The 56,628-nt window shown below is 73.2% G+C and carries 50 protein-coding genes and 3 tRNA genes (2 of these 53 cut by a window edge); 25 read left to right on the top strand and 28 right to left on the bottom strand.

The genetic code is table 11. The features are described from left to right. Window positions 1–1,558, bottom strand: the 5' portion of a protein-coding gene (locus QQX10_RS05925) for a DUF2156 domain-containing protein (RefSeq protein WP_301119039.1). The gene continues 785 nt to the left of window position 1, outside the view; only the first 1,558 of its 2,343 coding nucleotides appear in the window; it begins with the start codon at window positions 1,556–1,558; its stop codon lies beyond the left edge, outside the window. Between the two features lie 132 nt (window positions 1,559–1,690). Between QQX10_RS05925 and QQX10_RS05920 the strand changes: the two genes are divergently transcribed. From QQX10_RS05920 to QQX10_RS05905, 4 genes are all read left to right on the top strand, one after another. Continuing rightward, entirely contained in the window at window positions 1,691–2,611 is a 921-nt protein-coding gene (locus QQX10_RS05920) for a DUF3566 domain-containing protein (RefSeq protein WP_301119038.1), read from the top strand. Between the two features lie 75 nt (window positions 2,612–2,686). Continuing rightward, window positions 2,687–2,760: transfer RNA gene (locus tag QQX10_RS05915), tRNA-Ile, on the top strand. Between the two features lie 150 nt (window positions 2,761–2,910). Continuing rightward, window positions 2,911–2,986, top strand: a tRNA-Ala gene (locus tag QQX10_RS05910). A gap of 165 nt (window positions 2,987–3,151) precedes the next feature. Next, window positions 3,152–5,455, top strand: coding sequence for a beta-L-arabinofuranosidase domain-containing protein (locus QQX10_RS05905; protein WP_301119037.1), 2,304 nt, complete (start codon window positions 3,152–3,154; stop codon window positions 5,453–5,455). A gap of 27 nt (window positions 5,456–5,482) precedes the next feature. Here QQX10_RS05905 and QQX10_RS05900 read toward each other — a convergent pair whose 3' ends face one another. Both QQX10_RS05900 and QQX10_RS05895 read right to left on the bottom strand, forming a co-directional pair. Then, on the bottom strand, window positions 5,483–5,872 hold the full coding sequence (locus tag QQX10_RS05900) for a heavy-metal-associated domain-containing protein (protein ID WP_301119036.1): 390 nt from the start codon (window positions 5,870–5,872) through the stop codon (window positions 5,483–5,485). A gap of 34 nt (window positions 5,873–5,906) precedes the next feature. Continuing rightward, window positions 5,907–7,067, bottom strand: coding sequence for a benzoate/H(+) symporter BenE family transporter (locus QQX10_RS05895; RefSeq protein ID WP_301119035.1), 1,161 nt, complete (start codon window positions 7,065–7,067; stop codon window positions 5,907–5,909). Window positions 7,068–7,124: 57 nt separating this feature from the next. Between QQX10_RS05895 and QQX10_RS05890 the strand changes: the two genes are divergently transcribed. Beyond that, window positions 7,125–7,652 carry a helix-turn-helix domain-containing protein gene (locus QQX10_RS05890; protein ID WP_301119034.1) on the top strand — a complete coding sequence of 176 codons (528 nt, stop codon included), beginning with the start codon at window positions 7,125–7,127 and terminating at the stop codon, window positions 7,650–7,652. Window positions 7,653–7,736: 84 nt separating this feature from the next. Here QQX10_RS05890 and QQX10_RS05885 read toward each other — a convergent pair whose 3' ends face one another. Beyond that, complete coding sequence (locus QQX10_RS05885) at window positions 7,737–8,708, bottom strand: hypothetical protein (RefSeq protein WP_301119033.1); 972 nt, start codon at window positions 8,706–8,708, stop codon at window positions 7,737–7,739. Between the two features lie 128 nt (window positions 8,709–8,836). Between QQX10_RS05885 and QQX10_RS05880 the strand changes: the two genes are divergently transcribed. Continuing rightward, window positions 8,837–9,376, top strand: a complete 540-nt coding sequence (locus QQX10_RS05880; RefSeq protein WP_301119032.1) for a peptidylprolyl isomerase — start codon at window positions 8,837–8,839, stop codon at window positions 9,374–9,376. Window positions 9,377–9,383: 7 nt separating this feature from the next. After that, a complete protein-coding gene (locus tag QQX10_RS05875) occupies window positions 9,384–10,169 on the top strand; it encodes a rhomboid family intramembrane serine protease (protein WP_301119031.1) in 786 nt (261 codons plus the stop codon). A 339-nt stretch (window positions 10,170–10,508) separates the two neighbouring features. On the opposite strand, the gene QQX10_RS05870 is transcribed toward QQX10_RS05875, so the two are convergent. Beyond that, window positions 10,509–10,757 carry a cell division protein CrgA gene (locus tag QQX10_RS05870; protein ID WP_301119030.1) on the bottom strand — a complete coding sequence of 83 codons (249 nt, stop codon included), beginning with the start codon at window positions 10,755–10,757 and terminating at the stop codon, window positions 10,509–10,511. A 121-nt stretch (window positions 10,758–10,878) separates the two neighbouring features. Between QQX10_RS05870 and QQX10_RS05865 the strand changes: the two genes are divergently transcribed. From QQX10_RS05865 to QQX10_RS05855, 3 genes are read left to right on the top strand one after another with little or no spacing between them, the layout of a single operon-like run. Continuing rightward, window positions 10,879–11,691: a class E sortase gene (locus tag QQX10_RS05865; RefSeq protein WP_301119029.1), complete on the top strand. Its 813-nt coding sequence runs from the start codon at window positions 10,879–10,881 to the stop codon at window positions 11,689–11,691. Further along, window positions 11,688–11,855, top strand: coding sequence for a hypothetical protein (locus QQX10_RS05860; protein ID WP_301119372.1), 168 nt, complete (start codon window positions 11,688–11,690; stop codon window positions 11,853–11,855). Before QQX10_RS05865 ends, QQX10_RS05860 begins: the two co-directional genes overlap by 4 nt. Next, on the top strand, window positions 11,852–12,478 hold the full coding sequence (locus tag QQX10_RS05855; protein ID WP_301119028.1) for an aminodeoxychorismate/anthranilate synthase component II: 627 nt from the start codon (window positions 11,852–11,854) through the stop codon (window positions 12,476–12,478). Before QQX10_RS05860 ends, QQX10_RS05855 begins: the two co-directional genes overlap by 4 nt. 9 nt (window positions 12,479–12,487) lie before the next feature. On the opposite strand, the gene QQX10_RS05850 is transcribed toward QQX10_RS05855, so the two are convergent. From QQX10_RS05850 to QQX10_RS05790, 13 genes are all read right to left on the bottom strand, one after another. Further along, on the bottom strand, window positions 12,488–13,372 hold the full coding sequence (locus tag QQX10_RS05850; protein ID WP_301119027.1) for a prenyltransferase: 885 nt from the start codon (window positions 13,370–13,372) through the stop codon (window positions 12,488–12,490). Between the two features lie 37 nt (window positions 13,373–13,409). Beyond that, the gene (locus tag QQX10_RS05845) at window positions 13,410–13,763 is read right to left on the bottom strand and encodes a lycopene cyclase domain-containing protein (protein ID WP_301119026.1); all 354 of its coding nucleotides are present in this window, start codon (window positions 13,761–13,763) and stop codon (window positions 13,410–13,412) included. Continuing rightward, a complete protein-coding gene (locus tag QQX10_RS05840) occupies window positions 13,760–14,095 on the bottom strand; it encodes a lycopene cyclase domain-containing protein (protein ID WP_301119025.1) in 336 nt (111 codons plus the stop codon). The genes QQX10_RS05845 and QQX10_RS05840 overlap by 4 nt, the downstream gene beginning before the upstream one ends. Then, window positions 14,092–15,750 (bottom strand): phytoene desaturase family protein, encoded by a 1,659-nt coding sequence (gene crtI / locus QQX10_RS05835; protein ID WP_301119024.1) that lies wholly within the window; start codon window positions 15,748–15,750, stop codon window positions 14,092–14,094. Before crtI ends, QQX10_RS05840 begins: the two co-directional genes overlap by 4 nt. Then, window positions 15,747–16,643, bottom strand: a complete 897-nt coding sequence (locus QQX10_RS05830) for a phytoene/squalene synthase family protein (RefSeq protein ID WP_301119023.1) — start codon at window positions 16,641–16,643, stop codon at window positions 15,747–15,749. The genes crtI and QQX10_RS05830 overlap by 4 nt, the downstream gene beginning before the upstream one ends. After that, window positions 16,640–17,722: a polyprenyl synthetase family protein gene (locus QQX10_RS05825; RefSeq protein WP_301119022.1), complete on the bottom strand. Its 1,083-nt coding sequence runs from the start codon at window positions 17,720–17,722 to the stop codon at window positions 16,640–16,642. Before QQX10_RS05825 ends, QQX10_RS05830 begins: the two co-directional genes overlap by 4 nt. 73 nt (window positions 17,723–17,795) lie before the next feature. After that, window positions 17,796–19,901: a Stk1 family PASTA domain-containing Ser/Thr kinase gene (gene pknB, locus QQX10_RS05820; protein WP_301119021.1), complete on the bottom strand. Its 2,106-nt coding sequence runs from the start codon at window positions 19,899–19,901 to the stop codon at window positions 17,796–17,798. 43 nt (window positions 19,902–19,944) lie between these two features. Beyond that, window positions 19,945–20,901 carry a serine/threonine-protein kinase gene (locus tag QQX10_RS05815; protein ID WP_301119020.1) on the bottom strand — a complete coding sequence of 319 codons (957 nt, stop codon included), beginning with the start codon at window positions 20,899–20,901 and terminating at the stop codon, window positions 19,945–19,947. Between the two features lies 1 nt (window position 20,902). After that, window positions 20,903–22,366, bottom strand: coding sequence for a penicillin-binding transpeptidase domain-containing protein (locus QQX10_RS05810; protein WP_301119019.1), 1,464 nt, complete (start codon window positions 22,364–22,366; stop codon window positions 20,903–20,905). Continuing rightward, entirely contained in the window at window positions 22,363–23,706 is a 1,344-nt protein-coding gene (locus tag QQX10_RS05805; protein WP_301119018.1) for an FtsW/RodA/SpoVE family cell cycle protein, read from the bottom strand. The genes QQX10_RS05810 and QQX10_RS05805 overlap by 4 nt, the downstream gene beginning before the upstream one ends. After that, entirely contained in the window at window positions 23,706–24,905 is a 1,200-nt protein-coding gene (locus QQX10_RS05800; protein ID WP_301119017.1) for a PP2C family protein-serine/threonine phosphatase, read from the bottom strand. Before QQX10_RS05800 ends, QQX10_RS05805 begins: the two co-directional genes overlap by 1 nt. Continuing rightward, window positions 24,905–25,417: an FHA domain-containing protein FhaB/FipA gene (locus QQX10_RS05795; RefSeq protein WP_301119016.1), complete on the bottom strand. Its 513-nt coding sequence runs from the start codon at window positions 25,415–25,417 to the stop codon at window positions 24,905–24,907. The genes QQX10_RS05800 and QQX10_RS05795 overlap by 1 nt, the downstream gene beginning before the upstream one ends. A gap of 1 nt (window position 25,418) precedes the next feature. Next, a complete protein-coding gene (locus tag QQX10_RS05790; RefSeq protein ID WP_301119015.1) occupies window positions 25,419–26,126 on the bottom strand; it encodes an FHA domain-containing protein in 708 nt (235 codons plus the stop codon). Window positions 26,127–26,174: 48 nt separating this feature from the next. Between QQX10_RS05790 and QQX10_RS05785 the strand changes: the two genes are divergently transcribed. Both QQX10_RS05785 and QQX10_RS05780 read left to right on the top strand, forming a co-directional pair. Continuing rightward, window positions 26,175–26,261, top strand: a tRNA-Leu gene (locus QQX10_RS05785). Window positions 26,262–26,477: 216 nt separating this feature from the next. Next, on the top strand, window positions 26,478–27,209 hold the full coding sequence (locus QQX10_RS05780; protein ID WP_301119014.1) for a sulfite exporter TauE/SafE family protein: 732 nt from the start codon (window positions 26,478–26,480) through the stop codon (window positions 27,207–27,209). A gap of 19 nt (window positions 27,210–27,228) precedes the next feature. Here the strand turns inward: QQX10_RS05780 and QQX10_RS05775 are convergent, their stop codons facing one another. The 8 genes from QQX10_RS05775 to QQX10_RS05740 all read right to left on the bottom strand — a co-directional run bounded on the left by QQX10_RS05775 (window position 27,229) and on the right by QQX10_RS05740 (window position 32,553). Beyond that, window positions 27,229–27,567 carry a DUF4760 domain-containing protein gene (locus QQX10_RS05775; protein WP_301119013.1) on the bottom strand — a complete coding sequence of 113 codons (339 nt, stop codon included), beginning with the start codon at window positions 27,565–27,567 and terminating at the stop codon, window positions 27,229–27,231. A gap of 98 nt (window positions 27,568–27,665) precedes the next feature. Continuing rightward, window positions 27,666–28,289 (bottom strand): protein-L-isoaspartate O-methyltransferase family protein, encoded by a 624-nt coding sequence (locus QQX10_RS05770; RefSeq protein WP_301119012.1) that lies wholly within the window; start codon window positions 28,287–28,289, stop codon window positions 27,666–27,668. Between the two features lie 49 nt (window positions 28,290–28,338). Further along, a complete protein-coding gene (locus tag QQX10_RS05765; RefSeq protein WP_301119011.1) occupies window positions 28,339–28,575 on the bottom strand; it encodes a hypothetical protein in 237 nt (78 codons plus the stop codon). A gap of 10 nt (window positions 28,576–28,585) precedes the next feature. Beyond that, complete coding sequence (locus QQX10_RS05760; protein WP_301119010.1) at window positions 28,586–29,803, bottom strand: inorganic phosphate transporter; 1,218 nt, start codon at window positions 29,801–29,803, stop codon at window positions 28,586–28,588. Between the two features lie 67 nt (window positions 29,804–29,870). Next, complete coding sequence (locus tag QQX10_RS05755; protein ID WP_301119009.1) at window positions 29,871–30,395, bottom strand: GNAT family N-acetyltransferase; 525 nt, start codon at window positions 30,393–30,395, stop codon at window positions 29,871–29,873. A gap of 32 nt (window positions 30,396–30,427) precedes the next feature. Further along, complete coding sequence (locus QQX10_RS05750) at window positions 30,428–30,805, bottom strand: YchJ family protein (protein WP_301119008.1); 378 nt, start codon at window positions 30,803–30,805, stop codon at window positions 30,428–30,430. A gap of 25 nt (window positions 30,806–30,830) precedes the next feature. Then, a complete protein-coding gene (locus QQX10_RS05745) occupies window positions 30,831–31,916 on the bottom strand; it encodes a threonine aldolase family protein (protein ID WP_301119007.1) in 1,086 nt (361 codons plus the stop codon). A 1-nt stretch (window position 31,917) separates the two neighbouring features. After that, window positions 31,918–32,553 carry a hypothetical protein gene (locus QQX10_RS05740; RefSeq protein WP_301119006.1) on the bottom strand — a complete coding sequence of 212 codons (636 nt, stop codon included), beginning with the start codon at window positions 32,551–32,553 and terminating at the stop codon, window positions 31,918–31,920. A gap of 67 nt (window positions 32,554–32,620) precedes the next feature. On the opposite strand from QQX10_RS05740, the gene QQX10_RS05735 reads away from it, so the two are divergent. Next, window positions 32,621–32,998, top strand: coding sequence for an RNA-binding S4 domain-containing protein (locus QQX10_RS05735; protein WP_301119005.1), 378 nt, complete (start codon window positions 32,621–32,623; stop codon window positions 32,996–32,998). 105 nt (window positions 32,999–33,103) lie between these two features. Continuing rightward, a complete protein-coding gene (locus tag QQX10_RS05730; RefSeq protein ID WP_301119004.1) occupies window positions 33,104–33,610 on the top strand; it encodes a low molecular weight protein-tyrosine-phosphatase in 507 nt (168 codons plus the stop codon). A 73-nt stretch (window positions 33,611–33,683) separates the two neighbouring features. Here the strand turns inward: QQX10_RS05730 and QQX10_RS05725 are convergent, their stop codons facing one another. Next, complete coding sequence (locus QQX10_RS05725) at window positions 33,684–36,155, bottom strand: glycogen/starch/alpha-glucan phosphorylase (RefSeq protein WP_301119003.1); 2,472 nt, start codon at window positions 36,153–36,155, stop codon at window positions 33,684–33,686. Window positions 36,156–36,270: 115 nt separating this feature from the next. On the opposite strand from QQX10_RS05725, the gene rfbA reads away from it, so the two are divergent. Both rfbA and rfbB read left to right on the top strand, forming a co-directional pair. Next, window positions 36,271–37,164: a glucose-1-phosphate thymidylyltransferase RfbA gene (rfbA, locus tag QQX10_RS05720; RefSeq protein WP_301119002.1), complete on the top strand. Its 894-nt coding sequence runs from the start codon at window positions 36,271–36,273 to the stop codon at window positions 37,162–37,164. Beyond that, window positions 37,161–38,153, top strand: a complete 993-nt coding sequence (gene rfbB / locus QQX10_RS05715; protein ID WP_301119001.1) for a dTDP-glucose 4,6-dehydratase — start codon at window positions 37,161–37,163, stop codon at window positions 38,151–38,153. The genes rfbA and rfbB overlap by 4 nt, the downstream gene beginning before the upstream one ends. Window positions 38,154–38,166: 13 nt before the next feature. On the opposite strand, the gene QQX10_RS05710 is transcribed toward rfbB, so the two are convergent. Next, a complete protein-coding gene (locus QQX10_RS05710) occupies window positions 38,167–39,360 on the bottom strand; it encodes a glycosyltransferase (protein ID WP_301119000.1) in 1,194 nt (397 codons plus the stop codon). Window positions 39,361–39,392: 32 nt separating this feature from the next. Here QQX10_RS05710 and QQX10_RS05705 point away from each other — a divergent pair, with 32 nt between their 5' ends. The 9 genes from QQX10_RS05705 to QQX10_RS05665 all read left to right on the top strand — a co-directional run. Continuing rightward, window positions 39,393–40,265 (top strand): NAD-dependent epimerase/dehydratase family protein, encoded by an 873-nt coding sequence (locus QQX10_RS05705; RefSeq protein WP_301118999.1) that lies wholly within the window; start codon window positions 39,393–39,395, stop codon window positions 40,263–40,265. Further along, complete coding sequence (locus tag QQX10_RS05700; RefSeq protein WP_301118998.1) at window positions 40,262–41,149, top strand: lysylphosphatidylglycerol synthase domain-containing protein; 888 nt, start codon at window positions 40,262–40,264, stop codon at window positions 41,147–41,149. Before QQX10_RS05705 ends, QQX10_RS05700 begins: the two co-directional genes overlap by 4 nt. An 88-nt stretch (window positions 41,150–41,237) precedes the next feature. Then, entirely contained in the window at window positions 41,238–44,105 is a 2,868-nt protein-coding gene (gcvP, locus tag QQX10_RS05695) for an aminomethyl-transferring glycine dehydrogenase (protein WP_301118997.1), read from the top strand. A gap of 58 nt (window positions 44,106–44,163) precedes the next feature. Continuing rightward, window positions 44,164–45,270 carry a serine/threonine-protein kinase gene (locus QQX10_RS05690; protein WP_301118996.1) on the top strand — a complete coding sequence of 369 codons (1,107 nt, stop codon included), beginning with the start codon at window positions 44,164–44,166 and terminating at the stop codon, window positions 45,268–45,270. A gap of 6 nt (window positions 45,271–45,276) precedes the next feature. Next, on the top strand, window positions 45,277–51,180 hold the full coding sequence (locus tag QQX10_RS05685) for an Ig-like domain-containing protein (protein WP_301118995.1): 5,904 nt from the start codon (window positions 45,277–45,279) through the stop codon (window positions 51,178–51,180). Between the two features lie 37 nt (window positions 51,181–51,217). After that, a complete protein-coding gene (locus QQX10_RS05680; RefSeq protein WP_301118994.1) occupies window positions 51,218–52,183 on the top strand; it encodes an AAA family ATPase in 966 nt (321 codons plus the stop codon). Beyond that, on the top strand, window positions 52,180–53,550 hold the full coding sequence (locus QQX10_RS05675; RefSeq protein WP_301118993.1) for a DUF58 domain-containing protein: 1,371 nt from the start codon (window positions 52,180–52,182) through the stop codon (window positions 53,548–53,550). Before QQX10_RS05680 ends, QQX10_RS05675 begins: the two co-directional genes overlap by 4 nt. Then, window positions 53,547–56,000, top strand: coding sequence for a transglutaminase domain-containing protein (locus tag QQX10_RS05670; protein ID WP_301118992.1), 2,454 nt, complete (start codon window positions 53,547–53,549; stop codon window positions 55,998–56,000). The genes QQX10_RS05675 and QQX10_RS05670 overlap by 4 nt, the downstream gene beginning before the upstream one ends. A 31-nt stretch (window positions 56,001–56,031) precedes the next feature. Next, on the top strand, window positions 56,032–56,628 hold the 5' portion of the coding sequence (locus QQX10_RS05665) for an FHA domain-containing protein (protein ID WP_301118991.1). Its footprint extends 1,143 nt past the window's final position; the window shows 597 of its 1,740 coding nt (coding positions 1–597); the start codon lies at window positions 56,032–56,034; the stop codon falls past the right edge of the window.

The raw sequence follows: 56,628 nt of genomic DNA, 5'->3' as shown, positions 1-56,628 counted from the left end.
AGCCGAGCCGCCAGCCGCGGGAGCGGCAGAACTCGGCGAACCCGGCGTAGTTGCGGCGGAGGTCGTCGGGGTGGCCGGCGGGGTCGGACAGCACGATCACGGTGTTGCCCACCTGCTTGAACCCGAACCCGGCGGTGCCGTCGTCCGAGATCCAGTGGTCGATCCCCTCCCAGCGCGCCATGTAGCCGATCGAGGTCATGCCGGTGGTGGTCCGCTGCAGCTCGATGAAGCGGTCGCGGGTCGAGCCGTCGGTCTCGTGTCGGCGCGACGTGAGCAGCAACGCGGCGACGAAGATCGCGAAGGCGATGAACCAGACGATGCCGATGCCCCCGAGGATCGCCTTCGCGGCGGTCGTCTCGCCCTCGAGGCCGGTGGTGCCGCCGAAGATGCGGACGATCGCCTCGGCCAGCGCGTCGCCGATGTCCGGCTGCGGCGTGATCTGGTGGCTCAGCGCCATGATCGCGGCCACCGTGAACGTCATGAGCGCCGCGAGGGTGACGAGCCCGCGCTTCCACACCCGCAGCTTGCCGCGACGGTCGCCCGTGACGCGGAAGTGGCGGCGCCACCCGATCAGCAGCACCAGGAGCACCACGTCGAGCGCGATGTCGAGCCAGTCGGACGGGTTCGAGGCGGCGAACGGCCCGGCCAGCGCGGTGATCACCGAGACGACGGTGACGTACCACCAGGCTCCTCGCCGGCCGTTGTGCAGCGCGTAGGCGAAGGTGAGCGACAGGACGGAGGCGGCGACGAGCGCGAGCGTGGACAGCGCCGGGTCGTCGGCGTTCTCGCCGAACCGCAGGATGCCGCCCTCCCCCGGCCACAGGCGGATCAGCAGCTGGTGAAGCGCGCCGAAGGCGACCAGCACCGCCGCGGTGTCCCGCACCTCCTGCGGGCCGAAGCGCCAGTCGAACTGCTCCCGCGCGCGCCCGACCACCCACGGGCCCGCCAGGATCCCGATCCAGAAGGCCGCCGCGTGCGTGAAGTCCCAGATCTCCGCCGCGTAGAGGATCATCGCGACGCAGTAGAGCGAGCCGATGAGGCGCACGCGCCGCCGCCACAGCAGCGGCATACCCGCGGTCATGGCGCCCACGGCGCCGAAGCCGCCGTTGCTGAGCCCGACGTCGCGCACGCGGGCGAGCTCCTGCGCCCAGTCGAGCGAGGTCTGCTCGAGGATCAGGAACATCAACGCGACCACGAGCACGGCGGCGAGATGGGTGCCCAGCACCGCCGCGAGCATGCGCAGCGTGCCGTAGCGGTACTCGAGGAAGCCGCCACCGACGCAGAACGTCGCGAGGATGAGCGCGTACATCCAGGGCTCGGGGGAGATCGCCGCGCCGACCAGCACGGTGTACCACTGGCCCTCGGCGAACGCGTCCAGGCCCCAGCCCCAGCGGTCCACCAGGCCGGACTCGAGCGCGGAGGACCACAGCGCGCCGGTGAGCGCTCCGACGACGAGCACGATCCCGGTGACGGCGAGCGTCCCGGGGATGCGCCGCAGGACGGCGAGCGCGGTGCGGACGGGGGACTCGGCGGTCTCGGACGGCGCGTCGACGGTCATGCGACCACGCTAGTGCGAGGGCCCGACCTGCGGGAGGTGCCGTGCATGCGACCCGGGTGACCGCATGTGCGCGCTCCGTTACGCTTGACCCTGATCATCCGTGCGCCTGCGCGGAGGAAGCAGGGAGCCTTCATGAACGCGGACGACCGCACCAACCCGGCGAGCAAGGGTCTGTACACGCCCCGCTCGGGCGAGTCCGGCGAGCAGCGCACGCCCGCACGCTCCCCCTTCATGCCGGTGAGCCAGCAGGTGCCGACCAGCACGGAGCAGCCCGCGCAGGCCCCCGCGTCCCAGCAGGCGCCGGTCTCCCAGCAGGCGCCGGTCTCGTCGCCCGCCGCGGCCCCCACCACCGGGTCGATCCCGCAGCGCACCGCGTTCCGGCCGACCTCGGGCGCCGTGCCCACGTCGACCCAGACCCCGGTGTCGGGCCAGGCGCCCGTCTCCGGCCAGGCCCCGGTCTCGGCCCCGCAGGCGACCCCCGCGTACCCGCCGGCCGGCACGGCCTTCACCCCGGCATCGTCCCCGCAGCCGGTGGCCCCCGCATCGTCCCCGCAGCAGACCCACCCCGGGGTCGCCGCGGGCGCCGGCGCGGCGCTCGGCGCGGGCACCGCGAAGATCAAGGGGCTCGCGGGGCGCGCGGCCGAGAGCTTCAAGGCCGGCGACGACCTGGCGACGCCGTCGAGCAAGGGCGGCCCCCGCAAGGCGCGCGTGCTGCTGTCGCGCGTGGACCCGTGGTCCGCGCTCAAGCTCGGCTTCCTGCTGTCGATCGCGGCGGGCATCATGCTGGTCGTCTCGGTGTTCGTGATCTGGAACGTGCTCAACTCGATGGGCACCTTCGCGCTGGTCAACGACTGGGTGGTGAAGCTCTTCACCACCGAGCAGGAGATCAACATCATGCAGTTCATGGAGTTCAACAAGGTGATGAGCGCGACCACGCTCGTGGCCGTGGTGAACGTCGTGCTGCTGACCGCGCTGACGGCGATCGGCGCGTTCCTCTACAACGTGGTCTCGTCCGTCGTGGGCGGCGTCTACGTCACCCTGACGGACGACTGATCTGCCGTCCGGGCGCGATTTTGAGTCGTGCTCGGGGTGCGGTACAGTTGTGCGCCGCGGCGGTGACGCCGCGAGGGGCCCATAGCTCAGGCGGTTAGAGCGCTTCGCTGATAACGAAGAGGTCGGAGGTTCAAGTCCTCCTGGGCCCACCGAGGTGATCCGATGAGGAAGATCGTGCTTCTCGCAGCCGCCGTCGTGGCAGGCGCGGTGGCCTACGCGTTGATCACCGAGAACTCCAACCGCGACCTATGGGACGATGTCCAGTACCCGGTCCGGTGATCACCCCGGTTCCTGACCGCGGGGCCTTGGCGCAATTGGTAGCGCACCTGCTTTGCAAGCAGGGGGTTGCGGGTTCGAGTCCCGCAGGCTCCACCATTCGAGGGCCCTCGCCGTGCCGGCGGGGGCCTTTCGCAGTCCCGGCCGGCGCCACCCCGGTGGTGGCGCCTGAGTGCTCGAGAGCCGGCCCGCGCGGGCACCCGGCCGCCACCAGGGCGCGATCGGGCCGTGACGCCCGCGCGCCGCGGCGGCTACCATCGGAGCATGACGTCTCTCCAACGTTGTAGAACTGTCGTGACCCCGGCCCGCGGATTCCCCGCCGGGGCCATCGCGCTGACCGGCGGACCGCTGCTCGCCGCCCTCGAGCGTTCCGTCGCCACGGCACTCGCCCACGACCCCGACCGGCTGCTCGCGCCCTACCGCCGGGAGGCCGGGCTGCCCGCGGTCGCCGAGCCCTACGGCGACTGGGAGTCCCGCGGCCTCGACGGGCACATCGGCGGGCACTACGTCTCCGCCCTCTCGCACCTCTACGCCGCGACCGGCCGCGCGGACATCCTGGCGAACCTGCGCGCCATGCTCGACGGGCTGCAGCAGTGCCAGGACGCGGTGGGCACCGGCTACCTGGGAGGCGTGCCGCGCGGCGTCGCGCTGGGCGAGGAGCTGCGCGGCGGCACGATCGAGGCGGAGCCGTTCGCGCTCAACGGCCGCTGGGTGCCCATGTACAACCTCCACAAGGTCCTCAACGGGCTGATCGACGCGTTCGAGGCCGCCGGGCAGGACGATGCGCTCGAGATGGCCCTCGCGTGGGCCGACTGGTGGATGGGCATCGCCGCGCACCTGACCGACGCGCAGATCGAGGCGATCCTCACCGCCGAGTTCGGCGGCATGAACGATGCGTTCTTCCGCCTCGCCGCGCTGACCGGCCGCGAGGACCTGGAGGCCGAGGGCCGGCGCTGGTCGCATCGCCTGCTGCTCGATCCCCTGCTGGCGGGCGAGGACCGCCTCGACGGGCTGCACGCCAACACGCAGGTCCCCAAGGTGGTCGGGTACGCGCGCTCCGGCGCGCCGGACCTGAGGGGTGCCGCGCGGGTGTTCTGGGACGAGGTGGTCAACGACCGCACGGTCTCGATCGGCGGCCACGGCGTGCGCGAGCACTTCCACCCGAAGGCGGACTTCCGCGCGATGGTGCTCGACCCGCTCGGTCCCGAGTCCTGCAACACCTTCGGGATGCTGCAGCTGACCGACCTGCTGCGGCAGGAGTCGGACGAGCCGGCGCTGGTGGACTTCGCCGAGCGTGCGATCGTCAACCATGCCCTCACCGCGCAGCACCCCGGCCACGGCGGGTTCGTCTACTTCTCCCCGCTGCGGCCGGCGCACTACCGCGTGTATTCGCGCCACGGCGCGTCCATGTGGTGCTGCGTGGGCAGCGGGCTCGAGGGCCACTCGCGCTACGACCGGTTCCTGTTCTCCCGCGACGGCGACAGCCCGCGCGTGGAGATCTACGAGCCGGCGCGGCTCGACTGGGACGGCATCGCGATCGAGGTCCGCGCGGACCTCGCCCGCTCCTGGCGGGTCGAGGTCGACATCACGGCCGAGACCCCGCACGACCGCGTGGTCCGCCTGCGGGTCCCCGACTGGTCGGACGGGGCCGAGGTGACGGTCGACGGCGAGGCGCATCCCGTCGCGCGCGGCGACCGCGAGGTCGCGCTCGGCGGACGCTGGGAGGGGACGTCGAGGATCGTGCTCACCCTGCGCCCGGTGGTGACGGCCGAGCGCCTCCCCGACGGCTCGCCCTGGGCGTCCTTCCGCTACGGGCCGTTCGTGCTCGCCCACCGCGACGGCGACGATGCGCTGGAGGGCCAGGTCGCGGCCGCCCCGGACGCGCCTCACATCGCGCTGGGAACCAAGCGCCGCATGACCCTCACCCCGGCGGTGCTGGACGCCGACCCGACCGCGGCGTTCACCCCGGCGGCCGAGGGGGCGACGGCCACGCTGTCAGCCTGGCGGCTCGACGGCGAGGCTCCCGAGCAGGTCAGCCTCGACCTCGAGCCCTACAACGCGATCCACGACGAGCGCTGCACCGTCTACTGGCCGGTCGGTGCGACCGCGTCCGAGGTGCGCGACCGGCTCGCCGAGCTCGACGCCGACGAGCTCGAGGACGCCGACCTGGTCGACGTGGTCGCACCGGGCGAGCAGCAGTCCGAAATGGACCACGCCTACGCGTCGCAGGCCTCGCGCATCGCATGGACCAACGCGCGCAGCTGGCGGCTCGCGGAGGACTGGTTCTCCTATGTGGTGAAGCCGAAGGTCGCGGGCCCGCACCTGGTGCGGATCCGCACCCTCGCGGGCGTGCCCGTGGGATCGGACGATGCGGTGGTCCGGCTGGGCGGCAGGGTCGCGACCCCGGCCACGACCGGCATGCGGGCGCTCCCGCTCTACGGTGACGTCACCGAGGCGGTGTACGAGGTGGACGTCCCGGCGGAGGGGATCGAGGTGCGCTTCGAGGCCGGCGCCGGCGGGGTCACCGGCGGCGTGGTCGCGGTCGCGCTGCTCACCCCGCCCGCGTAGCGGGCCTCGGGAGGCTGCCCGCGGCGGTCAGCAGCAGCCGCCGCCCCCGCAGCAGCCGTCACCCTCGGACGCGACCGCCTGGACCGGCTCGGGGGCCTTGGCCTCGGCGCCGCCGCAGCCGCACGCGCCGCCGCCTCCGCAGCCGCCGCCGCCGGCGCGCTCCGGACGGGCGGCCGCACTCTCGAGGGTGTAGCCCGCGTCGTGGATCGCCGCGTCGGCGTCGAAGGCGAAGTCCTCCGCGGACACGCCACCCACGAGCAGCACCACGGCGCGGCCGGTGGTGTGGTCGACCGAGGCGGAGCGGACGCCGGGCAGCGCCGTGAGCGCCTGCTCGATCGAGGAGGAGCAGCCGGTGCAGGTCATCCCGCTGACGGCGAGCTCGACGATGGTGCCGGGAACGTGGGTCATGATCTCCATGACACGAGAGTAGACATTCCAGTCCACGGCAAGGTCAAGCCTCACGTCCCTGGCGCCGCCGGCCGAGCCACCATCGGGTCGCCAGCCCGACGACCAGCGCCCAGAACGCCGCGCCGATCCCGCCGATCGCGACGCCGCTCGCCGCCATGGCGAAGGTCGCGGCCGCAGGCGTGCGGCCGGCCGCCTCGTGGAAGGCTCCCGCGAGCGAGGACGCGAGGGTCGGGAGCAGGGCGAGCCCCGCGACGGCGGGGAGCAGGCCCTCGGGGCCCGCGTCCGCCAACGCGACCAGCGTGGCGCCCGCGCCGGCCAGCAGCACGTAGGCCGCTCCGGCGGAGGCGGCGGCGATCCAGCGCCGCCGGGGGTCCGAGTGCGCCTCGGGCGAGGCGGGCAGGGCGGCGGTGATCGCGGCGAGGTTCACCGCATGGCCGCCCGCCGCGGCACCGGCGACGGTGGCGGCACCGGTGACGAGCATCGTCCCCCTCCAGGGCACGCGGTAGCCCGCGCCCTTCAGGACGGCGACGCCCGGCACGTTCTGGGACGCCATCGTCACCACCGCGAGCGGCACCGCGAGGCCGACCGCGGCCCAGGTGGGTGAGGGGGAGGCCAGCGCGAGGCGGGGCAGGGTGAGGGCGCCGGTGAGATCGGATCGCGCCAGGGCGACGATGATCGCCAGCGCGAGTGCGAAGGCCGCCGGGGTCGACCAGCGGGGAGCCCAGCGCTGCAGGACCAGCCACAGGATCACCACCGGCGCGATCACCGCCGGCGCGGCGGCGAGCTCCATCACGGGGGCGAGGCACAGCGGCACCAGCACGCCGGCGAGCATGGCCTGCGCGAGCGACACCGGGATCGCGGCCACGAGGCGTCCGAGCCGGGCCCAGACGCCCGTGGCGAGGATCAGCACGCCGGTGAGCGCGAAGGCGGCCACGGCCTCGGGCCAGCTCGGCGCGCCCTGGGTGGCGAGCAGCGCCGCGCCCGGGGTCGACCACGCGAGCGTCAGCGGCGTCCGGTGGCGCCAGGCGAGGAGCATCGTGCCGACCCCCACCGTGAGGCAGAGCGCGGCGATGCCCGAGGAGGCCTGCGCCGGGGTCGCCCCGGACGCTCCGAGCCCCGCGATGACCACGGCCACCGACGACGTGAACCCGACGAGGGCGGTGACCCCGCCCACCGCGATCGCCTGCGCATCCCCATGTTCCATGAACGGAACCTTAGCCCGATTGTTCTGCAAACAGAACCGTCGCGTTAGGCTCGACGCATGGACTCGGAGGCGTTCGCCGCGGTGGTCGGCGCACGGGTGCGCGAGGCGCGCGTGGAGCGAGGGCTGTCGCTCGGGACTCTGGCCGCGGAGGCCGCGATCGGCAAGGGCTCGCTGTCCGAGATCGAAAACGGCGTGCGCAACCCCACCCTCGCCACCCTGTACGCGCTCGCGGGCGCGCTCGGGCTCCCGCTCGCCGCCCTGCTCGCGCAGCAGCGCGGCGCGATGGTCGAGTCGCCGGGGATCGCGGCGCTGCTGCTCGACGTCACCGCGGATGCGCTCGGCACCGTCGAGACCTACCGGCTCGACCTGCGCGCGGGGCAGCCGCACGCCTCGGGTGCGCACGGGGCGGGAGTCACCGAGGTGCTGCTGGTCACCCGCGGCAGGATCCGGGCAGGGCGCGACGGCGAGGAGGGCGAGGCGGGTCCCGGCGACGTGCTCGAGTGGGTGAGCGACGCCCCGCACGGGTACCTCGCCCTGGGCGGCGACGCCTCCGCCGTGCTCGTGGTCACCACGCCGGCGCGCTGAAGCTCATCGCGGCGACCCGCCGGCGAACGCGAGAGGGGCCCCGCCTTCAGGCGGGGCCCCTCTCGCGTAGGCGTCCTCGGGACGCTACTTCTTGGAGGACTTGCGCTCGACGGCGGTGAGGCCGTCGTCACCGGTGCCGCCCTCGTCCTCCCACACGTCCTCGGCGTCGTCGATGGTGGAGACCACCTCGTCGGTCGCGCGGGCGCGGGCCTCGTCGGCGGCGTCCTTGACCTTCTTGGCCTCGGTCACCGCGGTGTCCTTCACCTTGGTCAGCGCGGGACCGGCGACCTCGGCGACCTTCTTCGCCTCGTCGACCACGGTGTCCTTGATCGCCTCGGCGGCGGGACCGGCGGCCTCGCGGACCTTGTCCACGGTCGGACCGGCCTTCTCGGACAGCGCCGCGGTCGCGGCGGTCGCGGCGTCGGCCGCCTTGCGCGCGGCGTCGGCGGCGGCGTCGACGGCCTTGTTCACGTTGCGACGGACCTGGTCCTTCAGGTCGTCCTCGCCCGCGAACTGCCACTCCTCGTCCTCGCCGGCCCAGGTGTCGCGGCCCGGGTCGCGACGCGCCCACACGACCACGGCGGCGCCTGCGGCGGCGGCCAGCGCGATCGGGATGAGCACCTTGCCCCACCCGCCCGACTTCTTCTCCTTGTCCTTGGCGGCCTCGTCGATCGCGGCGAGCACGGCAGGGATGGCGGCGCCGACGATCGCGGCGTGCGCGACGTCCGTCCACTCCGAGGCCTTGTCGCCCGCCTTGTGGGCGTACGGCCTCACCTTGCGCGCACCGGCGTGGTACGCGGCGTCGACGCGCGGCGCGGCCCACTCCTTCGCGTGCTCATACTGCGGGCCCGCCCACGCCTTGGCCTGCTCGTAGCGCGGACCGGCCCAGTCCTTCGCGTTCTCGACCTGCGGCTCGGCCCACTCCTTCGCGCGCTTCGCCGCCTTGCGTGCCGCGATGGAGGCCTCCTTGGCCGCCTCCCGCGCCGCCTTCGCCGCCTCGGCAGCCTGCTCGCGCGCCTTGTCCGCGTCGAAGCTCTCGGCCGGGTTCTTCTTCATGCTGCGCTCCTCATCGTCGGTGGGGACAAGCCTGGTAATGCTGAACAACGCGTGAACGACGTCCAACCTTCCATCCATCGTGCCACCACATCCCCCCTGCTGGCGAGGGTCGTGAAACAATGGCGCCCATGATCGCAACTCTCCAGACCACCGCAGGCGACATCGCCATCGAGCTGTACCCGAACCACGCCCCCGCGACCGTCAAGAACTTCGTGGGCCTCGCCACCGGCGAGAAGCAGTGGAAGAACCCGCAGACCGGCGAGGCGTCGAACGACCCGTTCTACGACGGCCTGGTGTTCCACCGTGTCATCGAGGGCTTCATGATCCAGGGCGGCTGCCCGCTCGGCACCGGCACCGGCGGCCCGGGCTACACCTTCGACGACGAGATCCACCCCGAGCTGACCTTCAGCGAGCCCTACCTGCTCGCGATGGCCAACGCCGGTCAGCGCCGCAACCCCATCACCGGTCAGCCCGCGGGCACCAACGGGTCGCAGTTCTTCATCACGGTGGACAAGCCGGCGTGGCTCAACGGCAAGCACACCATCTTCGGCAAGGTGGCCGACGACGCCTCCAAGGCCGTGGTCGACGCGATCGCGACCGCCGCGACCGACGGCCGGGATCGTCCCCTCGAGGACGTCATGATCACCGGCATCACCATCGCGGAGTAAGCACCGCATGACGCAGCAGCCCGGGGCCGCGGCGCCCATCTGCCCGCGGCACCCGGACCGCGTCTCCTACGTGCGCTGCCAGCGCTGCGGACGGCCGACGTGCCCCGAGTGCCAGCGCCCGGCCTCGGTCGGGATCCAGTGCGTCGACTGCGTGCAGGAGGCCAAGGCGCAGGCGCGACCGCTGGTGAACCGACTCGGCTTCACGTCCCAGTTCGGCACGCCGTACGTGACGTACGGGCTCATCGCGCTCAACGTGATCGCCTACCTGTACGGGACCTACGTGCTGGGTACCGGGCAGTGGCGCGTCGACTGGGCGCTGATCCCCAATCCCACCGTCTACCAGGAGTTCATCCTGGGCGGCGGCGACGAGTGGTACCGGTGGATCAGCTCGGGCTTCCTGCACTTCGGGCTCCTGCACCTGGGCATGAACATGCTGGTGCTGTTCCAGTTCGGCACCCAGCTCGAGCCGCTGATGGGCCGGCTCCGGTATGCGGGGCTGTACTTCGCGTCGATGATCGGCGGCTCCGCATCCGTGATGCTGATCTCGGGCGGCGGGATCCATGGTGGCGCCTCGGGCGCGATCTTCGGCCTCATCGCCGGCTACGCGGTGGTGCTGTTCAAGCTGAGGCTGGACTACCGCTCGCTCATCACCACCGCCGGCCTGTGGCTGGTGCTCGGGTTCGTGGTGCCCGGCATCTCGTGGGAAGGCCACCTCGGCGGAGCCGTCGGCGGCGCGCTCACGATGCTGGCGATGCTGCGCTGGGTCGAGCGCAAGCCGGCGCGCTCGCGCTGACCGCCGGGCGCGGCCCCTGCGCCCCGCATCGTCCCGCCGCGCCCCCGCACCTCCCGCGCGCCCGCACTTCCCCCGAAATGGCGGATCAGTGCCCGAAACCGATCAGTTTTGGGCACCGATCCGCCATTTCGCGCGGAAGGGGCGTGGCTGAAGCGGTCGGACGATGCGGGTGCGGCTCGGGCGCGATGGCCCGCCGCAGCATCGTCCCCACCGTGCTCCACAGGTGTGAATGACACCGGTGTAGTTATCCCCACCGTTGTGCACAGCGGTGGAGAACTACACCCGTGTACTTCTCCACCGCTGGGGATGACCCTGTGGAGAACTACACGGGTGTGATTCCTACTTCCAGCGGGTCAGCAGCACCATGCCCGTGGCCATGAACACGAAGCCCACGCCGAGGTTCCAGTCGTAGATGCCGGGGATGGGGTACTGCGCCTTGGACACGTAGTAGACGACGATCCACACCGGGCCCAGCGCCAGCGCCGTCAGCGCGACCGGCAGCAGCCACTTGGGGTTGTCCGACTTGGGCTTGCCCAGGTTGCGGGGGACCTTGTACGCCTTGGTGTCGCGCTTCTTCGAGACGGCCACTTTCACTCCGTTGCACTGCGGGCCCGCCGGTGCGGGCGTCGATGTCTGCCCTCAAGGGTACCGAGTGGCGGCCGGGATCGGGATTCCCGGCCCGGCGGCCCTCCCGTACGCTGGACCCACCATGTCGACCGAGGCCCCCGCATCGTCCCCGCCCGCGTCCCCGCGGCGACGGGGCTCGCGCGCGTTCGACCACACGCTCGCCCTGGTAGGCGAGCTCCTGATCATCGCGGGCGCGGTGATCGGCCTCTACGTCGTGTGGCAGCTGTTCTACACGGACGTGATCGCGGACCGGGAGCAGCAGGAGGTCCTCGACGGGCTCGACTGGGCGTACACGCCGGACAGCAGCCCGATCACGGCGGCCACCAGCGCGCCCGAGGAGGGGCCCGAGGTGCTGGGACCCGGCCAGATGCTGTCCGCGGAGACCGCGCCCGTGATGGAGGAGCCCGAGTTCGGCACCACCTTCGCGACCATGTACGTGCCGCGCTGGGGCACCGACTACGTGAAGCCGATCTCCGAGGGCACCACGCGCCGCGAGATCCTCGACGTGCTCGGGATCGGGCACTACGAGGACACGGGGATGCCGGGCGCGTTCGGCAACTTCGCCGTCTCCGCGCACCGCACCACCTACGGCAAGCCGTTCAACCGCATCGCTGAGCTGCAGGAGGGCGACGCGCTCGTCATCCAGACCGAGGACACCTGGTACGTGTACCGCGTCACCGATCACCTGATCGTGCTGCCCACGCAGGTGGAGGTGATCGCACCGAACCCGTACGTGATCGGCGGCGAGGCCGACGGACGCTACATCACGCTCACCACCTGCCACCCGATGTACTCGGCGGCGGAGCGCTACATCGTGCACGGCGAGCTCGAGTACTGGGCGCCGGTGGGCGACGCCGTCCCTCCGGAGATCGTCGAGGAGGTGGAGCAGCCGTGATCTTCCCCTGGCTCTGGCGCGTCATGCCCGGTCCCGCGTGGGTGCGGGTGCTGATGCTGATGCTGCTGATCGCGGCCCTCGTGGCCGCCCTGTTCCAATGGGTGTTCCCCTGGGTGTCCGTCACGTTCGACATCCAGGATCAGAATGTGGAGGCCGGACCATGACCAGGATCCTGGTGGTCGACAACTACGACTCGTTCGTCTACACGATCGTGGGCTACCTGCGCCAGATGGGCGCGGAGACCGTGGTCGTGAGGAACGATGCGGTGGCGGACGCCGGCGACGTCGCCTCCTACGACGGGGTCCTCATCTCCCCCGGCCCGGGCACGCCGGCCGAGGCGGGCTCCTCGATGGACGTGATCCGCGAGTGCGCGGCGGCGGGGATCCCGATGCTCGGGATCTGCCTGGGCCATCAGGCGCTCGCCGAGGTGTTCGGGGGGGTCGTGTCGCACGCCCCGGAGCTCATGCACGGCAAGACCTCGCTGGTGACGCACGAGGACGCCTCGGTGATGGACGGCCTGCCGTCACCGTTCACCGCCACGCGGTACCACTCGCTCGCCGTCGAGAACCCGACCGTGCCCGACGAGCTCGCGGTCACCGCGACCACCGCCAACGGCATCATCATGGGCCTGCAGCACAGGGAGCTGCCGCTGCACGGGGTGCAGTTCCACCCGGAGTCGGTGCTCACCGAGGGCGGCCACCGCCTGCTAGCCAACTGGCTCGAGGTGTGCGGGATGCCGGACCCGGAGGGGCGGTCGGCGGGGCTGAGCCCGCTCATCCGCACGTAGCCTCGCGGGCTAGAGCCAGCCGTTCCACGCGACGATCAGCAGCATCGTCACCGCGAAGCCCACGGGCTGGTTGAGCCAGAGGAAGGTGCGCCAGCCGCGGTTCGCGTCCTCGCAGGTGGCGTCGGTGACGCGCGTGAAGCGCGCCACGGACGCCACGTAGGCGAGGGGCAGCACGGCCGCGAGCGTCCCGGGCCACGGCAGCAGGAGCAGCAACAGGGACGATGCGGCGTACAGGGCGAGCGCGAACCACACCGTCGCGCGGGCACCGATGACCGTGGCGACCGAGCCGATGCCGCCCTCGCGGTCCGCGCGCACGTCCTGCACCGCGCCGAAGGCGTGGCTGGCCATGCCCCACAGGATGAACGCCACCCAGATGGGCCAGGTGTCGGGCGCGGTCAGGCTCGCGCCCGCGATCACCAGCGCGTAGAGCAGCGGCCCGCAGAAGTGCAGCGCCGAGGTGAGGGAGTCGAGGAACGGCTTCTCCTTGAACCGCAGCCCGGGGGCCGAGTACGCGATCACGCCGAAGACCACCAGCACCAGGGTGACGGCTGCCGCGACGCCGCCCTGGAGCAGGAGCCACACCATCGGCGGGAGCACCGTGACGGCGCACGCCCACAGGATGGCGCGGTGGACGGACCGCGCGCGCTCGCGGTCGCGGATCACGTCGCCCTCGATGCCGCCCTTGCGCGGGTTGGCCAGGTCGGACTCGTAGTCGAAGACGTCGTTGATCCCGTACATCAGCAGGTTGTAGGGGATCAGGAAGAACAGCGTGCCGACGACCAGCACCGCATCGATCTCGCGGGTCACCATGAGGTAGCCGGCGGCGAACGGGAAGGCGGTGTTGATCCAGGAGACGGGCCTCGAGGCCTTGACGATGCTGGCGAGGGTGCTCATGAGGACTGAGTGTCCCGGGGGGCGAGGATCCGGCGATTCATGAGGACTGAGTGTCCCGACGGGAGGGGTCGGGGGTCGAGGTCGGCGCTGGGGTGGAGGGGTGCGGGTGGCGCGGGCCCAGCCAGGTCCAGAGCGCGGGCACCATCATCACGGCTCCCAGTGTGTACGAGAAGTCCTCGAGAGGCGCCTTCCCCACGCGGATGCCGGAGATCCGCGCCGGGTCGTAGCCGACGATGTCCAGGCCGACGATCACGTTGTCGAAGATCGCGGTCATCACGATCAGCACGGCGCCGGTGAGCAGGAGCGGCCGCTGCGGCATGCGGCGCAGGGTCGGCACGGTGACCGCGCCGATCAGGGCGAGCACGCCCAGGGAGAGCAGCACGTACGTCATGACGCGCCCTCGCGCGTCGCCGCCCGCGCGCGCCGGTCGAGCCAGCGCCACAGCAGCAGCGTCTGGTACACAAGCAGGATCAGGAAGAACAGCTCCTCGAGCGGCACCTCGGGCGCGAGCACCACGCCCGTCAGGTAGGGCGCGCCGCCGATGAAGAAGATGCCCAGGCCCACGCCGGCGGCGTCCCAGGCGAGGAAGGCGGCCGCGGCGAGCCCGACCGTCAGCAGCGTGCGTCGCGGCTGGTCGAAGAGCGCGATCCGGTACCGGAGGTCCAGCACGGCCAGGCCGCCGATCGACACGACCAACGCGGCCAGGTAGGCGAACTGGCTCATTCGCCGCGCGCCTCGCGCAGCTGGCAGGATCCGGCCCGTCGGGCCAGGTTGCCGAGCACGCCCTGATCCTTCGAGAGGCTCAGGAAGCCCTCGGGCGCGGGCGTGGGGAGCGGCCCGACGTCGACGGCGCCGAGCAGGCGCTTGGCGACCAGCTCCGCGGAGATGAGGCACAGCGGGACGCCGATGCCGGGGACGGTGGACGCGCCCGCGTACAGCAGGTTCGCGACCTTGGAGGACACGTTCGCGGGGCGGAACATCGCCGACTGGAGCAGCGTGTGCTCGAGCCCGAGGGCGCCGCCCTGCCAGGCGCCGAGCCCCTCGGCGAAGTCGGCGGGGGTGGTGACCTTCAGCACGGTCGACCGGCCGGGCAGGTCCTCGATCCCGGCCCAGGCCCCGATCTGCGCGAGGTAGCGGCGGGCCACCCCCATCAGCTCCGCCCGGGACTCGGCCGTGGATCCCAGCGACGGATCCGCGGGGAACGGGACCAGGAGGAACAGCGAGTCCTTGCCCTCCGCAGACACGGACGGATCGGTCGCGCCCACCCGGGAGACGTAGACGGAGGCCGGCACGGGCGGCAGCCGCCTCCCGAGGATCGCCTCGAAGTTGGCGTCCCAGTCGCCCGTGAAGAACAGGCTGTGGTGCGCGAGCTCGTCCACCTTGCCGTCCACCTCGACCATCGCGAGCAGCGCGCTGACGCCGGGCTCGCGCCGCCGCCACGACCGCTCGGGATGCGTGCGCCACTCCTCGGGCACCAGGGCGGTCTCCGTGTGATGGAGATCCGCCGCGGAGACCACCGCGTCGGCGGGCACCAGCTCGCCGGAGGCGAGCTCGACGCCGGAGGCGAATCCCGCATCGTCCACCACGATCCGCGCCACGGGCGAGGAGGTGCGCACCGCGGCGCCCTCCTCCCGGGCGATCGCCGCCAGCGCCTCGATCACCGCGTACATGCCGCCCCGCGGGTAGCGGACGCCGTCGGTGAGGTCGAGGTGGCTCATGAGCGAGAACAGCGATGGCGCGCGCGACGGCGACGAGCCGAGGAACACCGCGTGGAAGCCCAGGATCTGCCGCAGCCGCGGGTCGCGCACCTTCGCGGCGATGCGCGCGCCGAGCGACCGGGTCAGCAGCGAGGCGAGCCGGGGGAGCCGCCGCAGCACGTCGCGGTCGACCACCCCGAGGGGCCTGGCGAAGGTCGTGTAGAGGAAGCGGTCGAGCGCGATCCGGTAGAGCTCGCCCGCATCCTCCGCATACCTGCGCATGGCGGCGCCGTCGCCGGGGCTGAGCTCCTCGAAGGTCTCCCAGTTGGACTCGGGGTCGGCGGACACGTCGAGGCTCTCGGCCGCGCCCCACGGATCCTCGCCCTCGAAGAACACCCGGTAGCGCGGGTCGAGGTCGATGAGGTCGAGGTGGTCCTCGACGCGGCGGCCCATGAGCGCGAACCACTGCTCGAAGGCCTCGGGCATGAGGTACCACGAGGGGCCGGTGTCGAACGTGTGGCCGGCGACCGTGAGGCGCCCCGAGCGGCCGCCGAGCGTCGCGTTGCGCTCGAGCAGGGTCACCTGCGCGCCCCCGCGCGCGAGCAGGCCCGCGGTCGCCAGGCCCGCGACTCCCCCGCCGATCACGACGATGCGGGGCGCTCCCGTCCGCGCGCCGCTCACGCCCGCGCCCCCGCCGCCGACCCGAAGGGCACCACGTTCCGTGCGGCGAGGCCGAGCTTCACCGGGTTCGCCACCCGGATCCTCCGTCCAGCCAGTTCCGCCGCAGGCGTGGAGGCGATCTGCGCGAGCAGGCGGTCGTAGATGTCGAGGGTGGTCGCGACCGCGACGCGCGCGCGCCGGGGCAGGTCGGGCAGGCACGCGCGGGCCGCATCCATGTCCGCCCGGCAGTCGGCCACGAGCTCGGCGAGCCGGGCGTCCGTCAGGGATTCCGCCGTCACGCCGGGGAAGTAGGCGCGGCCCAGCTGCTCCACGTCGGAGCCCAGATCCCGCAGGAAGTTCACCTTCTGATACGCGGCGCCGAGCCGTCGCGCGCCCTCGCTCACCCGCGGCTCGAGGGGCCGGGGACCGTGGCCGGTGTTGACGAACACGGCGAGGCACATCTCCCCCACGACCTCGGCGGAGCCGTAGATGTACGTCGCGAGCGACTCCGCGTCGTGCTCCGCCGTCGCCAGGTCCATCCGCATCGACGCGAAGAACGGCTCGGTCTGCGCCCGCGCGATCCCGACCTCGCGCGCCGTGGTCGCGAAGGCGTGCGCGACCAGGTCGGCGGAGAAGCCGCGCTCCATGGCGGCGTGCACCTCGTCCGCGAAGGCGTCGAGCAGGTCGCCCGCGTCGTCGCCCCGGTACGTGTCGACGATCTCGTCGGCGACCCGCACCATCGCGTAGACGGCCTCGATGTGGTGGCGCATGGCGCGCGCCAGCAGGCGCGTGCCGAGCCCGAAGGAGGTGGAGTAGCGCGCGATCACCTGCGCCGCGGCGGCGCGCGCGGCCTCGTCGTAGAGGGCGAGCGAGGTCGCGTTGTCGAGGTGGACCCGTCGCCGGGCCTGGCTCATGACGTGCGGCCCTCCATCTCGTCGATGAGGTCGATCAGGTAGCCGGACAGGGGCGCCGGGATCCGCTCGTAGGCGATCCTGCGCGCCATGCGGGCGTGCTGCCGCGCCACCTTGAGCGCCCGGTCGCGGGCGCCGCACTCGATCAGCACGTCGCGCACACGGCCCGCCCAGTCCTCGTCGAGGTCGGGGTTGCCCACGGCGGCGGCGAGCAGGGCCTGACCCGCGTCGTCCGCCTGCTGGAAGCCCAGCCGCAGCAGCTCGGTGCGCTTGCCGGACCGCAGGTCGGACAGCACGGACTTGCCGGTGACCTCCGGGTCGCCGAACACCCCCAGGTCGTCGTCCACCAGCTGGAAGCTCAGGCCCAGCGACGCCCCGAGCTTCTCGAGGTGCCCGACCATCGTGGGGTCGCCGCCCGCGAGCTGGGCGCCCGCGAGGAGGGGGACCACGCACGAGTAGGTCGCCGTCTTGAGCTCGGCGACCAGCAGGCTGTTGGCGTCCTTCGGGGCCGTCATGTCCCCGTACATGTCCAGCAGCTCGCCCGCGATGGTGGTGCGGATGGCGCGCGTGATCAGGTCGAGGCAGGCGATGCGGTGGTGCGCGGGCAGCTTCGCCCGGGAGATCAGGTCGTAGGACGATGCGAGGGCCAGGTCGCCGCCGAGCAGCGCGGCGGACAGGACGTGGGCGTCCACCTGGGCGGGCGTGAGCCGGCTGTCCTCCAGGGCGCGGCGGCGGGTGCCGGCGACGTTGGGGCGGCCTCGGCGTACCTCGTCTCCGTCGAGGATGTCGTCGTGGACGAGCATCGCCGTGTGGAGCATCTCCATGGCGGCCGCGACGGGGACCACGGCCTCCGCATCGTCCCCTCCCAGGCCGGCGTAGGCGGCCAGGGTGAGCGACGGGCGGAGGTTCTTGCCGCCGGAGTACTGCTGGCCGATCGACGCCCACAGGTTGCGATAGTCCGCGCCGGCCGAGGGCAGCTCTCCCATCGCCTGGGTGACGTGGTCGTCGAGGGCGCACTGCACCTCGGGGAGGTTCGCCGCGACGAACTCCCTCACCCCGTCCACGGTCGCCTGAGGCATCATCACGCCAGCATAGACACCGGCGCCCCCGGGGGTATTCCCCCGGGGGCGCGTCGTGATGGAACCGTGACGGCCGCTACTGGCAGACGTAGTCCGTGGTCGTGTTGGCGGGGTCGGCCGGGTCCGGCGTGGTGATCACGGCCTGCACGTCGCAGTACATGACGATGTCCACGAGGGTGTCGGGGGTCACCTGGGTGCCGCCCTTGGGGTTGGTGGACTTCACCGTGCCGGCCTTGTCGACCTGCGGGTCGGTCGTGTCGGTCGACACCGCGCCCACCTGGAGACCGGCGCCCTGGATCTCCGACTTCGCGTTCGACTCGCTCATGCCGGTGACGTCGGGCACCGCCACGGTCGACGGCTGCGTGCCGACGGTGAGCGTGACGGTGGTGCCGTTGTCCACGCGGCTCGGCGACGGCGACTGCGACTCGACCTCGCCGTACGGGCCCTGCGCGAACTCCTGGTAGGTCACCTGCGGGATGAGGCCCAGCTCGGTGACGGCGGCGCGCGCGTCGGACTCGCTCATGCCCGTGAGATCGGGCAGGTCGACCTTGCCGCTCGAGAGGTACAGCGTGACGGTCGAGTCGTTCGCGACCTCCTCGCCGGCGGCGGGGCTCGTCTCGACGGCGCGGCCCTCGTCGATGCCGCCGTCGTCCGTCGTGTCCGTCCGGGTGACCCGCAGCCCCGCGTCCTCGAGCTCGCTGATCGCCTGCTCCTCGGTGAGGCTCCGGACGTCCGGGACCGTGACCACGTCCGGGCCCGCGGAGATGTACAGGACGATGCTCGCGCCCTCGGCGAGCTGCTGGCCCGCTGGCGGATCGGTGCGCGTCGCGAGGTCCTTGTCGACGTCGTCCGACGGCTCGGTCTCCACCGTCGGGACCAGGCCCAGCTCCTCGAGCGCCGCCACCGCCTCGTCCTCGGGCAGCCCCTCGACCACGGGGATCGCGACCGCCGACGCGCTCGGGCTCGGCTCGACCGCCGGTCCGCCGCGCGTCAGCATCCACAGGGCGCCGATCAGCAGCGCCGCCGCGAGGATCGCGGCCGCGAGGATCGACCACTGCATGATCTTCTTGCGACGCGCCTCGTCCGGGTCGACCTCCTCGGTGACCGGCACGCTGCCCGTCCCCGGGGGGACGGAGCCGGGGGCGACGTTCGCCCAGGGCCCGCCGGCCATGACGGCCGTCCCGGCGGCCTGCTCGGGCATAATCTCGGTGGCCCCGGTCTCGGGGCCTCCCGCACCGGCCGCGGCCGCCGCGGCGACGCCCGCGACCCCGGCGCCGAAGGCGGCGGAGCCGAGCGCGATCGCGCCGGTGGACGGCGCGACCGCGTCGCCCGCGATGACCGCGCGGAGGTCGGCGAGGAACTCCTGGGCGCTGGAGTAGCGCTCGTCGCGGTTCTTCGACAGCGCGCGCAGCACGACCTTGTCGAGCTCGGCGGGCACGTCCGAGGCGAACTGGGACGGCTGCGGGGCGGGCTCGCGCACGTGCTGGTAGGCCACGGAGACCGGCGAGTCGCCGACGAACGGCGGGCGACCCGTCAGCAGCTCGAACAGCACGCAGCCGGTCGAGTACAGGTCCGAGCGCGCGTCGACGTGCTCGCCCCGGGCCTGCTCGGGCGACAGGTACTGGGCGGTGCCGACCACGGCCTGCGTCTGGGTCATCGTCTGACCGGCGTCGGCGAGCGCGCGGGCGATGCCGAAGTCCATGACCTTCACCGCGCCGGTGGGCGTCAGCATGATGTTGGCGGGCTTGATGTCGCGGTGCACCAGCCCCGCGTGGTGGGAGTAGTCGAGCGCGGCGAGCACGCCCGCGGTGATCTCGACGGCCTCGTCGATCGGGGCGGCGACGTCGCCCTTGAGGATCTCGCGGACCGTGTGGCCCTCGACGTACTCCATCACGATGAACGGCACCGCCTGCGGCTGGCCCGACGCCCCCACGATGGTGTCCTCGCCGGTGTCGTACACGGCGACGATGCTCGGGTGGTTGAGCCCCGCGGCCGCCTGCGCCTCGCGGCGGAACCGCGTCTGGAACGACGGGTCGCGGGCCAGGTCGGCGCGCAGGATCTTGATCGCGACGGTGCGGCCCAGGCGCGTGTCGTAGCCGACGTGGACCTCGGCCATCCCGCCCCGGCCGATGAGGTCGCCCACCTCGTATCGACCAGCGAGGATCTTGGGATCGTCGTTCATGAAGCTTCCTTACCTGTCGTGCTGCGGCACATTGTCTCAGACGTCATCGTGCGGGCCTCCTGCGCGAGACGTCGGGGCGGGGACGGAACTCGCGGGGCGCGATCGACGGGGGCATCGCCCGGCGCGGCGCGGTGGTCGGGGTGGGGGACGATGCGGGGGTCGCCGGCGCGGCGCGCTCGCCCGGGGCGAGGTCGAGGTCGGCGAGCAGGCGGTCGAGCTCGAGGGCCGTCGCGGGGCGCTTGCGCGGGTTCTTCTCCAGCAGCCGCAGGATGAGGTCCGCGAGCTGCGGCGACACGCCCGCGGGCAGCGCCGGCACTGGCTCGTTCACCTGGGCGATCGCGATGTCGACCGCGCTCGCGGCGGTGAAGGGCCGCTTGCCGGCCACGGCCTCGAAGGCGATGATCCCCATCGCGTAGAGGTCGGACTGCGGGGTCGCCGGCTTGCCGAGCGCGAGCTCCGGGGCGAGGTACTGCGCCGTGCCCATGACCATGCCCGTCGCGGTGAGGGTGGTCTGGTCGGTGCCGCGGCTGACCCCGAAGTCCGTGATCTTGACGTGGTCGCCCTCCTGCACCAGGAGGTTGCCGGGCTTGATGTCGCGGTGCATGACGCCGGCCTCGTGCGCGACCGCGAGCCCGCGGCAGGTGTGCCGCAGGATGACCACCAGGCGGGCCTCGTCGAGCGTGCGCTCGCGCTCGAGCATGGTCGACAGGGGCTCCCCCTCGACCATCTCCATCACCAGGTACGGCGTGCCGGCGTGCTCGCCGAAGTCGTAGACCTGCGCGATGTTCGCGTGGATGAGCCCGGCGGCGTTCTTGGCCTCGTTGCGGAACCGCTTGAGGAACGTCTCGTTCTCCGCGGCGCCGTCCTTGAGCACCTTGACGGCCACGTCGCGGTCCAGGTCGGCATCGGTCCCGCGCCAGACCTCGCCCATGCCGCCGACCGCGATCATCGACCTCAGGACGTAGCGTCCGCCCAGGGTGGTGCCGGCGTGGATCGCCATCTCAGCTCCCTCCCTGCGCGGCCAGCGCCGCCTCGATGACCTGCCTGGCGATGGGTGCCGCGAGGCGCCCACCGGTGATGGTGCCGGTGTTGCCGCCGCCGTTCTCCAGCACCACCGCGACCGCGACCACCGGGTCGTCGGCGGGGGCGAAGCCCACGAACCAGGCGTGCGGATCGAGGTCGTTGCCCGTCTCGGCGGTGCCGGTCTTGCCCGCGACCTCGACGCCGGAGATCTGGGCGTTGGTCCCCGACCCCGCGTCGACCACTCCCACCATCATCGCGGTCAGCTCGTTCGCGTCCGCGACCGTCATCGGCGTGGACATGACCTCGGGCTCGGTGGTCTCCACCACCCGCAGGTCCGCGTCGCGGACCGTCTCGACCAGGTAGGGGCGCATGAGCTCGCCGTCGTTCGCGATGCCGGCCGCCACCATCGCCATCTGGAGCGGGGTGGCGCGCACGTCGTACTGGCCGATCGAGGACATCGCCGTCTGCGCCTGGTCCGGGTCGTCGGGCAGACGCGACGGCGTGACGGCGAGCGGGATCGAGAGCTGCTCACCCCAGCCGAAAGCCTCCGCCTGCCGCTCGATGACCGACCATCCGAGCTTCATCCCGAGGCTGCCGAAGGCGGTGTTGCAGCTGATGCGCAGCGCGTCGGCCAGGGTCATCGACTCCGTGGACGAGCACGAGGCCCCGCCGTAGTTGCCCATGGTGACGCTGGTGCCGGGCAGGGCGAGCTCGTCGGGGGCGTAGAGCTCGGACTCCGCGTCGTAGCCGGCGCCCAGCGCGGCGGCGGCGGTGACCAGCTTGAAGGTCGAGCCCGGCGGATAGGTGTCGCCGGCGATCGCCCGGTTCACCAGGGGGCCGTCCGGGGTGCCCAGCAGGGTCTGATAGTTCTCGTTGACCACCGAGGTGGTGTGCCCGGCCAGGTCCGCGGGGTCGAAGGTGGGGCTGGTGACCATCGCGAGGACCTTGCCGGTCGACGGGTCGAGCGCGACCACGGCCCCGATCTGGTCGCCGAGCGCGTCGAACGCCGCCTGCTGGACCGCGCCGCTCAGCGTGAGCTCGACGCTCGCGCCGCGCTGCGTCTCGCCCGACACGAGGTTGCCCAGCCGGGTCCAGAACAGCTCGTCCGCCGTGCCGGACAGCAGCTCGTTCTCGGACTGCTCGATACCCGTGCGGCCGTAGACGATCGAGTAGTAGCCGGTGACGGCGGAGTACAGCGGTCCGTCGGCGTACGTGCGCTGGTAGTTGAAGGGATCGTCGACCGGCGCGGACCATACGATCGACTGCCCGTCGACCACGATCGGGCCGCGGAAGGTGCCGTACTCGCGGTACAGGGTGCGGACGTTGCGGGCGTCGGCGTTGAGGTCTCCCGCGGCGATCACCTGGATGTATGACGCGGCGATCATGAGCGCCAGGAACATCGTGAGCACCACCACCGAGATGCGACGGACCGGCTCGTTCATGCGCTCGACTCCTCAGGCCGGCGCGCCTGATGGGAGATGCGCAGGAGCAGCCCGATGACGATCCAGTTGGCGAGCATCGAGCTGCCGCCGTACGCGAGGAACGGCGTGGTGAGACCGGTGAGCGGGATGACGCGGGTGACGCCGCCCACGACGATGAACACCTGGAGGCCGATCGCGAAGCCCAGGCCGGCGGACAGCAGCTTGCCGAAGCCGTGGCGGATGCCGATCGCGGTGCGCATCGCGCGCTGGACGATCACGATGTAGAGGGTGAGGATCGCGAGCAGCCCGGTCAGCCCCAGCTCCTCCCCGATCGAGGCGACGATGAAGTCGGACTCCGCGTACGGGACCAGGTCGGGTCTCCCCTCGCCCAGACCGGTGCCGAACAGCCCGCCGGACGCCATGCCGAAGAGCCCGCGGACCAGCTGCTCGGACTGGCCCGACCGGTAGACCTCGGGGTCGAGGGCGTGGAGCCAGGCCGTGTAGCGCGCGCCCACGTGGCTGAAGAAGGCTCCGGCGGCCACGGCGCCGACCGTGAACATGGCCATGCCCGTGAGCACCCAGCTGAGCTGCTCGGTGGCGACATAGAGCATCGCGACGAAGATGCCGAACAGGAGCAGCGACGTGCCCAGGTCCCGCTCGTAGATCTGCACCAGCATCGCCGCGACCCAGACCAGCGCGAGGGGCCCGAGGTCGCGGGGGCGCGGGAAGCGCATGCCGAGCACCTTGGGTCCGGCGAGCGCGAGCGTGTCGCGGTTCGAGACCAGGTAACCGGCGAAGAAGACGACGAAGGCGATCTTGGCGAACTCGCCCGGCTGCAGCGACTTGCCGAAGACGTTGATCCAGATGCGCGCGCCGTTGATCTGGGTGCCGATCCCGGGCAGCAGGGGCAGGAGCAGACCGACCAGTCCGAGCACGCCCGCGGTGTAGGTGAAGCGGCGCAGGAGCTTGTAGTCGCGCAGCAGCAGGATCACCAGGATCGCGAGGCTGATGCCCAGGAGGGTCCAGACGGCCTGCACCTGCCCGAAGTCCGTCTCGCGGCCGCGCGCGGCGTACGCGAAGTCGATGCGCCGGATCATCGCGAGGCCGATGCCGTTGATGGTGAGCACCGCGGGCACGAGCACGGGGTCCGCGAACGGCGCCCACCGGCGGAGCGCGAGGTGGATCGCCAGGGCCACGGCCACCCACGCGCCCGTGTAGACGAGCATGTCGGAGATGACCAGGTAGTCGGCGTGATAGTCGACCAGCCCGCGCGCGGCGACGGCGATGAGGACGGTGAGGGCGAGCAGGCCCAGCTCGGCCCGGCGCCCGGTGCGGACCGTGACCTCGGCGACGGTTGCCACTAGGTCCCGGTCTCCAGCGAGCCGACCACGGCGCGAGCCTCGTCGAGCTCGCCGACGCGGATCGCGTCGAGCACGCGCTCACGCTGGTACGGCGCCAGGTCCTCGAGGCGCAGGTCGGACGTCTCCACGAGCTCGTGGAGCTCGACGGGGCCGAGGGTCTCCGGGATGCCCTGGTAGATCGCCACGAAGCCCTCGGACTCGCCCACGTAGTACTGCTGCTGCGACCAGACGTAGCCGCCCCAGGCGGCGCCCGCGATGGCGAGCAGCACCACCAGCGGGAGGATCCACGGACGCAGGCGCTGCCAGAGGTCTCGCGCAGGCTCCTCGTCGTCGTCCGGCTCGTCGCGGTTCGCGAGCTTCGCCGCGCGGCCGGCGGCGGTGTCGCCTCCGGCCGAGGGCTTGCGGCGGTCGCGAGCGGCCGAGCCGACGATCTGGGAGCCGGTGGGCGGGCCGACGCCGTCGGGGGCCGCGTCGATGTCGACGATGTCGCCGATCACGCAGGTCACGTTGTCGGGCGCGCCGGCGGCGAGCGCGAGGCCCACGAGCGCGTCCGCGCAGTCCGCTGGGTCCTCGACCTCGAGGAGGGTCTTGCGCAGGGTGTCCTTGCTCACCACGCCCGAGAGGCCGTCCGAGCACAGCATCCAGCGGTCGCCGGGGCGGGTCTCGCGGACGGAGATGTCGACCGGAACGTCGGCGTCGATGTCGCCGAGCACACGCAGCAGCATGGAGCGCTTGGGGTGGTTCTCCGCGTCCGCGACGGACAGCCGCCCCGTGTCCACCAGGTGCTGGACGAACGAGTGGTCGGTGGTGACCTGGTCGATCTGGCCGTCGCGCAGCAGGTAGGCGCGGGAGTCGCCGATGTGCGCCATCGACAGCGTCGAGCCGGAGCGCAGCAGCGCGGTGACGGTGGTGCCCAGGCCCGAGAGCTCCGGATCGTTGCGGGCCCGCTGGACTATCTGGGCATGCGCGTCGGAGATGGCCGTCTTCAGCTCGTCCAGCGCATCGTCCGGGCCGTGGGCCTCGCCCTCGAGCGCCGCCAGGCGCGCGATGGCGATGGAGGAGGCGATGTCGCCGCCCGCGGCGCCGCCCATGCCGTCGGCCACGGCGAGGAGGTGGGGGCCGGCGAAGCCCGAGTCCTGGTTGTTCGCGCGCACGAGGCCCACGTCGGACCGGGCGGCGAAGTGGATCCCCAGATACATCAGCGGCGCAGCTCCAGGGCGGTCGCGCCGATCCGGATGACGTCGCCCTCGCGGAACGGGACGGGGTCCGTGACCTTCTGATTGCCCAGGTACGTGCCGTTGGTGGAGCCCAGGTCCTCGACCATCCACGTCGTGGCGTCCAGGTAGACGCGGCAGTGCTTGGCCGAGCAGTAGTCGTCGTCGATCACCAGCGTGCAGGTGCTCGCGCGCCCCACCAGGACCGGGGCGGAGCCCAGCGGGATGGTGGTGCCCTTGAGCGGGCCGGCGGTGACGGACAGGTGCGCGTTCGACGGTGCCTTGGTCGAGATCGAGCCGGTGCGGATGCCGGTCCCGGCGCGCGAGGGCGCGGCCGTCTTCTCCGCGGGGGCGGGACGGGCCTCGCGCCCGCGGCCGCGCGACGTGATGCGCGTGCCGTAGAGGTCCGCGCGGAGCACCGCGATCGCGGAGAGCACCATCGCCCACAGCAGGACCAGGAAGCCCATGCGGAGCAGGGTGATCGACAGCTGGCTCACGTCAGTAGTCCTCACCCTCGTCCACCGGATCCCAATACATCATGGTGGTCCGACCGATGGTGATGGCGTTGCCGTCCAGGAGTGTCGCCTCACTGACCCGCTGATCCTCGACGAACGTGCCGTTCGTGGAGCCCAGGTCCGTGAGGATCGTGCCGTGCGACGTGACCTCGAGGCGCACGTGCCGGCGGCTCACGCCCGTGTCGTCCACCACGATGTCCGACTCGGAGCCGCGGCCCAGGACCGTCGCCTCGCCGGTGAGGTAGTAGCGGGTGCCGTCGATGTCGAGCAGCGGGTGCCGGGAGTTCGGGTTCGAGGTGGTCGCCGGGGCGACGGGGCCGCGCGTGGTGCGGGAGACCACGGCGTAGCGGCCGGTCGCGAGGGTCTCGTCCGCGCCGAGGCTGACCTCGACCCCGCCGACGAAGCTGTAGCGCTGGCGCTCCGCGTGCGTGCGCAGCGAGTCGGACAGCTCGTGGAGCAGCGCGTCCTCGCCCCATTCCTTGACCGTCGCGAGGTCGGTCGGGGACAACGCGATCGCGTACTCGTTGGGCGCGACGGTGCGGCCGCGGTCCACGACGGCGGCGCGGGCGTCGCACTCGCGCTTGATCGCGGCGGCCAGCTCGACCGGCTTCACACCCGCCTTGAAGGTGCGCGCGAACGCGTTCTGCATCACGTTCTCGACGCCGCGCTCGAAGCGGTCCAGCACACCCATGCAGGCAATCGTAACGGTCCTGCGAATCGTGCTAGAGTAGCCCGGCGCGCGCGAGTGGCGGAATAGGCAGACGCGCACGGTTCAGGTCCGTGTGCCCGAAAGGGCGTGGGGGTTCAACTCCCCCCTCGCGCACCATCCAGAAGGCCCCCGAGGTGATCCTCGGGGGCCTTTCTCGTGCTCCGAACCAGCGCTGCTCGTCGGCGGGTACGCGGCGGCCGTTGTAGGTTGCGGCGGGGCGCGGATCGCGCTCCGGTCGTGTGCGGGCGGGCTCGAGGAGGGTCGATGCGGAGCGAGTACGGGGACGATGCGGGGCGCAGGGGCCGCCCTTCGGCGCCCGTGGCGGGCTAGCGCATGCTGCCCGAGCAGTCGGTAGCCGCATGGGTGCTGCTCGCCGTCGCGGCGGCGGTCGTCGGCGTGTCGAAGACCGCGCTGCCCGGCGCGTCCACGCTGTCGATCGCCGCGTTCGCCGCGGTGCTGCCCGCGCGGCAGTCGACCGGAACGCTGCTCGCGCTCCTGATCGTCGGCGACGTCTTCGCCCTGTGGGCCTACCGCCGCCACGCCGACTGGCGCGCGCTGGTGCGCCTCGCGCCCGCCGTGATCGTCGGCGTCCTGGCCGGAGTGGCGTTCCTGGCGCTCGCGGACGATGCCGCGGTGCGCCGCCTGATCGGCGTCATCCTGCTGCTCCTGATCGCGTTCACGCTCTGGCGGCGCCGGGTCGCCGCTCAGGACCGCCCTCACGGAGGCCGGATCCTCTACGGCACGCTGGGCGGCTTCACCACCATGGTCGCGAACGCGGGCGGTCCCGTCATGTCCATGTACTTCCTTGCCGCGCGTCTGCCCGTGAAGACCTTCCTGGGCACCGCGGCGTGGTTCTTCGCGATCGTCAACGTCGCCAAGGTGCCGTTCTCGATCTCGCTCGGGCTGCTCACTCCCGCGGGCGTGCTGCTGGACCTGGTCCTGGTGCCCGCGGTGCTGGTCGGAGCGCTCGCGGGCCGAGCCCTCGCCGAGCGGATCGATCAGACGGTGTTCGACCGCGTCGTGATCGCGCTCACGCTGGTCGGAGCGGTCTACCTGCTGATCTGAACGGCGTAGCCCCGCGATCTCAGCCGAGCCGGCCCGACGCCAGCGCCTCGAAGTTCTCCCACAGCGCGGGCACGCCGTACTCCTCGCGCTGGCGCAGCGCGGCGGGCCCCACGCGGGCCCACATCAGCCCGGGCGCCCACAGGTCGTAGACCAGGCCCGCATCGAGCACGCCCTGCTTCACGTACGTGCCCACCGTCTCGCCCATCATGAGCATGACGAACACCTCGCGGTCGTGGACGCTCGCCGACTCGGCGTCGAAGTCGGGGGACATGAGGGCCATCGAGGCCTCCATCCCCCCGGCCGACGTGTGCCACTGGAGCACCTGGGTCAGAAGCATCGCGTCGTCGTGTGTAGCCATGGGGACCTCCGCGTCGTTGCAGTGGGACACCGACCCTCCTCACGGTCCTCGCGGTGGCGACCGCTGTCAAAAGATGGGCGCCGCGCGCAGCACCCGAGCTACGGCTCGATCAGCGGCACGAACCGGTAGCCGCCGTGCTCGGTGACCACCGCATCGTCCGGGTCGTCGTGCGGCGGGAGGCCGCGCACCACCCGCATCATCCGCATGCGCACGGGGGCCACCATGACCCCTCCCGGCGCGAGCTGCGCGACCAGCGTTCGTGGCATCCGGCCCGCCATCGCGGAGACCAGGATCCGGTCGAACGGCGCCTCCTCGGGTGCACCCAGCGCGTGTTCGTCCGCCTCGACCAGCCGCGCCCAGGGGACGTCGGCGGCCACCAGGTTCGCGTTGCCCGCCTCGACCAGCCGGTGGATGCGCTCGGTGCCGATCGCCGTGCCGTCGACACCGACCAGCTCGGCCAGCATCGCGAGCACCCAGCCGGTGCCGGCGCCCACCTCGAGCACCTTCATGCCGCGGTGCACGTCGAGCAGGACGAGCATGTCGCGCACGGTGGTCGGCTGGCTGTTGGTCTGCGCGAAGCCGATCGGCAGCGGCTGGTCGAGGGCCGCCTGCCCGCGCACGGACTCGGGCAGGAAGCGTTCCCGGGGCTGCGCCGCGAAGGCGGCGTCGACCCGGGCGTCGGGCTGGTCGCCCGCGCGCGGCTGCACCCCGGGAGCGCTCATGCCTCCAGTTCACCACCGAGCGACGCGGGTCGCGCGGGCGGCGTGGCGGCTAGTGCCCGCCGGCGGCGATGTAGGCGACCGCGGCGACGATGGTCGCGATGACGATGCCGAACGCCACGGCGGCGAGGACCTTGCGTCCGGTCCTGACCTGCCCTGCCTCGTCCTTCGCCCCGGTGCCGGCGAGCGCACGCACGCCGAGCGCGAAGAGCGCCGGCAGTCCCGCGCCGACCAGGAGGCCGACCAGGACGACGTTGGCGAGGGCGCCCCATTCGATGTACTGCTGCATGGCTCGCTCCTCAGCTCTCGCGCTCGCGGGCATCAGGCACGGTCACGGGGCCATCCGCCGCCTCGGACAGCTCGTGGTCGACCACGGCCTCCGCCAGGATCGCCTCGGCGTCCGCGACCGGCTCCCAGTCGTCGTTCACGTTGTGGTGGCCCACCGGCTTGCGACGCGACCACCACCAGATGAACGCGGCGATCGCGAGCAGCACGCCGAACACCACATACGAGCCCGCGGTCCCGCCGACCAGACGGTCGAGACCGTAGGCGAGCGCGCCGACGGTGGCGGCGGCGGGCACGGTGATCAGCCAGGCCATGAACATCCGGCCGGCGACGGACCAGCGGACCGACGCCCCCTTCATGCCGACCCCCGAGCCCATGATCGAGCCCGTCGCGACGTGCGTGGTCGAGAGCGAGTAGCCGAAGTGGCTCGAGAGCAGGATGACCGCGGCGGAGGACGTCTCGGCCGCCATCCCCTGGCGGGACTCGAGCTCGACCAGTCCCTTGCCCAGGGTCCGGATCACGCGCCAGCCGCCGGTGTAGGTCCCCAGCGCCATCGCGAGGGCGCAGCTCACGATCACCCAGAACGGCACGCTCGAGTCGGACGGTACCGCGCCGGCCGCGATCAGCGCGAGCAGGATGATGCCCATCGACTTCTGCGCGTCGTTGGTGCCGTGCGCGAGCGAGACCAGGGACGCCGAGCCGATCTGACCCCACCGGAACATGCGGTCGTTCGTGTCCTGCGGCACGTCCCGGGTGATGCGCGCCACCAGCGCGGTCGCCACCGTGCCGACCAGGATCGCGACCAGCGGGGCGATCAGGGCGGGGAGGAGCACCTTGGCCACGAGCCCGGCCCACAGCACCCCGCCCGTGCCGGCCGCGGCCAGGACCGCGCCGACCACGCCGCCGACGAGGGCGTGCGAGGAGCTCGACGGGATGCCGAACAGCCACGTGACGAGGTTCCAGATGATGCCGCCCGCGAGGCCCGCGAGCACGATCTCGAGGGTGACCACGCCGGAGTCGACGATCCCCTTCGCGATGGTCGCGGCGACCGTGAGCGACAGGAATGCGCCCACCATGTTGAGGGTCGCTGACAGGAGCACGGCCTGCTTGGGCTTCAGCGCCCTGGTGGCGATGGAGGTCGCCATCGCGTTGCCGGTGTCGTGGAATCCGTTGGTGAAATCGAAGGCGAGCGCGGTCGCGACGACGATGCCGAGGAGGAGCGGTTCGGTCACGTGCTCCATTGTGGCCTGAAATGCTCCGAGTTCCCTGCGGAAAGGGTCCCAGTTCGGTCAAGCCCGCTCACTCGGTGCGCAGCATCACCACATCCGACTCGGGGCGACCGCCCACCAGGAAGGTCCGCGCGCCCACGGTCGCGAACCCGTGCCGCCGGTAGAACGCCTGCGCCCGCGCGTTGTCGGCGTTGGTGCCGAGCCAGAACGGACCGGCGCCGTGGGCCTCGCGCGAGGCGGCGACCGCCGCCTCCATCAGGGCGCCCGCGAGCCCGCCGCCCTGCGCCTCGGCGCGGACGTAGATCTTCGAGAGCTCGTGGACCGGGTCCGGGACGATGCCCGCGGTCGCCAGCGCGATCGCCGCCTCCGGGTCGGCGCACGGGCCGAAGACCGCGAGCGCGTAGCCGTCGAGGGAGCCGTCGGAGGACTCTGCGACCATCACCGCCTTCTGCGGATCGACGATCCAGCCGGCCAGCACCTCCGGGGCGAGGGCGTTCGCGATGTGGTCCGCGATGGCCTCGGCGGTCGTGGTGGGCGGGCAGGCCAGCGGGAACGTGGTGGCCGCCAGCTCGGCGAGCGCGGGGGCGTCGTCCATGGTCGCCAGGCGAACTGTATGAGTCAGTTCGCTCACTCGTCGATCGCCCCAACGTAGAGCCACCGGCCGTCCTCACGCACGAAGCTGCTCTTCTCGCGCATGGTGCCGGTCGAGATCACCCCCGTCGCGTAGTGGGCGACGAAGGTGACGGTGCCGGTCGTGTCCGCAGCGCCCCCCGACTCCGTCGCCAGCACCTCGAGCCCGCGCCAGTCCGTCTCCTCGACGTCGAGCGTCGCCGGGCAGGTCCGCGGGTGCCATGTGCGCATGAGGTAGCCCGCGTCGCCGCGCACGAACGCGGTGTAGCGGGAGCGCATCAGGGCCTCGGCCGTGGGCGCCGCGGCCTCCCCGCGCAGGTACGGCCGGCAGCAGTCGGGGAACGAGGCGCCCGATCCGCAGGGGCACAGCGCCATCAGCGAGACCTCCGGTTCGACGCCATCAGGCCAGCTCCTCGCACGCGGCGAGGACCGTCGCCGCGAAGCCGTCGACGTCCTCCTCGCGCGTGTCCCAGGCGCACATCCACCGCACCTCGACGCTGTCGGCGTCGGGTCCCGCCTGCCAGTCGTAGAAGCGGAACCGTGCGCGCACGGCGGCGGCCGCCCGGCGCGGCAGCACCGCGAACACCGCGTTCGACTCGGTCGCCTGGGTGAAGCTCAGCACGCCCGACGCCGCCGCGGGCTGAAGAGCCGTCCGCAGCCGCGCCGCCATCGCGTTCGCGTGGCTCGCGTTGCGGTGCCACAGCGGCTCGCCCGAGCCCCCGGTCGACGTCAGCAGCGCCGTGAGCTGCGCCGAGACGAACCGCATCTTCGACCCCAGCTGCATGGTCTGCTTGCGCAGGTACGGCAGGTCGTGGGCGAGCGGGGCCCGGAGGTCCTCCGCGAGCACCACCACGGCCTCCCCGAGCATCGCTCCGTTCTTGGTGCCGCCGAAGGACAGCACGTCCGCTCCGGCGACCGCCTCCGCGAGCGACACCCCGAGCGCGGCGGCGGCGTTGGCGATCCGGGCGCCGTCCAGGTGGACCCGCATCCCGAGCGCGTGCGCCGCATGCATGAGCTCGCGCAGGTCCTCAAGCGAGTAGACGGTGCCGAGCTCGGTCGACTGCGTCACCGAGAGCACCACGGGCTGGGCGCGGTGCTCGTCGCCCAGGTCCCCTGCGTACCGGGCGAGCTGCTCGGGCCGCAGGCGGCCGTCGACGCTCGGCAGCGCCAGGATCTTCAGCCCGCCGACCCGCTCGGGCGCGCCGTTCTCGTCGACGTTGATGTGCGCGTGCTCGGAGGCGACCACGCCGCCCCACCGGGGGCTGAGCGCCATGAGCGACACGATGTTCGCCCCGGTGCCGTTGAACACCGGGAAGCCCAGCGCATCGTCCCCGAAGGTGGCCGCGATGGCCGCGTCGAACGCGGCGGTGGCGGAGTCGGCGCCGTAGGCGACGTCGTGGCCGACGTTGGCCTCCGCGATCGCCTCCATCACCTCGGGGTGGACGGCGGCGTAGTTGTCGGAAGCGAAGTGGATCGGTCGGCTCATGTCAGGCCGCCAGATCCATCACCCAGCGGGTCCGGTCGGTGCGGAAGCCGACCTTGCGCAGGTACTCGCGATCCAGCTCCGGCCGGGTCTCGATCTCCACCCGGCGGAAGCCCGCCTCCTTCAGCGCATCGTCCCGGTGGTAGACGAACTCCCCCGGCGTGAAGTCCCGGAAGCGCGCCTTGACCCAGTCCAGCTCGACCAGCCCGACGCCCGCGCCCTCGTCGCGCAGCGCGACCACGCCGACCGCCTCGTCGCCGCGCGTCACCAGGTACGTGACGCGGCGGCCGTCGCGGTTCATGGCGCGGGCGGCGAAGTCGGGGCGCTGCGACGCGATGTCCTTGGCGTGGACCTCGAGGAAGTGCAGGAGGAACGGGTCCTCGGCATCGAGCGGGATCACCTTGTACACGCCCGGATCGTGGCGCTCGCGGTACAGGCGCAGCAGCCAGTACGAGTTGATGATCACGATCGCGGCGTTCATCGCGACGAACGGCCAGATGCCGAAGTAGGCGTTGTACGCGGTCGCGATGACGGAGCCGGCGAAGTTCATCCATCGGAACCTCAGCACGCGCGCCTGCATGAGCGACCACACGATGAGGATCGAGCCGATCCAGCCGATGGCCTCGTACACGGTTTCCATGGCTCCAGATTAGGGGCGTGGGAGGGACGATGCGTCGGCCCGGCGGTCCCCCGCGTACCCTCGGGGGATGGCCGAGTCGGTGCGGGTGGACGCGTGGACGTGGGCGGTGCGGATGTACAAGAGCCGCTCGCAGGCCACCGCCGCCGTCAAGGCGGGCCACGTGCGGGTCGACGGGGAACGCGCCAAGCCGTCGACCGCGGTGGTCCCCGGCGCGACCGTCGAGATCCGCGGCCTCGACCGGCTGCGCGTGCTCGAGGTGCGGCAGCTGCTGGTCAAGCGGGTGAGCGCGCCGTTGGCGCAGGCCGCGTACCTGGACCACTCTCCCCCGCCGCCGCCGCGCGAGAAGGCGGGGGTGTTCGGCGTGCGCGAGCGGGGCGCCGGGCGGCCGACCAAGAAGGAGCGCCGGCAGCTCGACCGGCTGCGCGGCCGCGACGGGCGGGGCTGAGGGCGCTCGCGTCCTGTGAGGCGATGAGTGCACGTTTCGGGCGATCGGCGTGCCGTCATGCCCTCACAGGAAGCGGCGGCGCCCCGCGAGGAGGAGGATGGCGGCATGGCTGAGGCATCCGTCTACCGCATCATGACCGTCTGCACCGGCAACATCTGCCGCTCCCCGATGGCGGAGGTGGTGCTGCGCGACCGCTTGGAGGCCGCCGGGCTGGCCGACGCCGTCACGGTCGACTCCACCGGCGTCAGCGACGAGGAGGAGGGCAACCGCATGGATCAGCGCGCCGTCGCCGTCCTCGAGGACCACGGCTACGCGGTCCCCCGCCACCGTGCGCGCCGCGTCACCAAGAGCGAGCTCGAGAGCCGCGACCTGGTCCTGGTGATGACGGTCGGCCACGCGCAGCGGCTGCGGCGCCTGCGTCCCGACGCGCCCATCAGCCTGTACCGCTCCTTCGACCTCGCCGCCGTGGTGGAGGCCCGGGGGGACGAGCATCGTCTGGACATCGACGACCCCTGGTACGGCGGCCGCGATGACTTCGAGGAGGTCCTCGGCCAGCTCGAGTCCGGTGCCGACGCGATCGTCGCCCACGTGCGGGAGGCGCTCGGCCGGTGAGGACGATGCGCCGCACCGGGACGCGACGAGGGGCCCCGGTCTCCCGAGGCCCCTCGCGCGATCCGGGTCCGGATCAGTGGTTCTGCGTGACCGGCTCCGCGCGCCAGATGCGGTCCAGATAGTCCTGGATCGAGCGGTCCGAGCTGAAGAAGCCGGTGCGGGCGACGTTGAGGATCGCCTTGCGGCTCCACTCCTCGTGGTCCTGGTAGGCCTCCTCGACCGTCGCCTGCGCGTCCACGTAGGAGCGGAAGTCGGCCAGCGCCATGAAGCGGTCACGCTCGGTCAGCGAGGCGAACAGCGACGCGACGGCGCCGCCCTTGTCGCCACCGGTGAACGCGCCCGACGCGAGCAGGTCCAGCGCCGCCTTGAGCTCCGGGTCGGACTCGTAGTACGCGCCCGGGTCGTAGCCCTTCGCCTGCAGGTCCGCGGCCTCCGGCTCGGTCATGCCGAACAGGAAGAAGTTGTCGTCGCCCACCAGCTGGCGGATCTCGACGTTGGCGCCGTCGTCGGTGCCGATGGTGAGCGCGCCGTTGAGGGCGAACTTCATGTTGCCGGTGCCCGACGCCTCCTTGCCGGCGAGCGAGATCTGCTCCGACAGGTCGGCGGCGGGGATCAGCACCTCGGCCAGCGTGACGTTGTAGTTCGGCGGGAACACCACCTTGAGGCGGCCCTCGAGCGACGCGTCCTCGTTGATGGTCCGGCCCACCGCGTTGATGAGGGCGATGGTCTCCTTGGCGCGGACGTATCCCGGCGCCGCCTTAGCGCCGAACACGAACGTGCGGGGGGTGATCGACTCGAGCGGCGTGCGCCCGGACTTCACGCCCTCGTACATCGAGACGATGTGGAGCAGCTTGAGGCTCTGACGCTTGTACTCGTGGAGGCGCTTGACCATCGCGTCGACCATGGCGTCGCCGGCGATCTCGAGGCCGTCGCGGGCGGCGAGCACCTCCGCGAGGCGGCGCTTGTTCGCGCCCTTGACCTCACGGAAGCGGCGGCGGAACTCGGGGTCCTCGGCCAGCGGCTCGAGCCGGCTCAGCTGCGACAGGTCGGTGACCCAGCCGTCGCCGATCGCCTCGGTGATGAGGCCGGACAGCCCGGGGTTGGCCATGCGCACGAACCGTCGCGGCGTGACGCCGTTGGTGACGTTGGTGAACTTCTCGGGCCACAGCTCGGCGAAGTCGTGCAGCACCTTCTCCGCGAGCAGCTGCGAGTGGAGCTCGGCCACGCCGTTGACCTTGAAGCCGGCGACCGTGGCCAGGTGGGCCATGCGGATCGCGCGCTCGGGCTGCTCGGCGACGATCGACATGCGACGCACGCGCAGCTCGTCACCCGGGTACGCCTCCCGGACCACCTCGAGGAACTCCTCGTTGATCCGGTAGATGATCTCGAGGTGGCGGGGCAGCAGGCGGCCCAGCAGGTCGACCGACCACACCTCGAGCGCCTCGGGCAGCAGCGTGTGGCACGTGTATGCGAAGCACTTCTGGGTGACGGCCCACGCGTCGTCCCAGGTCCAGCCCTTCTCGTCGATCAGCAGGCGCATCAGCTCCGGCACCGCGATGACCGGGTGGGTGTCGTTGAGCTGCCAGGTGATGCGGTCGGGCAGCTTGGTCAGGTCGTAGCCGTCGGGCAGCACGTTCTCGAGGAAGTCGCGCAGCGAGGCGGCCACGAAGAAGTACTGCTGCTGCAGGCGCAGCTCCTTGCCCTGCGGCGTGGAGTCCTCGGGGTACAGCACCTTCGAGATGTTCTCCGCGAACGTCCGGGCGCGCACCGCCTCGGCGTAGTCGCCGGCGTTGAAGATCTGCAGGTCGAACTCGTGGGTCGCCTTCGCGCTCCACAGGCGCAGCGTGTTGACGCGGCCGTTGTGGTACCCCGGCACCATGTAGTTGTAGGGCAGCGCGGTGACGCGCCAGTCGGGGATCCAGCGGCGGGCCCCATCCGCGCCCTCGACCGCCTCGGTGCGGCCGCCGAAGGTCACCTCGACCGCGTTCTCCGGGTGCGGGATCTCCCACGGCGAGCCCAGCCGGAGCCAGTTGTCCGGGGTCTCGACCTGCTTGCCGTCGACGAACGTCTGCTTGAAGATGCCGTACTCGTAGCGGATGCCGTAGCCGATCGACGGCACGTTGAGCGTGGCGAGCGAGTCGATGAAGCACGCCGCGAGGCGTCCGAGGCCGCCGTTGCCGAGGCCCGGCTCGACCTCGACGGCGCGGATCTCGTCGAGGTCCAGCCCGAGGTTCGCGAGGGACTCGCGGGCGACCTCGTCCAGCTTCGAGGCGAGCAGCGCGTTCTCGAGCTGCGGGCCGAGCAGGAACTCGGCGGACAGGTAGGCGACCACCTTCGCCTGGTCCCGGTACTGGTTGCGCAGCGTCTCGAGCCAGCGGGTGGTGAGGTAGTGGCGCACCGCGCGCGACAGCGCGAGGTACTTGTCATTGGCGGAGGCGCGGTCCAGGTCGACGCCCTGACCGAAGTTCAGCTCGCGCAGGAAGGCGCGCGTGAAGCTCTCGACGGTGATCTCGGGGGCCGCGACGGGCGGGGTGTTGGGGTTCACGCGGACAATGTACGCGTTTGCATCCGGCTCCGTCTGCCCCCTTGGACCTAGACGCACGCTTCGTGCGCCGCTCAGGTTTCGCGCGCGGCGGCGCTCACACGGCACACTGTGCCTTATGCGCGGAATCATCCTCGCGGGCGGGTCGGGCACCCGTCTGCGTCCCATCACGCAGGGCGTGAGCAAGCAGCTGGTGCCGGTCTACGACAAGCCGCTCATCTACTACCCGCTCTCGACGCTCCTGCTGGCGGGCATCCGCGACATCCTCGTCATCTCGACCCCGCACGACCTCCCCCGGTTCGAGCGGCTACTCGGCGACGGCTCCCAGTTCGGGGTGTCGCTGACCTACGCCGCGCAGCCGAGCCCCGAGGGCCTCGCCCAGGCCTTCCAGGTGGGCGCGGGCTTCATCGGGACCGACAAGGTCGCGCTCGTGCTCGGCGACAACCTCTTCTACGGGCCCGGACTGGGTCTGCATCTGCAGCGCTTCCAGGACGTCGACGGCGCCGCGATCTTCGCGTACCAGGTCGCGGAGCCCACCGCCTACGGGGTCGTGGAGTTCGATCCGTCGGGCCGGGCGCTGTCGATCGAGGAGAAGCCCGCGGATCCGCGCTCCGACTTCGCCGTGCCCGGCCTCTACTTCTACGACAACGACGTGGTCGAGATCGCGCGCTCGGTGCCCCGCAGCCCGCGCGGCGAGTACGAGATCTCCTCGATCAACCAGCGCTACCTCGACGCCGGCCGGCTCCACGTCGAGGTGCTGCCGCGCGGCACCGCCTGGCTGGACACCGGCACGGTCGACGCGCTGCTCGAGGCCAGCCAGTTCGTGCAGGCCGTCGAGCGCCGCCAGGGCCTCAAGATCGGCGCGCCCGAGGAGATCGCGTGGCGCCGCGGCTTCATCGACGACGACCAGCTCCGCGCGCTCGGCCAGGCGCAGGTCGCCTCCGGCTACGGCGCGTACCTGCTCTCCCTGCTCGAGCGCGAGCGCACGTTCACCGCGGAGGCGGCCAGGTGAGGCTGCTCGTCACGGGCGGGGCGGGGTTCATCGGCGCCAACTTCGTGAGGCTCACGCTCGCCGAGCGCCCCGACGTCGACGTCACGGTCCTGGACCTGCTGACCTACGCGGGCAGCGCATCGTCCCTCCCGGACGATGCGCGGGTGACCCTGGTCAAGGGCGACGTCGCCGACGCCGAGACGGTCGAGGCGCTCGTGGGCGAGGCCGATGCGGTGGTCCACTTCGCCGCCGAGAGCCACAACGACAACTCGCTCGACGACCCGTCGCCGTTCATCCGCACCAACCTGGTCGGCACCTTCACCGTGCTCGAGGCGGTGCGGCGGCACGGCACGCGCCTGCACCACGTCAGCACGGACGAGGTCTACGGGGATCTGCCCCTCGACGGCGACCAGCGCTTCACCCGCGACACCCCGTACCGGCCCAGCTCGCCCTACTCGGCGTCGAAGGCGGGCGCCGACCACCTCGTGCGCGCGTGGGTGCGGTCCTTCGGCGTCGACGCCACCCTGTCGAACTGCTCGAACAACTACGGCCCCTACCAGCACGTCGAGAAGCTCATCCCGCGCCAGATCACCAACGTCCTCGACGGCGTGCGGCCCAAGGTCTACGGCGAGGGCCGCAACGTGCGCGACTGGATCCACGTGGACGACCACAACGCCGCGGTCTGGAGCATCCTCGACCGCGGCCGGATCGGGGAGACCTATCTGATCGGCGCGGACGGCGAGGCGGACAACCGGACGGTCGTGTCCACGATCCTCGAGCTGATGGGGCAGGACCCGGACGCCTACGACCGGGTGCCGGACCGGCCGGGCCACGACCTCCGCTACGCGATCGACGCGTCGCGGCTGCGCAAGGAGCTCGGGTGGGAGCCGCGCCACGCGGACCTGCGCGCCGGCCTCGCCGCCACCATCGACTGGTACCGCGAGAACGAGCCGTGGTGGCGCCCGCAGAAGCTCGAGACGGAGCTCCGCTACCGGCGCCTCGGGCGCTGAGCGCCCGCCGCGGTCACCGCGGCGAGTCCGCGATGACCCGGTGCAGCAGGTCGCGGTAGCCCTCGCCGACGCTCTCGATCGAGTACCGCGCGGCACGCTCCCGCGCGCCGTCGCCGAGGGCGGCGCGCAGCTCGGGGTCCTCGGCGAGCACGGTGAGGCTGCGCGCGAGAGCGCCCGCGTCGCCGGGCGGCACGAGCACCCCGCTGCGGCCCGCCTCGATCGCCTCGTCGATCCCCGGCAGCGCGGACGCGACCACCGGCAGCCCCGCGCCCATCGCCTCCAGCATCGCGACCGGCAGGCCGTCCTGGTCGCCCGAGGCGGCGGCACGGGACGGCACCACGGCGATGTCGGCCTCGCCGTAGGCGGCGTCGAGCTCCGCCCGGGTGAGCTTGCCGCGGAACGTGACCGGCAGGCCCTCGGCGAGCCCCTCGAGCCGGGTGCGGTCGGGGCCGTCGCCGACCAGGGTCAGCTCGACCGGCGCGCTGGTGAGCCGCAGCGCCGCGAGCAGGACGTCGAAGCCCTTCTTCTCGACGAGCCGGCCGACCGCGAGCACCCGCGCGGGATGGCGGCGGCTCGCCGGTCCTGGCGCCGGGGTCCGCGCGATGTCGCGCTCGGCGAAGCGTGCGCCCATCGGCATCACGTGGGTGGCCGCGGGCGCCGCGCCGAGCTCGATGGCGGTCTCCCGCATGTCGCGGTTCATCACCGTCACCGCCGCCGCGGCCCTCAGCACGGCGGACTTCTGCGCGACGATCGCGCGCTGGCGCAGCGCGTACAGGTCGCCGCCCAGCGTGGTCACGACGGTCGGCACGGCGGGGGCGAGCCGGTGGCAGACGATGCCCTGCGGCACCACCCAGTGCGCATGGATGGCCGCCGGCGGCGACGTGCGCAGCTCCCGCCGCAGGGCGCGGGCGAGACCGCCGACCAGCAACGGCACCTGCAGCGCGCGTGAGCGCCGTGCCCGCACGTTCTCCAGGATCGCGCCGTCGGCCACGTCCTCCCAGCGGGAGGGGAAGTACCGGTAGCGCACGACGTCCAGGTGTGCGTCGAGCGTCTCGAGGGCCGGCCCGCCCGGCACGGCCGGCGCCAGGATCCGCACGTCGAAGTCGCGCGCCAGCTCCCGCGACAGATCCTCCACGAAGGGCGGGGTGCCGTCCCCGCGTCGGGCCGGGAGCGTCGACGTCAGCACGAGGACGCGAGGTCTGCCCATAGGATGAAGCCCACTTCTGGAGGACGGTGTCGGTGAGCACAGTGTATGACGCGGGGGTGGTCGGCTCGGCCGGCTTCCTCGGGGGTGCGATCCTCCGCGACCTCCGCGCCCGGGGTCTCAGGGTCTCCGGGTTTACGAGGGACCATCCTGTCCTCGAGGCGGGTGCGCTCGCGGCCGAGGCGGCCTCCGCGCGGGTCCTCGTGTGGGCCGCCGGGGGCGTCGGCCCCGCGGTCGCGCACGAGCGTCCCGACTTGGTCGAGCGCGAGCTCGAGACCTTCGACACGTTCGTCGCCGCGGCCATGGATCGGGACCTCCCGCCGCGCATCGTCCTGCTGTCCTCGGGCGGCGCCGTCTACGGCCATCCGGAGCTGCCGCCGTACCGTGAGGACGGGCCGGTGCACCCCTCGAACGCCTACGGCGCGCTCAAGCTCGAGCAGGAGCGGATCCTGGCGCGCGCCCACGCGCCGTCGACGTCGCTGCGGTTGTCCAACGTGTACGGGCCGGGCCAGAGCGGCGCGAACGGTCAGGGCGTCCTGGCGATCTGGATGCGGGCGGTGCTCGCGGGAGCTCCCGTGCGGATCGTCGGCGACGGCGAGGTGGAGCGCGACTACGTGCACATCGACGACGTGACGGAGGCCGTGGCGCGGGTGGCGGAGCGTCCCGACGCGCCCGCGGTGCTCAACATCGGCTCGGGCCGCCCCACCCATCTGATCGACCTGCTGGAGCTGGTCGAGTACGTGGTCGGGCCCGAGCGCGTCACCGTCGAGCGCCTCCCCGGCCGGGCGGCCGACGCGGCGTCGACCTGGCTCGACGTCTCGCTCGCTCACGAGGCGCTCGACTGGCAGGCGAGCGTGCCGCTCGCCGAGGGCATCGCCTCGCAGTGGGCGTGGATGCGCGACGCATGAGGAACGCCCTGAGATGGGGCTTCCTGGCCCTCGCGACGGCGCTGATGGCGTGGGCGGTGGCCGCCTCGTGGGACGAGGTGGTCGCGACGGTGAGGACGATGTCGTGGCCCGCGGTGGCAGCGTCCCTCGCCGCCGCCGTGGTCGCCCTGGGCCTGTCGATGCTCTCGTGGCGCGCGGTCATGAGGTCGGTGGGCCTCGACGTGCCCGTCGAGCCGGCCGCTCGCGTGTTCCTGATGTCGCAGATGGGCAAGTACGTGCCCGGCTCGGTGTGGCCGGTGCTCGCGCAGGCGGAGCTCGCCCGCGACCACGGGGTGTCGCGTGCCCGGTCGATGACCGGGGCGATCGTCGCGATGATCGTGGGCGCGGTGACCGCCGGGATCGTGGGCGTCGCGGGCCTGGTGCTGTCCCGCCCGGACGCCCTCGCGGCGTACTGGTGGGCGGTGCTCGCGGTGCTCGCGATGTCCGCGGTGCTGGTCCCCCCGCTGCTGCACCGCGTCGTCGGCGTCGCGTTCCGGATCACCCGGCGCGACGAGGCCCCGGCCCGGATCGGCGGGCGCGCGCTCGCGGCGTCCGTCGCCTTCGCGGTGGTCCAGTGGCTCGCGCTGGGCCTTCACGCGTGGCTGCTGCTGGACCAGGTCGCGCCGGGCACGTCGGTCGCGCTCGCCTGCGGGGCCTTCGCCTTCGCGTGGATCGTCGGCTTCGTGGTGGTGATCGCGCCCGCCGGCGCCGGCGCCCGCGAGGCCGCGCTGGTCCTCGCGCTCGGCGGCGTGGTCGCGCCCGCCCAGGCGCTCAGCATCGCGCTGGTCAGCCGTCTGTTCATGACCCTCGCCGACGTGATCGGGCTGGGGGCGGGCCTCGCGATCGGCGCCCGCCGCGAGAGGTGACCTCCGGGGCCGTCGCGCGGACCCGTGACCCGCATCGTCCGGCCTGTCGCTGTGGACTTCGGCACGCTTCCTGCCCGGCCGCGCACCGATGCGACACAATGGGCCGGTGACCTCGTTCTCCGACCGCCACATCGGCCCCGACCCCGACTCGATCGAGACGATGCTGTCCGCCGTGGGCCAGCCGTCGCTCGCCGCGCTGGTGGACGCGGCCGTCCCCGCCTCGATCCGCAAGGACGACGTGCTGGTGCTCCCGCCGCCGAAGTCCGAGCACGAGGTGCTGGCGGCGCTGCAGCGCCTCGCGCGACGCAACACCGTGCAGGTGTCGATGATCGGTCAGGGCTACCACGACACCGTCACGCCGATGGTGATCCGGCGCAACGTGCTCGAGAATCCCGCCTGGTACACCGCGTACACGCCGTATCAGGCCGAGATCTCGCAGGGCCGGCTCGAGGCCATGCTGAACTTCCAGACGATGGTCGCCGACCTCACGGCCCTGCCCGTGGCAGGCGCGTCGCTCCTCGACGAGGCGACCGCCGTGTCCGAGGCGATGCTGCTCATGCGCCGCGCGGTGCGGGGCAAGGAGGGCGGGAGGATCGTCCTCGACGCCGAGTGCCTCCCGCAGACCGTCGAGGTGGTGCGCGCGCAGGCGGAGGCGATCGGCCTCCCCCTCGAGGTCGCCGTCCTGGACGGGTCGTGGACCGCCCCCGAGGACCTCGTGGGGCTGGTCGTCCAGCAGCCCGGACAGTCCGGGGTGGTGCGGGAGATCCGGCCCCTGATCGAGGCGGCGCACGCGGTGGGCGGACTCGTGACGGTCGCCGCCGACATCCTCTCCCTGTGCGTGATCAAGGCGCCCGGCGAGCTCGGTGCCGACATCGCCGTCGGGTCGACGCAGCGGTTCGGCGTCCCCCTGTTCTTCGGCGGCCCCCACGCCGCGTACATGGCGGTGCGCGAGGGCCTCGAGCGCCAGCTGCCCGGGCGTCTCGTGGGCGTCTCCGTCGACGCCGAGGGCCGTCGCGCCTACCGGCTCGCCCTCCAGACCCGCGAGCAGCACATCCGCCGAGACAAGGCGACCTCCAACATCTGCACCGCGCAGGCGCTGCTCGCGATCATCTCCAGCTTCTACGCGATCCACCACGGTCCCGAGGGGCTGCGAGAGATCGCGCTGCGCGTGCACACCATGGCGTCGACGCTCGCGGACGCGCTCCGCGCCAAGGGCGTGAAGGTGCGCCACGAGCACTTCTTCGACACCGTCGTGATCGAGGTGCCCCGCGGTGCCGACTCCGTGGTCGCGCGCATCGCGGCCCAGGGCATCAACGTCCGCAAGCTCGACGCCGACTCCGTCGCGATCGCCTGCGACGAGGTCACGACCACCCGGATCCTGTCCGACGTCCTCTCCGCCGTGCTCGACCGCGAGCTCCCGTGGCCCGTGTACACCGGGCCGACCGTGACCATCCCGATCGGGCTGCGCCGCACCTCGGAGTACCTCACGCACCCGATCTTCAGCGCTCACCGGTCGGAGACGTCGCTGATGCGGTACATGCGCCGCCTCGCCGATCGCGACCTCGCGCTGGACCGCACCATGATCCCGCTCGGCTCCTGCACCATGAAGCTCAACGCCGCGGTCGAGATGGCCCCCGTCAGCTGGCCGGGCTTCGCGCAGATCCATCCCTTCGCGCCCGCCGACCAGACCGCGGGCTACCGCGAGATGATCTCCCAGCTCGAGGGCTGGCTCGCGGACATCACCGGCTACGCGGCCGTCTCCGTCCAGCCCAACGCGGGCTCGCGCGGCGAGTACGCGGGCCTGCACGCGATCCGCGAGTACCACCGCTCGCGCGGGGACGACCAGCGCGACGTCTGCCTCATCCCCGCATCGGCGCACGGCACCAACGCCGCCTCCGCCGTCCTGGTCGGGATGCGCGTGGTGGTGGTCGCCACGGCGCCCGACGGCGAGGTCGACCTCGAGGACCTGCGGAGCAAGCTCGCCGCCCACGAGGGCCGAGTCAGCTGCATCATGATCACCTACCCCTCCACGCACGGTGTGTACGAGGAGCACGTGGGCGAGGTCTGCGCGGCGGTGCACGAGGCGGGCGGCCAGGTCTACATCGACGGCGCCAACCTGAACGCCCTGGTCGGGCTTGCCAAGCCCGGACACTTCGGCGGCGACGTGTCCCATCTCAACCTCCACAAGACGTTCTGCATCCCGCACGGCGGCGGCGGTCCCGGCGTGGGTCCGGTCGCGGTGGCGGAGCACCTGGTGCCGTTCCTGCCGCGCTCGCTCGCGGCCGTGCAGACGCCGGGCGAGCTCGCCCGCGAGGGGGCGCCGGTCTCGGCCGCGCCCTACGGCTCCGCCGGCATCCTCGCGATCTCCTGGGCGTACATCGCGATGATGGGCCACGAGGGCCTCACCCGCGCCACGCAGACCGCGGTGCTGGCCGCGAACTACGTGGCGGCCCGGCTCGACGCGAGCTACCCGGTGCTGTTCCGCGGCCCCGGCGGCCTGGTGGCGCACGAATGCATCCTCGACATCCGGCCGCTGACCAAGGCGACCGGCATCACGGCGGAGGACATCGCGAAGCGACTGATCGACTTCGGGATCCACGCGCCCACCATGTCCTTCCCCGTCGCGGGCACCCTCATGGTCGAGCCGACCGAGTCGGAGGACCTGGCCGAGATCGAGCGGTTCATCGAGGCGATGCTGGTGATCCGGGAGGAGATCGCCGCGGTCGAGCGCGGCGAGATCGCGGCCGAGGCGTCCGCCCTGCGGCACGCCCCGCACACCGCGGACGCGGTCGTGAGCGACTCGTGGGACCGCGCGTACCCGCGCGAGCAGGCCGCGTTCCCCGTCGCCGGACTTCGCCAGGACAAGTACTGGTCGCCTGTGGCGCGCATCGACAACGCGCACGGCGACCGCAACCTGGTCTGCGCCTGCCCGCCGCTGGAGGAGTACCAGGCGTGACGGTGCGGGCAGCGGGACCCCGAGCCGCGACCGCGGTCGCGGGGTCCTGAGGCGCGCGATGCCCCGCGACACCACGCTCCGGCCGCCGGTGCTTCCCGGCTACACCCACCTCCGGCCGCTGGGGCAGGGCGGCTTCGCGGACGTGTTCCTGTACCAGCAGGACATGCCGCGGCGGCAGGTGGCGGTCAAGGTGCTGCACAGGCGTCCGGGCGACGCCGCGCTCCACGCGCTCGCGGCCGAGGCCGACGTGATGGCCGCGCTGAGCGCGCACCCGTCGATCCTCACGCTGCACGAGGCCTCCGTGTCCGCCGACGGTCGGCCGTACATGGTGGCGGAGTACTGCCCGGGCTCGCTCGCCAACCGCTACCGCTCGCAGGTGATCCCGGTGGCGGAGGTGCTCGACATCGGCGTCCACCTCGGCTCCGCCGTCGAGGCCGCCCACCGGATCGGCATGCTGCACCGCGACATCAAGCCCTCGAACATCCTGGTCACCGCCTTCGGCCACCCGGTGCTCGCCGACTTCGGCGTCGCGACCGCCGTCACCACCGGCAGGGGTGACGACGTCGCGCTGTCGCCTCCCTGGAGCGCGCCGGAGGTGGTGGACGGCTCGAGCTCGGGGACGGTCGCCACGGACGTCTGGTCGATCGCGGCGACGCTGTACACGCTGCTCGCCGGGCACAGCCCGTTCGCCGAGCCGGGGCGCCGCCTCGACGCGGACCAGCTCCGCGCGAGGATCGTGAAGGCGCGCTACCGGCCCACGGGCCGCGCCGACGTGCCGGACGCTCTCGAACGCGTGCTCGCCGGAGGGATGCGCCGCCTGCCGGGCGACCGCTTCGGGTCGGCGCGCGAGGTCGCGGAGGCGCTGCAGGAGGTCCAGCGGTCGCTCGGAGGGCCGGTCACGCCGCTCGAGATCCCAGGCGACGCCTGGGTCGAGGCGACCCGGGCCACCGACGAGACGCCCGTGGTCGAGCGGCTCCCGCGGCAGGCGACCGTCGCGGTGGACGGCCGCCGCCGCGCCCGCGGCGAGGGCTCCCGGACGGACTCCTCCCTCGACGCCGACGAGGGCCGCGGCTGGTCCCGCGCGCGAACGGTCGGCTGGTCCGCGGCCGGCGTCGCCGTGCTCGGCGGAGGGGCCGCGGCGGTCCTGATCCTGGCGGGACGCTAGGTGGCCGTGCTCGATCGGACCACGTCGGCCCGGCGGCGCCGGGCCGGCCGCTCCGCCGCCGGCATCCTCGCCGTCGTCGCCGCCGTCGGCGTCGTGGTCGCCCCCGGGTTCGACGAGCGCGAGGCCGCCACCGCGGTGACGGGTGTGTGGGCCCTCCAGACCGGGGACGGGCAGCGCTTCGCCCACGTGAACACCGAGGTGGGCGAGGTCGACACCGTCAAGGATGTCGACTCGCCCTCCGCCCTGGTCCAGGACGGCGACGCGCTCATGGTCCTCTCGGCCGCGCTGTCATCGGCGACCGTGCTCGACGCGGGCCGGCCGTCCGACGTGGCGGCGGGGACCGCGGGCGCCGCGCCCACGCCGTCCGGCACCAGCGCCGTGGCCGCGGCCGGCGACGTCGTCGCCTACCTCGCCGCCGAGGGCGACGTGCTCGTGGGCAGGCTCTCCGACGGCACCGCGGTCGACCCCGTCGAGGTCCTCGCCGACGCGGAGCTCGGCGGCGACCGCGGCCTCCGCGCGGACGCGATCGCCGCGGACGCGGGCGGCGTCGTCGCCGCGTTCTCCCTGGCCAGAGGCGTGGTGGTGACGGCGGGTGCCGACGGCACCGTGACCGCCACCGACCCCGTCCCGGGCCTGCTCGAGGACGGCGATTTCCAGCTGACCCTGGCCGCGGGACGGTGGGCGCTGCTCGACGCGGCGTCGGGACAGCTCTGGCGCCAGGGCGAGGACGCCGCGGTCGCGACGGGCGTCCGTCCGACGGCTCGGATCCAGACGGCGACCAGCGGGGCCGAGATCTACCTGGCCGACGCCTCGGGGCTCGTCCGCGTGGCCGCCGACGGCGAGGCGAGACGCGTCTTCGGGGACCAGGGAGCCGAGGCGGGAGCGCCGGCCGCACCGGTCGAGGTCGACGGCGTCGTGTACGCGGCCTGGCTCCCGGCCGGGACCGGGGACGGCACGCTGTGGAGCTCGGCGGGGCCGTCGGTGCCCCTCGACTACGCGGGCGCGACGCTCGCCGAGCGCCGGGAGCCCGTGCTGCGCGCCAACGGCGATCGGGTGATCGTCAACGAGGAGCGCTCCGGATGGGTGTGGGAGGCGCCGTCGGGTGCCCTGATCGCCTCCTCCCAGGACTGGGAGCCCGAGGACGTCGACGCGCCGTCCGGCGCGGACCAGGAGGTCGCGACCGAGGTCCGGGAGCCCCGGCCGCCCGTCGCGGAGGACGACTCCCTCGGTGCCCGCGCGGGCCGCCAGACCCGCCTGCCGGTGCTGCTCAACGACCACGACGCGAACCGCGACGTCCTCACGATCGACCCCGGGTCGATCGCGATCTCCGATCCGGATGCCGTCGGGATCGCCGTCGCGGAGGACGGTCAGGCCCTGGTCGCCACCGTGGCCGCGGGCGCCTCCGGCTCGGTGACCGTCCAGTACGCGGTGACGGACGGCACGGCCGAGGACGGTCTCCGCTCCGAGCCCGCGACCGTGCTGCTCACCATCGTGGGCGACCGCGACCAGGGCGCGCCGGCGTGGTGCGGCGTGCCCGGTTGCGTCCGCGAGTGGCCCGCGCCGCAGGTCGCGCCCGGCGGCACCGTCGCGGTCGACGTGCTCGAGGGGTGGGTCGACCCCGAGGGCGATCCGCTCTACGTCAGCGGCGCGACCACGGCGTCCGAGGGCGCGTCCGTGGCGGCGTCGCCCGAGGGGACGCTCGTGGTCAGGGCGGGAGCCTCGACGGGCGCGACCATCGACGTCGAGGTGACGGTCACCGACGCCCGCGGCGCGTCCGCCGAGCGACGGCTGCGGGTCGCGGTGGTCGGGGAGCCGCGGCTGAGCCTGGAGCCCGTCACGGTCCGCGCGGTCGAGGGTGTCCGCACCACGGTCGACCTCGCGGCGCGGGTGACGGGCTCCCGGGGGACGGTGCAGGTGCTCGAGGCGAGCGCGGACCCCGGCGAGGGGGCGACCGTCGAGGTCCTGCCGTCGGGCGCGGGGATCGTCGTCACCGCGCAGGAGCCGGGCGACCACCTGGTCGACGTGACGCTCGCGGACGGCACGCAGCAGGCGCGCGGAACCGTGCGGGTCGACGCGATCGCGCTCGAGGACGAATCGCTCGCGACCGTCCCGCTGACCGCGTTCGTGCGCCCCCACGAGGACGTGACGGTCGACGTGCTCGAGGCGGTCGACAACCCCGCTGGCCGCGTGCTGCTGCTCTCCGACGCCTCGGTCGAGCCGGTCGACGGCGGACGGCTGCAGGCGCAGGTGGTGGGCCACGGCGCGCTCCGCCTGTCGGGCACCACGGGCGACGGGCAGGCCGGCACCATCGGGGTGGTGCGCTACACCGTGTCGGACGGGTCCGGGCGGGCCGCGACCACCGTGCGCGGCGAGGTCACCGTGGTGCTGCTCGACGAGTCGATCCCGGCGCCGCCGCTCGCCACCGACGACGCGATCACGGTGCGGGCGGGCGGGCAGGTCGACGTCAGGGTGCTCGACGGCGACGTGGCCGCCGCCGGCGCCGTCGTGGCGCTCGACCCGGACTCCGTCGTCGCCCCCGAGGGCGGCGGCCTCGCGTTCGCGGCCGGGCCGGTGGTGCGGATCCTCGCGCCGACGTCCGCGGGGACCTACCGGATCCCCTACAGCGCGTACATCCTCGGCCACCCCGCGCAGCGCGACGATGCGGTGCTCACCGTCACCGTGACCGCCGGTGACGACAACGGGGCGCCGGCACCCCGCGAGCTCAGCGGCCGGGTGGCCTCGGGCGAGGAGGTGCGGATCCCGTTCGACGGCACCGGCCTCGACCCCGACGGGGACCGGGTGGTGCTGGACGCCGTGCTGCAGCAGCCCCTGCACGGCTCCGCCCGCGTGAGCTCCGACGGCTCGGCGATCGTGTACACCAGCGTGCCCGGCTACTCCGGACAGGACGAGCTCACGTACGGCGTCGTCGACGAGCGCGGCCTGGGCGCGACCGCCACGGCGCGGATCGGCGTGGTCGCGAGCGACGCGGACCCTGCCCCGGTGACGTACACCGACTTCGTCCAGGTGCAGGCGAGCGAGGGCCGCCGCGTGGTGGTGACGCCGCTGGCCAACGACGTCGATCTCACCGGAGGCGAGCTCGAGCTGCTCGACGTGCGGCCCGACGCCGTCGCGGGCTCGGTGGAGGAGGCGCTCCTCGCCGCGCTGGTGGAGGACGAGGCGCTCGAGTCGGGCGAGGTGGCCTTCGTCGTCACCGACCAGCCGGGCACCTACACCTTCCTGTACTCGGCGCGGAACGCCACCGGATCCACCTCGCAGGGCAGGATCGTGCTCAAGACCGTGCGCGAGCCGGTCAGCGACGTCCCCGTGATCGCGGACACGGTGCTCACCGCGGACACGCGTGCGAAGTTCGTCGACGGCGTCGACGTGCTCGACGGCACCGTCGCGTGGGCGAGCGGCGACGCCGGCGCGCTCACCGTCACGCTGTGGGGGGACGTGCCGGGGGCCACGGTCGACGGCTCGCGGATCTCCGGCCCGCTGCCCGATCGGACCCGGATCATCCCGTTCGAGGTGCGCGGCGCCGACTTCACGGGCGCCGAGGCCGTCTCGTACGGGTTCCTGCGCGTGCCGGGCCTCGACGACCTGCGCCTCACCCTGCGCGACGGCGCCGGGATCACCGTCGACGAGGCGGGTGAGGCCTCGGCCGACGTGTCCGCGCTGGTGGCGGTGCCCGCCTCGGGAGACCTGCAGATCGACGCCGACCAGACGCATGCGGGGGGCTCCCGGGACCAGGCACGCTGCGAGGCGGCCGGCGGCATGCGCGTGAGGTACGTGGCGGGCCGGGGCGCGCCGTACGCGGACACCTGCCTGGTCGCGGTCCGGCTGGCGGGCCAGACGGACTGGACCGTGCTCCCGATCCCCGTGTCCGTGGTGCCGGAGGACCCGCAACCGATGCTCGAGGCGGGCTCGCTCGAGGTGTCCCCTGGCGGCACGGCGACCTTCGACCTCTCGGCGCTGGTGCGCTGGCCGACCGGTGCCGCCGCGCCCGCGGTGCGGATCGAGTCGTCCTACGGCGGCCAGCTGTTCGTGGTGACCCGGGCCCGCGACACCGTCACGGTGCGCGCGCGCGACGATGCCCAGCCCGGCCGGACGGAGGCGGTGACCGTCTCCCTCCCCGCCTATCCCGATGCCGGGACCCGGGTGCTGTCGCTCGTGGTGGGCCCCGCGCCGTCCGAGCTGCCGAAGGGCGGCACGGTGTCCGTGAGCTGCTCGCAGGCGGCCGGGGGCTCGTGCGTCTTCGACGTGGTCGGCGTCGGCGGCGAGGTCAACCCGCTCCCCGACACCGCGCTCGAGGTGGTGTCGGTGACCCCGGCGGGCGCCTGCACTGAAGTCGAGCTCGCGCTGGAGGGCACCACCGCGATCCGGGCGACGTGGACCGACGATGCGCCGGGAGGGGAGTGCGAGGCCGTGTTCGCGGTGCGCGACGCGCAGGGCCGCGTCAGCTCCGCCGAGCGCGCCGGATCCCTCACGCTGGACCTGCAGGGCTTCCCCGCCGCCCCCGCGGGCGTGACGCAGGAGGCGTACGGGCCGGGCACGCTGACGTTGGCGGTGCAACCCGGCGCGGCCGCACGGGCACACCCGGCGCTCACCGGCTTCGACGTCCTCGAGGGCGGCGTGCGCGTCGCGACGTGCACCCCGTCGGGCACCTGCACCCCGATCTCCGGCCTCGCTGACGGCGATCGACACACGTACGCGGTCCATGCCGTCAACGCCGTGGGGCGGTCGCGGACCGCGGCCACGGCGGTCGCGTGGTCGTACACCGCGCCGGAGCCCGTGACCGTCGTGTTGTGGAGCCCGACGGTCACGAGCGGCGACGGCGGCCGCATCGACCTGGTGCTGGACGTGGGCGATCCCGCACCGGGCGAGGTGCGCCTCGAGTCGGGCACCACGTCCCAGTCCCTCGAGGTGCGGGGCCCCGGCGAGCAGACGTTCGCGGCGGTCGCGGTCGGGTCGAACGAGCCCGTCACCGTGACGCTGACCCCGGTCAGCGGCATCGAGCCGCCGCCCGGGGCCCAGGCGAGCGGAGCCGCCACGACCTTCACCGCCCACGGCATCGGCCGCCCGACCATCGCGTCCGCGACGGCGACCGCCGCGGACGGCGCTGCGGAGGCCGTCATCACCGTGGCGACGCGTGCCGGCGGCGCGGGCGCCGCGACCTGGGTCGGGACGGCCGTGTCCGGCACCTGCCGCGCGGACACGGAGGTACCCGACGGCACCGGCAGCGTGGACCTGCGGGTCGCGGTCGCCGAGAACTCCGTCACCACCGTCACGGTGTGCGCGGAGAGCCGGTTCGACGGCGACGTGTATGGCCGGGCACCCGACGCATCGGTGACCGTCACCGCCTTCACCGACCCGGGCGCTCCCGTGCTCGAGCGCGGCTACCAGGCGGACTCGGCCTGCGTGGGGACGGGCAGCAGCTGCTCCACGGCGCTGCTCCGCGATCCCCAGTGGCGCGCGCTCGGCGCGCGCGGCGCGGTGCTCATGTACCGCGGCTCCGACGGCGTCGAGTCCGAGACCTTCGGGGGCGTGCTCGCCGCCGGGCGACCGGTCGAGGTGATCGCGTACTGGTGCATCGACCTCGCGGGCGGCGACCGCCGGTGCTCGGAGCAGACCACCGCCGTGACAGCCGAGTCCGGGCCCCCGTACCGGCCCACCGTGGCGCTGCCGTCCTGCACCGTCGGCGAGGAGCCCGCCGCCGTCCTGGGCGCCAGCCCCGCGGACGTCGGCCTCGTCTACGCGATGCTCGACGGCGCGGGCGCGCCGACGACCGACCCGTCGGAGATGCGATCGGTCACCGTCACCGCGACCTTCGTCGGCGCGCTCGCCGGCATGGCGCCGTGGACCAGCGCGCCGGTCACCTGTGACGGCGCGCCCGCGGAGGCATCATCGTGATCATCACCCGGCACCGCACCGTCCCTCAGGAGGCACCATGGCACTGACGTCCGAGCACACCGTCTGGTTCGAGTCGACGTTCCGCAAGCTGGTCGAGAACGTCGAGCGCGCGGTCGTCGGCAAGCGGCACGTGGTCGAGCTCGCCGTCACCGCGATGATCTCGGAGGGGCATCTGCTGCTCGAGGACGTTCCCGGCACGGGCAAGACCTCCCTCGCCCGCGCGCTCGCGGAGACGGTCCGCGGGACCAGCTCCCGGCTCCAGTTCACGCCCGACCTGCTGCCCGGCGACGTCACCGGCATCAGCGTGTTCGACCAGGCCCGCGGGGTCTTCGAGTTCCATCACGGGCCGGTGTTCGCGAACGTGGTGCTCGCCGACGAGGTGAACCGCGCGTCGCCCAAGACCCAGTCCGCGCTGCTCGAGGTGATGGAGGAGCGCCAGGTCACGGTCGACGGCGTCACGCGACCGGTGGAGGCGCCGTTCATGGTGGTCGCGACGCAGAACCCGATCGAGCAGGCCGGCACCTACAGCCTGCCCGAGGCTCAGCTCGACCGGTTCCTCATGCGCACGTCCCTCGGCTACCCGGATCACGCCTCGGCGATGCGGATCCTGGACCCGGCGCGCGCCACGCGGGTGGAGGTGCCCGCGATCGCCGAGCTCGACGCGATCCGCACCATGACGTCGCTCACGCACGAGGTCGAGCAGCACGCGCTGATCTCCGACTACATCCTGCGCCTGGTCGACGCCACGCGTTCCGCCACGCAGGTGCGGCTCGGCGCGTCGGTCCGGGGAGCCCTCGCGCTCGCGCGCGCCTGCCGGAGCTGGGCGCTGGCGCACGGACGCGCGTACGTGCTTCCGGACGACGTGAAGAGCCTCGCCGAGGTGGTGCTCGCGCACCGCCTGATCCTCGACCCCGAGGCCGAGTTCGACGGCGTGACGCAGGGCGCCGTGATCGGCCAGGTCCTGCTCGACGTCGCGCCACCCAGCCCCCGGGACCTCACGTGAGCCGCACCCGCACGCGCGACCAGGTCCCTGCGGGGAGCACGCGGACCAGGAACACGACCGGCACCCGCACGGAGCGGACGGACGCGCCGCACGCGCGCGTGATCGGCGCGCGGCTCGCCCTGGCGCGCGCAGGTGCGGGGCTCGCGTCGGCGGCGAGCACGGTGGCGGGCGGCCTGCGCGCGGTGGTGACCCCCGCCGGCTGGGCGGTGGCCGCGTGGACCGTCGGCGGCCTCGTGCTCGCGACCGTCCTGGGGTGGGAGGAGGCCTGGGTCGCCGCGATCGCGGGTGCCGTGCTGCTCGCGACCGCCGCGCCGTTCCTCATCGGGTCCGTCCCGTACCGCGTCCGGCTGCTGCTCGACCGCGACGCGGTGGTCGCGGGGGAGCGCGCCGAGGCGAGGCTGGTGGTCGACAACCCGCAGCAGCGCGCCGCCCTGCCCGGGCGGGTGGACCTGCCCGTCGGCGACGGGCTCGTCGAGGTGGAGGTGCCGTACCTGCGCGGCGGTGCCGAGCACGTCGAGCCCGTCGAGGTGCCCGCGCTGCGGCGCGGCATCGTCTCCGTGGGCCCGGCCGTGACCACCCGCTACGACCCGCTCCGGCTCCTCGAGCGGCACCGCGTCTGGGAGGAGCGACGCACCCTCTACGTGCATCCGCGGACGGTCGCCGTGCCGTCCACCTCGCTCGGATGGGTGCGCGACCTCGAGGGCGACCCCGTCCGCACGCTCACCACCGAGGACATCTCGTTCCATGCGGTGCGCCCGTACGAGCGCGGCGACGCGCGTCGTCACATCCATTGGGCGTCGACCGCGCGCACCGGCACGCTCATGGTGAGGCAGTTCGAGGAGACGCGTCGGTCGCTGCTCACCGTGGTGCTCGACCTGGACCGCGCGTCGTACGCCGACGACGAGGAGGTCGAGCTCGCCATCAGCGCGGCCGGCTCGCTCGGGGTGCGGGCGCTCCGCGACGGCCGCGACGTCGAGGCGGTCGTCGGCGGCGAGGTGCCCGGCTTCGCCCGCGCGTCCCTGCGCGCCCTGCGGCACCTGCGCGTGACGTCGCCGCGGGCGCTGCTCGACGACCTGTCCGGCGTCGAGGCCAGCGACACGACCGTCGACCTGCCGACCGTGACGCGCATGCTGGGCGAGACGGACAGCGGCACCGCGCTCGCGATCCTCGTCACGGGGTCGCGTCTGCCGCGCGCGCAGCTCCGGGCGGCGGCCCTGCACCTCCCCCTCGGGGCGAGCGTCGGCGCCGTCGTGTGCGACCCCGCGGCGGAGCCGGCCAGCCGCACCCTCGCGGGCGTCCCGGTGGTCAGCCTGGGCATCCTGGACGACCTCCGCACGCTCCTGTCCCGGGGGGCCGCGCGCCGATGACCGAGCCCGCCTCCCTCGCGCCGCCCACGCACCGGGTCGCCACGGTCTTGTACGCGGTCGCGACGGCCGTGCTCGTGTGGGCCTCCCTGCGCGGGGTGTGGGGCACGCTCCGCTTCGACGCCGTGATGGCGGCCGGGACCGCGGTCGGGATCACGGCTGGGCTGCTGGCGCTCGCGCCGCGGCGGCGGGCGGCGTCGGTCGCCGTGCTCGTCGCCGGGTACGTCGCGACCGCCCTCGCCCTCGCGATCCCGGGTGTGCCCGACGCCGCCGACGCCTGGATGCGGGCCCTGCGGGAGACGGCGCTCGGTCCGGTGACGGGGTGGAAGGACGTGGTGACGCTGCCGACGCCGCTGGGCGAGTACGGCGCGACCCTGGTGCCGCCGCTCGCCCTGGTCGTCCTCGGCACCTACGCGATCGTGCGGCTCGGCGCGGGCTCGAGCCGTCGCTGGGGCCTCGCCGCGGTGGTCGCGGCGGCGATGCTGATGGGGGCGATCGCCGTGGGGCCGGCCAGCCGGGTGCCGCTCCCGTGGCCGCCCGCGCTCACCGCGCTCGATCCCGACGGCGTGTGGAGCGCCGCGGGCATCGGTCTCACGGGCCTCGCCACGACGCTCGCCTGGTTCCGCTCACGGGCCGCGGCGGAGCGTCGAGCCGCGCTGGCGGCGGCGGGACGAGCCGGCCAGGCGCGGGCCGGACGGGCGAGGCTGCGCGCCGCGGGTCGCGCCGCGACCGCCGCCGCGCTTGCCGCCGTCGCCGTGGTCGTCGCGGTCACGCTCGCGGGACCGGTCTCCGCGGGCCAGCCGCGCGAGGTCGCGCGGACGCTGATCGAGCCCCGGCTCGTGGTCGACGCGACGGCCTCACCCCTCGCGGCCTACCGGGTCTCGTTCGCCGACGAGTCCTTCAACGCGGAGCTCCTGTCGGTGGTGGTGGAGTCCGGCGACCCCGCGCGCATCCGCGTCGCGACGCTGCCGTTCTACGACGGGCGCACGTTCTCGGCGTCCGCCCCGGCGGGCTACTCGCCTCTCCGGTTCCGTCACCTGCCCTCCCCGCTCGCGGTCTCGGGCGACGTCTCGACCGCGCGCATCACCGTGGCGGGTCTCGGCGGCCCCTGGGCGCCCGTGCCGGGACTGCTCGGGTCGGTGGCCTTCGACGGGCCGAGGGCGGCCGCGCTCACCGACACGTTCTACTACGCGGCGGAGGCGGGCGCCGCGGTCGTGACCGCCGACGGGGGGATCGCCGCCGGCGACGTGATCATCGCGACCGCGGCGAACGGCCCGTCGACGCCCCTCGCGCAGGCCGGGGCGTCGCCGGGACGCGCCTCGATCTCGACGGACCTCATCCCCGACTCGCTGCGCGACTGGGTGGACGCCCAGGATGCGACCCGGGACGCCTCCGGGCTGGCGCAGCTCCTCCAGTCGCTGCGGGCCCGCGGGTACCTCAGCCACTCCCTCGGCGCCGAGGGGACCCAGGGCTGGACGGCCTCGCTCGACGACTACGAGCTCGTCCCCGCGGCGGCGGGCCACTCGTACGACCGCATCGACCGCATGTTCACCGCCCTCAACGCCCGCGAGGACGAGGTGGGCGCCGGCGCGGACGCCACGCTGGTCGCAGCCGTCGGCGACGACGAGCAGTTCGCCGCCGCCGCCGCGCTCGTCGCGGCCGAGCTCGGCTTCCCCGCACGCGTCGTGCTCGGCTTCCGCCTCCAGGCGACCGACGCTGAGGGCTGGACGCCGCCGCCGTGCGAGGGCGGGGTCTGCCGCGGCGGCAACCTGTCGGCGTGGGTCGAGGTGCGGGCGGCCTCCGGGGAGTGGCTCGCCGTTGACGTCACACCTCAGCACACGGTCGCCCCGGACGCGAGCACGGTCGAGCAGCGCGATCCGGAGCACCCGACCGCCACGGATCCCCGACGCGCTCAGGACATCGAGGCGGTGGCGGCGCTCAAAGGCCGGTCCGCCGACAATCCGGCGCTGGTCGGCGGTGGCGGAGCGTGGCTGTCGGGCTGGGCCCGCACCGCGGCGGTCCTGGCGGGGGTGCTCCTGCTCCTCCTCGCGGTCCCCGCCGCGATCCTGATCGCCAAGGCGGCGCGCCGCGGACGCCGGCGACGCGGGACGCCCGCCCAGGTCGCGGAAGGGGGGTGGGAGGAGTACGTCGACGGCGCCCGCGACGCGGGCCAGCCCCCCGCGGCGCGGGCCACCCGTCACGAGGCCGCGCTCGTGCTCGCGACCGCGCACGGCGCGGAGATCGCCGCGATCGCCGACCGGGCGACGTTCACCTCCGGGGGCGTGTCCGAGGCCGATGCGCGCCGTGCCTGGACGCTGGTCGAGGCCGACCGCGTGGAGCTGCGGAGCCGCCGACCGTGGTGGCGTAGGCTCGGCACGCGGCTGTCGACGCGGTCGCTGCTGGGACGGTCGGAGAGGCCCTCGCCGGCCCCGTCGACCGGGGCGCACCGATGACGTCCCGCCCGACCGAAGGAGCGTGCCCTCGATGATCCCCGAGCCCCTCTTCTACGCGGCCGTCGGCTACGCGGTCGCGTTCGTGGTGGGCTACGTCTGGATGGGGCTGACGCTCGGTGCGGTGTACCGCAAGTTCGGCGCCAGGCCGTCACGCGCGTGGATCCCGGTGCTGCGGTACGCGGAGGTCGCGACGCTCACGCAGTCAGGCACGGCCGGCGTCATCGTCGTGCGCGTGGTCGCGGCGCTCGGGGCAGCGGCCTCGGCCATCGGGATCCTGATGGGATCCGCGACCGGCGACGCCCTCGCGATCGGCGGCCTCGGTGTGGCGTCCGTGGCGGCGCTCGCCGCCTGGGTCCTATGGATCCTCCACATCCATCGGCTGGGTCTCGACCACGCGCTTTCCGCGGGCTGCACCGTGCTCGGGGCGCTGCTGCCGTGGCTGTGGAGCGCGATCGTCGGCTGGGGGCCCGCGGGCGCCTCGACCGCGACCGGCCCGATCCCGCTGGTCGCATCGCGTGTCGCCGCGGACCCCGACGTCGCGGCGGAGCCCGAGCTCCCGGCGGTGGCGCCGCCAGGCCCCGACGATGCGGAGGAGAGCCCGGTCCCGGACGATGCGCCGATCGAGGCG

The sequence above is a fragment of the Demequina lignilytica genome, from assembly GCF_030418305.1.
Taxonomy (GTDB): domain Bacteria; phylum Actinomycetota; class Actinomycetes; order Actinomycetales; family Demequinaceae; genus Demequina; species Demequina lignilytica.
Note: the sequence above shows the minus strand (reverse complement) of the source record. Positions and strands in the feature narration are given on the sequence as shown.

Excerpts from the sequence above, each read along its gene's own strand:
- QQX10_RS05920 (WP_301119038.1), top strand. The coding sequence starts at position 1,691 with ATGAACGCGGACGACCGCACCAACCCGGCGAGCAAGGGTCTGTACACG.
- QQX10_RS05905 (WP_301119037.1), top strand. The coding sequence starts at position 3,152 with ATGACGTCTCTCCAACGTTGTAGAACTGTCGTGACCCCGGCCCGCGGA.
- QQX10_RS05900 (WP_301119036.1), bottom strand. The coding sequence starts at position 5,872 with ATGGAGATCATGACCCACGTTCCCGGCACCATCGTCGAGCTCGCCGTC.
- QQX10_RS05895 (WP_301119035.1), bottom strand. The coding sequence starts at position 7,067 with ATGGAACATGGGGATGCGCAGGCGATCGCGGTGGGCGGGGTCACCGCC.
- QQX10_RS05890 (WP_301119034.1), top strand. The coding sequence starts at position 7,125 with ATGGACTCGGAGGCGTTCGCCGCGGTGGTCGGCGCACGGGTGCGCGAG.
- QQX10_RS05885 (WP_301119033.1), bottom strand. The coding sequence starts at position 8,708 with ATGAAGAAGAACCCGGCCGAGAGCTTCGACGCGGACAAGGCGCGCGAG.
- QQX10_RS05880 (WP_301119032.1), top strand. The coding sequence starts at position 8,837 with ATGATCGCAACTCTCCAGACCACCGCAGGCGACATCGCCATCGAGCTG.
- QQX10_RS05875 (WP_301119031.1), top strand. The coding sequence starts at position 9,384 with ATGACGCAGCAGCCCGGGGCCGCGGCGCCCATCTGCCCGCGGCACCCG.
- QQX10_RS05865 (WP_301119029.1), top strand. The coding sequence starts at position 10,879 with ATGTCGACCGAGGCCCCCGCATCGTCCCCGCCCGCGTCCCCGCGGCGA.
- QQX10_RS05855 (WP_301119028.1), top strand. The coding sequence starts at position 11,852 with ATGACCAGGATCCTGGTGGTCGACAACTACGACTCGTTCGTCTACACG.
- QQX10_RS05850 (WP_301119027.1), bottom strand. The coding sequence starts at position 13,372 with ATGAGCACCCTCGCCAGCATCGTCAAGGCCTCGAGGCCCGTCTCCTGG.
- QQX10_RS05845 (WP_301119026.1), bottom strand. The coding sequence starts at position 13,763 with ATGACGTACGTGCTGCTCTCCCTGGGCGTGCTCGCCCTGATCGGCGCG.
- QQX10_RS05840 (WP_301119025.1), bottom strand. The coding sequence starts at position 14,095 with ATGAGCCAGTTCGCCTACCTGGCCGCGTTGGTCGTGTCGATCGGCGGC.
- QQX10_RS05830 (WP_301119023.1), bottom strand. The coding sequence starts at position 16,643 with ATGAGCCAGGCCCGGCGACGGGTCCACCTCGACAACGCGACCTCGCTC.
- QQX10_RS05825 (WP_301119022.1), bottom strand. The coding sequence starts at position 17,722 with ATGATGCCTCAGGCGACCGTGGACGGGGTGAGGGAGTTCGTCGCGGCG.
- pknB (WP_301119021.1), bottom strand. The coding sequence starts at position 19,901 with ATGAACGACGATCCCAAGATCCTCGCTGGTCGATACGAGGTGGGCGAC.
- QQX10_RS05815 (WP_301119020.1), bottom strand. The coding sequence starts at position 20,901 with ATGGCGATCCACGCCGGCACCACCCTGGGCGGACGCTACGTCCTGAGG.
- QQX10_RS05810 (WP_301119019.1), bottom strand. The coding sequence starts at position 22,366 with ATGAACGAGCCGGTCCGTCGCATCTCGGTGGTGGTGCTCACGATGTTC.
- QQX10_RS05800 (WP_301119017.1), bottom strand. The coding sequence starts at position 24,905 with ATGTATCTGGGGATCCACTTCGCCGCCCGGTCCGACGTGGGCCTCGTG.
- QQX10_RS05790 (WP_301119015.1), bottom strand. The coding sequence starts at position 26,126 with ATGGGTGTGCTGGACCGCTTCGAGCGCGGCGTCGAGAACGTGATGCAG.
- QQX10_RS05780 (WP_301119014.1), top strand. The coding sequence starts at position 26,478 with ATGCTGCCCGAGCAGTCGGTAGCCGCATGGGTGCTGCTCGCCGTCGCG.
- QQX10_RS05775 (WP_301119013.1), bottom strand. The coding sequence starts at position 27,567 with ATGGCTACACACGACGACGCGATGCTTCTGACCCAGGTGCTCCAGTGG.
- QQX10_RS05770 (WP_301119012.1), bottom strand. The coding sequence starts at position 28,289 with ATGAGCGCTCCCGGGGTGCAGCCGCGCGCGGGCGACCAGCCCGACGCC.
- QQX10_RS05765 (WP_301119011.1), bottom strand. The coding sequence starts at position 28,575 with ATGCAGCAGTACATCGAATGGGGCGCCCTCGCCAACGTCGTCCTGGTC.
- QQX10_RS05755 (WP_301119009.1), bottom strand. The coding sequence starts at position 30,395 with ATGGACGACGCCCCCGCGCTCGCCGAGCTGGCGGCCACCACGTTCCCG.
- QQX10_RS05750 (WP_301119008.1), bottom strand. The coding sequence starts at position 30,805 with ATGGCGCTGTGCCCCTGCGGATCGGGCGCCTCGTTCCCCGACTGCTGC.
- QQX10_RS05745 (WP_301119007.1), bottom strand. The coding sequence starts at position 31,916 with ATGAGCCGACCGATCCACTTCGCTTCCGACAACTACGCCGCCGTCCAC.
- QQX10_RS05740 (WP_301119006.1), bottom strand. The coding sequence starts at position 32,553 with ATGGAAACCGTGTACGAGGCCATCGGCTGGATCGGCTCGATCCTCATC.
- QQX10_RS05735 (WP_301119005.1), top strand. The coding sequence starts at position 32,621 with ATGGCCGAGTCGGTGCGGGTGGACGCGTGGACGTGGGCGGTGCGGATG.
- QQX10_RS05730 (WP_301119004.1), top strand. The coding sequence starts at position 33,104 with ATGGCTGAGGCATCCGTCTACCGCATCATGACCGTCTGCACCGGCAAC.
- rfbA (WP_301119002.1), top strand. The coding sequence starts at position 36,271 with ATGCGCGGAATCATCCTCGCGGGCGGGTCGGGCACCCGTCTGCGTCCC.
- QQX10_RS05710 (WP_301119000.1), bottom strand. The coding sequence starts at position 39,360 with ATGGGCAGACCTCGCGTCCTCGTGCTGACGTCGACGCTCCCGGCCCGA.
- QQX10_RS05700 (WP_301118998.1), top strand. The coding sequence starts at position 40,262 with ATGAGGAACGCCCTGAGATGGGGCTTCCTGGCCCTCGCGACGGCGCTG.
- gcvP (WP_301118997.1), top strand. The coding sequence starts at position 41,238 with ATGCGACACAATGGGCCGGTGACCTCGTTCTCCGACCGCCACATCGGC.
- QQX10_RS05690 (WP_301118996.1), top strand. The coding sequence starts at position 44,164 with ATGCCCCGCGACACCACGCTCCGGCCGCCGGTGCTTCCCGGCTACACC.
- QQX10_RS05680 (WP_301118994.1), top strand. The coding sequence starts at position 51,218 with ATGGCACTGACGTCCGAGCACACCGTCTGGTTCGAGTCGACGTTCCGC.
- QQX10_RS05670 (WP_301118992.1), top strand. The coding sequence starts at position 53,547 with ATGACCGAGCCCGCCTCCCTCGCGCCGCCCACGCACCGGGTCGCCACG.